General features: G+C 35.7%; 58 protein-coding genes (2 of these 58 cut by a window edge). 30 read left to right on the forward strand and 28 right to left on the reverse strand.

Going from position 1 to position 57,671, the window contains the following annotated elements; genetic code table 11:
* A protein-coding gene (locus BHE19_RS12900; RefSeq protein WP_070907457.1) for an MFS transporter crosses the window boundary here: on the reverse strand, window positions 1-1,228 show its 5' portion. It extends 50 nt beyond the left edge of the window; the window shows 1,228 of its 1,278 coding nt (coding positions 1-1,228); its start codon is at window positions 1,226-1,228; its stop codon lies beyond the left edge, outside the window.
* 343 nt (window positions 1,229-1,571) lie between these two features.
* Here BHE19_RS12900 and bshC point away from each other — a divergent pair, with 343 nt between their 5' ends.
* The 3 genes from bshC (at window position 1,572) to BHE19_RS12915 (ending at window position 5,173) form a co-directional block, all read left to right on the forward strand.
* Window positions 1,572-3,161, forward strand: a complete 1,590-nt coding sequence (bshC, locus tag BHE19_RS12905; RefSeq protein WP_070907458.1) for a bacillithiol biosynthesis cysteine-adding enzyme BshC — start codon at window positions 1,572-1,574, stop codon at window positions 3,159-3,161.
* Window positions 3,162-3,269: 108 nt separating this feature from the next.
* Window positions 3,270-4,541 carry an acyltransferase family protein gene (locus BHE19_RS12910; RefSeq protein ID WP_070907459.1) on the forward strand — a complete coding sequence of 424 codons (1,272 nt, stop codon included), beginning with the start codon at window positions 3,270-3,272 and terminating at the stop codon, window positions 4,539-4,541.
* 212 nt (window positions 4,542-4,753) lie between these two features.
* On the forward strand, window positions 4,754-5,173 hold the full coding sequence (locus BHE19_RS12915; protein WP_017495185.1) for a nucleoside-diphosphate kinase: 420 nt from the start codon (window positions 4,754-4,756) through the stop codon (window positions 5,171-5,173).
* 161 nt (window positions 5,174-5,334) lie between these two features.
* Here BHE19_RS12915 and BHE19_RS12920 read toward each other — a convergent pair whose 3' ends face one another.
* Window positions 5,335-5,631, reverse strand: coding sequence for a DUF721 domain-containing protein (locus BHE19_RS12920; RefSeq protein WP_017495184.1), 297 nt, complete (start codon window positions 5,629-5,631; stop codon window positions 5,335-5,337).
* Window positions 5,612-6,052, reverse strand: coding sequence for a hypothetical protein (locus BHE19_RS12925; RefSeq protein ID WP_070907460.1), 441 nt, complete (start codon window positions 6,050-6,052; stop codon window positions 5,612-5,614). Before BHE19_RS12925 ends, BHE19_RS12920 begins: the two co-directional genes overlap by 20 nt.
* Before the next feature lie 264 nt (window positions 6,053-6,316).
* Here BHE19_RS12925 and BHE19_RS12930 point away from each other — a divergent pair, with 264 nt between their 5' ends.
* On the forward strand, window positions 6,317-7,387 hold the full coding sequence (locus tag BHE19_RS12930) for a serine hydrolase domain-containing protein (RefSeq protein ID WP_070907461.1): 1,071 nt from the start codon (window positions 6,317-6,319) through the stop codon (window positions 7,385-7,387).
* A gap of 273 nt (window positions 7,388-7,660) precedes the next feature.
* On the opposite strand, the gene ftsY is transcribed toward BHE19_RS12930, so the two are convergent.
* The 10 genes from ftsY to BHE19_RS12985 all read right to left on the reverse strand — a co-directional run bounded on the left by ftsY (window position 7,661) and on the right by BHE19_RS12985 (window position 15,476).
* Window positions 7,661-8,614 (reverse strand): signal recognition particle-docking protein FtsY, encoded by a 954-nt coding sequence (gene ftsY, locus BHE19_RS12940; RefSeq protein ID WP_017495180.1) that lies wholly within the window; start codon window positions 8,612-8,614, stop codon window positions 7,661-7,663.
* Window positions 8,615-8,782: 168 nt separating this feature from the next.
* Window positions 8,783-8,935 carry a DUF4295 domain-containing protein gene (locus BHE19_RS12945; protein WP_008468081.1) on the reverse strand — a complete coding sequence of 51 codons (153 nt, stop codon included), beginning with the start codon at window positions 8,933-8,935 and terminating at the stop codon, window positions 8,783-8,785.
* A 50-nt stretch (window positions 8,936-8,985) separates the two neighbouring features.
* A complete protein-coding gene (gene rpmG, locus BHE19_RS12950) occupies window positions 8,986-9,168 on the reverse strand; it encodes a 50S ribosomal protein L33 (protein WP_017495179.1) in 183 nt (60 codons plus the stop codon).
* Window positions 9,169-9,195: 27 nt separating this feature from the next.
* Window positions 9,196-9,432, reverse strand: coding sequence for a 50S ribosomal protein L28 (gene rpmB / locus BHE19_RS12955; protein ID WP_008468080.1), 237 nt, complete (start codon window positions 9,430-9,432; stop codon window positions 9,196-9,198).
* 71 nt (window positions 9,433-9,503) lie between these two features.
* Window positions 9,504-10,757, reverse strand: coding sequence for a CinA family nicotinamide mononucleotide deamidase-related protein (locus tag BHE19_RS12960; RefSeq protein WP_070907462.1), 1,254 nt, complete (start codon window positions 10,755-10,757; stop codon window positions 9,504-9,506).
* A gap of 123 nt (window positions 10,758-10,880) precedes the next feature.
* A complete protein-coding gene (locus BHE19_RS12965; RefSeq protein WP_017495177.1) occupies window positions 10,881-11,225 on the reverse strand; it encodes an Hpt domain-containing protein in 345 nt (114 codons plus the stop codon).
* Window positions 11,225-11,836: a fumarylacetoacetate hydrolase family protein gene (locus BHE19_RS12970; protein ID WP_017495176.1), complete on the reverse strand. Its 612-nt coding sequence runs from the start codon at window positions 11,834-11,836 to the stop codon at window positions 11,225-11,227. Before BHE19_RS12970 ends, BHE19_RS12965 begins: the two co-directional genes overlap by 1 nt.
* Before the next feature lie 90 nt (window positions 11,837-11,926).
* Window positions 11,927-12,697 carry a 3'-5' exonuclease gene (locus BHE19_RS12975; protein ID WP_017495175.1) on the reverse strand — a complete coding sequence of 257 codons (771 nt, stop codon included), beginning with the start codon at window positions 12,695-12,697 and terminating at the stop codon, window positions 11,927-11,929.
* Window positions 12,698-12,914: 217 nt separating this feature from the next.
* Window positions 12,915-14,228, reverse strand: a complete 1,314-nt coding sequence (locus BHE19_RS12980; RefSeq protein WP_070907463.1) for a dihydrolipoamide acetyltransferase family protein — start codon at window positions 14,226-14,228, stop codon at window positions 12,915-12,917.
* Window positions 14,229-14,312: 84 nt separating this feature from the next.
* Window positions 14,313-15,476: a glycosyltransferase family 2 protein gene (locus BHE19_RS12985; RefSeq protein ID WP_070907464.1), complete on the reverse strand. Its 1,164-nt coding sequence runs from the start codon at window positions 15,474-15,476 to the stop codon at window positions 14,313-14,315.
* Window positions 15,477-15,695: 219 nt separating this feature from the next.
* Here BHE19_RS12985 and BHE19_RS12990 point away from each other — a divergent pair, with 219 nt between their 5' ends.
* On the forward strand, window positions 15,696-16,277 hold the full coding sequence (locus tag BHE19_RS12990; RefSeq protein ID WP_070907465.1) for a hypothetical protein: 582 nt from the start codon (window positions 15,696-15,698) through the stop codon (window positions 16,275-16,277).
* Window positions 16,278-16,288: 11 nt separating this feature from the next.
* Window positions 16,289-16,678 carry a hypothetical protein gene (locus BHE19_RS12995; RefSeq protein ID WP_070907466.1) on the forward strand — a complete coding sequence of 130 codons (390 nt, stop codon included), beginning with the start codon at window positions 16,289-16,291 and terminating at the stop codon, window positions 16,676-16,678.
* A 120-nt stretch (window positions 16,679-16,798) separates the two neighbouring features.
* Here BHE19_RS12995 and BHE19_RS13000 read toward each other — a convergent pair whose 3' ends face one another.
* A complete protein-coding gene (locus BHE19_RS13000) occupies window positions 16,799-17,983 on the reverse strand; it encodes a DUF5009 domain-containing protein (RefSeq protein ID WP_070907467.1) in 1,185 nt (394 codons plus the stop codon).
* Window positions 17,984-18,098: 115 nt separating this feature from the next.
* On the opposite strand from BHE19_RS13000, the gene BHE19_RS13005 reads away from it, so the two are divergent.
* Window positions 18,099-18,836, forward strand: a complete 738-nt coding sequence (locus BHE19_RS13005) for a tyrosine-protein phosphatase (protein WP_070907468.1) — start codon at window positions 18,099-18,101, stop codon at window positions 18,834-18,836.
* Window positions 18,837-18,842: 6 nt separating this feature from the next.
* Here the strand turns inward: BHE19_RS13005 and BHE19_RS13010 are convergent, their stop codons facing one another.
* Window positions 18,843-20,261: an undecaprenyl-phosphate glucose phosphotransferase gene (locus tag BHE19_RS13010; RefSeq protein WP_070907469.1), complete on the reverse strand. Its 1,419-nt coding sequence runs from the start codon at window positions 20,259-20,261 to the stop codon at window positions 18,843-18,845.
* 159 nt (window positions 20,262-20,420) lie between these two features.
* On the opposite strand from BHE19_RS13010, the gene BHE19_RS13015 reads away from it, so the two are divergent.
* Window positions 20,421-21,386, forward strand: coding sequence for a hypothetical protein (locus BHE19_RS13015; RefSeq protein ID WP_070907470.1), 966 nt, complete (start codon window positions 20,421-20,423; stop codon window positions 21,384-21,386).
* 50 nt (window positions 21,387-21,436) lie between these two features.
* Here BHE19_RS13015 and BHE19_RS13020 read toward each other — a convergent pair whose 3' ends face one another.
* Together BHE19_RS13020 and BHE19_RS13025 are read right to left on the reverse strand one after the other, a co-directional pair.
* The gene (locus BHE19_RS13020; protein WP_070907471.1) at window positions 21,437-22,282 is read right to left on the reverse strand and encodes an alpha/beta fold hydrolase; all 846 of its coding nucleotides are present in this window, start codon (window positions 22,280-22,282) and stop codon (window positions 21,437-21,439) included.
* Between the two features lie 60 nt (window positions 22,283-22,342).
* Window positions 22,343-23,485: a helix-turn-helix domain-containing protein gene (locus BHE19_RS13025; protein WP_070907472.1), complete on the reverse strand. Its 1,143-nt coding sequence runs from the start codon at window positions 23,483-23,485 to the stop codon at window positions 22,343-22,345.
* A 158-nt stretch (window positions 23,486-23,643) separates the two neighbouring features.
* On the opposite strand from BHE19_RS13025, the gene BHE19_RS13030 reads away from it, so the two are divergent.
* The 6 genes from BHE19_RS13030 (at window position 23,644) to BHE19_RS13055 (ending at window position 29,410) form a co-directional block, all read left to right on the forward strand.
* Complete coding sequence (locus BHE19_RS13030) at window positions 23,644-25,506, forward strand: ABC-F family ATP-binding cassette domain-containing protein (RefSeq protein ID WP_070907473.1); 1,863 nt, start codon at window positions 23,644-23,646, stop codon at window positions 25,504-25,506.
* 160 nt (window positions 25,507-25,666) lie between these two features.
* Window positions 25,667-26,131, forward strand: a complete 465-nt coding sequence (locus BHE19_RS13035; protein WP_070907474.1) for an FKBP-type peptidyl-prolyl cis-trans isomerase — start codon at window positions 25,667-25,669, stop codon at window positions 26,129-26,131.
* A 169-nt stretch (window positions 26,132-26,300) separates the two neighbouring features.
* Window positions 26,301-27,092 (forward strand): O-methyltransferase, encoded by a 792-nt coding sequence (locus BHE19_RS13040; protein ID WP_070907475.1) that lies wholly within the window; start codon window positions 26,301-26,303, stop codon window positions 27,090-27,092.
* Window positions 27,093-27,235: 143 nt separating this feature from the next.
* Window positions 27,236-27,634 (forward strand): helix-turn-helix domain-containing protein, encoded by a 399-nt coding sequence (locus tag BHE19_RS13045; protein WP_070907476.1) that lies wholly within the window; start codon window positions 27,236-27,238, stop codon window positions 27,632-27,634.
* Window positions 27,635-27,654: 20 nt separating this feature from the next.
* Window positions 27,655-28,449 (forward strand): pyocin knob domain-containing protein, encoded by a 795-nt coding sequence (locus tag BHE19_RS22965; RefSeq protein ID WP_070907477.1) that lies wholly within the window; start codon window positions 27,655-27,657, stop codon window positions 28,447-28,449.
* 109 nt (window positions 28,450-28,558) lie between these two features.
* Window positions 28,559-29,410, forward strand: coding sequence for an alpha/beta hydrolase family protein (locus BHE19_RS13055; protein ID WP_070907478.1), 852 nt, complete (start codon window positions 28,559-28,561; stop codon window positions 29,408-29,410).
* 77 nt (window positions 29,411-29,487) lie between these two features.
* On the opposite strand, the gene BHE19_RS13060 is transcribed toward BHE19_RS13055, so the two are convergent.
* Window positions 29,488-30,147, reverse strand: a complete 660-nt coding sequence (locus BHE19_RS13060; RefSeq protein WP_017495158.1) for a DUF6565 domain-containing protein — start codon at window positions 30,145-30,147, stop codon at window positions 29,488-29,490.
* Window positions 30,148-30,450: 303 nt separating this feature from the next.
* Between BHE19_RS13060 and BHE19_RS13065 the strand changes: the two genes are divergently transcribed.
* The 8 genes from BHE19_RS13065 to BHE19_RS13100 all read left to right on the forward strand — a co-directional run bounded on the left by BHE19_RS13065 (window position 30,451) and on the right by BHE19_RS13100 (window position 39,727).
* A complete protein-coding gene (locus BHE19_RS13065) occupies window positions 30,451-31,155 on the forward strand; it encodes an ABC transporter ATP-binding protein (protein ID WP_070907479.1) in 705 nt (234 codons plus the stop codon).
* 129 nt (window positions 31,156-31,284) lie between these two features.
* The gene (locus tag BHE19_RS13070) at window positions 31,285-31,854 is read left to right on the forward strand and encodes a cob(I)yrinic acid a,c-diamide adenosyltransferase (protein WP_070907480.1); all 570 of its coding nucleotides are present in this window, start codon (window positions 31,285-31,287) and stop codon (window positions 31,852-31,854) included.
* A 186-nt stretch (window positions 31,855-32,040) separates the two neighbouring features.
* Window positions 32,041-32,262: a DUF2795 domain-containing protein gene (locus tag BHE19_RS13075; protein WP_007138072.1), complete on the forward strand. Its 222-nt coding sequence runs from the start codon at window positions 32,041-32,043 to the stop codon at window positions 32,260-32,262.
* 87 nt (window positions 32,263-32,349) lie between these two features.
* Window positions 32,350-35,691 carry a preprotein translocase subunit SecA gene (gene secA / locus BHE19_RS13080; protein WP_017495155.1) on the forward strand — a complete coding sequence of 1,114 codons (3,342 nt, stop codon included), beginning with the start codon at window positions 32,350-32,352 and terminating at the stop codon, window positions 35,689-35,691.
* A gap of 211 nt (window positions 35,692-35,902) precedes the next feature.
* Window positions 35,903-36,247: a hypothetical protein gene (locus BHE19_RS13085; protein WP_051041428.1), complete on the forward strand. Its 345-nt coding sequence runs from the start codon at window positions 35,903-35,905 to the stop codon at window positions 36,245-36,247.
* A gap of 280 nt (window positions 36,248-36,527) precedes the next feature.
* A complete protein-coding gene (locus tag BHE19_RS13090) occupies window positions 36,528-37,331 on the forward strand; it encodes an MbnP family protein (RefSeq protein ID WP_026109841.1) in 804 nt (267 codons plus the stop codon).
* 229 nt (window positions 37,332-37,560) lie between these two features.
* Window positions 37,561-38,601 carry a cytochrome-c peroxidase gene (locus BHE19_RS13095; protein WP_070907481.1) on the forward strand — a complete coding sequence of 347 codons (1,041 nt, stop codon included), beginning with the start codon at window positions 37,561-37,563 and terminating at the stop codon, window positions 38,599-38,601.
* Window positions 38,602-38,767: 166 nt separating this feature from the next.
* On the forward strand, window positions 38,768-39,727 hold the full coding sequence (locus tag BHE19_RS13100; RefSeq protein ID WP_070907482.1) for a transporter family protein: 960 nt from the start codon (window positions 38,768-38,770) through the stop codon (window positions 39,725-39,727).
* Window positions 39,728-39,825: 98 nt separating this feature from the next.
* Here the strand turns inward: BHE19_RS13100 and BHE19_RS13105 are convergent, their stop codons facing one another.
* From BHE19_RS13105 to cysC, 4 genes are all read right to left on the reverse strand, one after another.
* Complete coding sequence (locus tag BHE19_RS13105; RefSeq protein ID WP_070907483.1) at window positions 39,826-40,488, reverse strand: TrmH family RNA methyltransferase; 663 nt, start codon at window positions 40,486-40,488, stop codon at window positions 39,826-39,828.
* Window positions 40,489-40,553: 65 nt separating this feature from the next.
* The gene (locus BHE19_RS13110; protein ID WP_070907484.1) at window positions 40,554-41,522 is read right to left on the reverse strand and encodes a sulfotransferase family protein; all 969 of its coding nucleotides are present in this window, start codon (window positions 41,520-41,522) and stop codon (window positions 40,554-40,556) included.
* A 13-nt stretch (window positions 41,523-41,535) separates the two neighbouring features.
* Window positions 41,536-42,216 (reverse strand): aspartyl/asparaginyl beta-hydroxylase domain-containing protein, encoded by a 681-nt coding sequence (locus BHE19_RS13115; RefSeq protein ID WP_070907561.1) that lies wholly within the window; start codon window positions 42,214-42,216, stop codon window positions 41,536-41,538.
* A 122-nt stretch (window positions 42,217-42,338) separates the two neighbouring features.
* Complete coding sequence (gene cysC / locus BHE19_RS13120) at window positions 42,339-42,872, reverse strand: adenylyl-sulfate kinase (protein ID WP_070907485.1); 534 nt, start codon at window positions 42,870-42,872, stop codon at window positions 42,339-42,341.
* A 175-nt stretch (window positions 42,873-43,047) separates the two neighbouring features.
* On the opposite strand from cysC, the gene BHE19_RS13125 reads away from it, so the two are divergent.
* The 3 genes from BHE19_RS13125 to BHE19_RS13135 all read left to right on the forward strand — a co-directional run bounded on the left by BHE19_RS13125 (window position 43,048) and on the right by BHE19_RS13135 (window position 47,795).
* Entirely contained in the window at window positions 43,048-43,740 is a 693-nt protein-coding gene (locus tag BHE19_RS13125; protein WP_070907486.1) for an SIR2 family NAD-dependent protein deacylase, read from the forward strand.
* Window positions 43,741-43,982: 242 nt separating this feature from the next.
* A complete protein-coding gene (purB, locus tag BHE19_RS13130; protein ID WP_070907487.1) occupies window positions 43,983-45,329 on the forward strand; it encodes an adenylosuccinate lyase in 1,347 nt (448 codons plus the stop codon).
* 228 nt (window positions 45,330-45,557) lie between these two features.
* Window positions 45,558-47,795: a cation:proton antiporter domain-containing protein gene (locus tag BHE19_RS13135; protein ID WP_070907488.1), complete on the forward strand. Its 2,238-nt coding sequence runs from the start codon at window positions 45,558-45,560 to the stop codon at window positions 47,793-47,795.
* Window positions 47,796-47,878: 83 nt separating this feature from the next.
* Here the strand turns inward: BHE19_RS13135 and BHE19_RS13140 are convergent, their stop codons facing one another.
* The 4 genes from BHE19_RS13140 to BHE19_RS13155 form a co-directional block, all read right to left on the reverse strand.
* Window positions 47,879-48,931 carry a chitinase gene (locus BHE19_RS13140; RefSeq protein WP_207544123.1) on the reverse strand — a complete coding sequence of 351 codons (1,053 nt, stop codon included), beginning with the start codon at window positions 48,929-48,931 and terminating at the stop codon, window positions 47,879-47,881.
* Window positions 48,932-49,051: 120 nt separating this feature from the next.
* Entirely contained in the window at window positions 49,052-49,999 is a 948-nt protein-coding gene (locus BHE19_RS13145; RefSeq protein WP_123923523.1) for a hypothetical protein, read from the reverse strand.
* A 310-nt stretch (window positions 50,000-50,309) separates the two neighbouring features.
* The gene (locus BHE19_RS13150) at window positions 50,310-50,948 is read right to left on the reverse strand and encodes a peroxiredoxin (protein ID WP_017495137.1); all 639 of its coding nucleotides are present in this window, start codon (window positions 50,946-50,948) and stop codon (window positions 50,310-50,312) included.
* Between the two features lie 112 nt (window positions 50,949-51,060).
* The gene (locus BHE19_RS13155; protein ID WP_070907491.1) at window positions 51,061-51,972 is read right to left on the reverse strand and encodes an AEC family transporter; all 912 of its coding nucleotides are present in this window, start codon (window positions 51,970-51,972) and stop codon (window positions 51,061-51,063) included.
* A 106-nt stretch (window positions 51,973-52,078) separates the two neighbouring features.
* Between BHE19_RS13155 and BHE19_RS13160 the strand changes: the two genes are divergently transcribed.
* The 5 genes from BHE19_RS13160 to meaB all read left to right on the forward strand — a co-directional run bounded on the left by BHE19_RS13160 (window position 52,079) and on the right by meaB (window position 55,780).
* On the forward strand, window positions 52,079-52,645 hold the full coding sequence (locus BHE19_RS13160) for a Crp/Fnr family transcriptional regulator (protein ID WP_017495135.1): 567 nt from the start codon (window positions 52,079-52,081) through the stop codon (window positions 52,643-52,645).
* A gap of 54 nt (window positions 52,646-52,699) precedes the next feature.
* Entirely contained in the window at window positions 52,700-53,179 is a 480-nt protein-coding gene (locus tag BHE19_RS13165) for a DoxX family protein (protein WP_070907492.1), read from the forward strand.
* Window positions 53,180-53,307: 128 nt separating this feature from the next.
* Entirely contained in the window at window positions 53,308-53,715 is a 408-nt protein-coding gene (locus BHE19_RS13170) for an Rrf2 family transcriptional regulator (protein WP_017495133.1), read from the forward strand.
* A gap of 57 nt (window positions 53,716-53,772) precedes the next feature.
* The gene (locus BHE19_RS13175; RefSeq protein WP_070907493.1) at window positions 53,773-54,414 is read left to right on the forward strand and encodes an NAD(P)-dependent oxidoreductase; all 642 of its coding nucleotides are present in this window, start codon (window positions 53,773-53,775) and stop codon (window positions 54,412-54,414) included.
* A 274-nt stretch (window positions 54,415-54,688) separates the two neighbouring features.
* On the forward strand, window positions 54,689-55,780 hold the full coding sequence (meaB, locus tag BHE19_RS13180) for a methylmalonyl Co-A mutase-associated GTPase MeaB (RefSeq protein WP_070907494.1): 1,092 nt from the start codon (window positions 54,689-54,691) through the stop codon (window positions 55,778-55,780).
* Window positions 55,781-55,801: 21 nt separating this feature from the next.
* Here the strand turns inward: meaB and BHE19_RS13185 are convergent, their stop codons facing one another.
* A complete protein-coding gene (locus tag BHE19_RS13185; protein ID WP_070907495.1) occupies window positions 55,802-56,338 on the reverse strand; it encodes a hypothetical protein in 537 nt (178 codons plus the stop codon).
* A 172-nt stretch (window positions 56,339-56,510) separates the two neighbouring features.
* Window positions 56,511-57,671: the 3' portion of an LTA synthase family protein gene (locus tag BHE19_RS13190; RefSeq protein WP_070907496.1), read on the reverse strand. 780 nt of this gene lie beyond the right edge of the window; the window shows 1,161 of its 1,941 coding nt (coding positions 781-1,941); the start codon falls outside the window, past its right edge — the gene reads right to left on this strand; the stop codon is at window positions 56,511-56,513.

Genomic DNA, 57,671 nt, shown 5'->3' on the forward strand with positions numbered 1-57,671 from the left:
TTAAGGCAGCTCCGGTCAGATAAAAACCAACATAACTTAAACCATAAGTACTGGCCAGCCAAATGGCGATCATGGGAGCAAATGCCGCACCAAGTATTCCCGCCAAGTTAAACGTTAAGGAAGCTCCTGAATAACGCACATTTGTTGGAAATAATTCCGACAGGAAAGTTCCCAAAGGCCCATAAGTGAATCCCATCAGAGCCATTCCGATACAGGCAAAGGTGGTAATTAGAATGATATTTCCTTTGCTTAAAAAAGACGAAAACAAAAACCCGAAAAGCGCTATGGCTGCGGTCGCAATAATTAACATTTTGCGTCGTCCGATCTTATCGGCAACAACTGCCGAAACCGGAATAAAAAGGGCAAAAAACAAAACAGAGAACAACTGAACCAATAATGCATCTCTTTTGGTAATCCCTAAATCTGAAGTGATCCAGCTTAAAGTAAAAACGGTCATCAGGTAAAAAACCAAAAAGGTGGTAACAGCCGCCAATGTTCCAAAAATCAATTGATTTCGATACGATTTAATCAAAGTTAAAAAAGGAACTTTAACTTCTTCCTTTTCTTTTTTAGCATTCTCAAATGAAGGCGTTTCGGTAATTTTTGTTCGGATATAAAACCCCACAACAACCAAAAGCGAACTTGCTATGAAAGGAATTCTCCAGCCATAATCCATAAAGTTTTCATTGGTCATCGTATCCGTCAAAATTAAAAAAGTTCCACCCGAAAGCAGCAATCCAATAGGAGCGCCCAATTGCGGAAACATTCCGTACCAGGCACGTTTATCCGGAGGTGCATTTTCGATTGCCAATAAAACAGCACCACCCCATTCGCCTCCTAAACCTACACCTTGCCCAAATCGACACAACATTAACAATAAAGGAGCAGCAACACCAATACTGGCATAACCGGGTAAAAATCCGATCGTAACTGTTGAAATACCCATCGTTAATAATGCCGCCACCAAAGTAAATTTACGCCCGATTTTATCTCCATAATGACCAAAAAAAGCGGAACCTAATGGACGTGATAAAAAAGCAATCGAAAAGGTAGCTAAAGATTCCAGAGTTGCCATAGTCGGGTCTGAACCGGGGAAAAATAGTTGCGGAAAAACCAATACAGCAGCATTGGCATAAATATAGAAATCAAAAAATTCTATGGTGGTACCAATCAAGGAACCAAAGAGAACATGTTTTAAAGAGTTCTTCTGTTTCGGGTTATTTTTCATTCGGCTTTACTATTGTTTTCTTTTAACTATTACTTCAAAAAATAAATCAGCTTCTTCTGCACAGCAAATATTTGTTTGCAAAAATATAGTTTCATTATTAATAACACGCACAATCAAACAATACTTTTAAATTACTCTCAAAATTTTAACAAAAACAACAAATCAAACATCCTAATCATTCACAAAACATTTCTTACAATAAAAAAAGAGACAACAAAATCAAAACACTGATTTACAACAACTTAATTCAAAGCATAAAAATCAAATCTTAAGCATTCGTTAAAAAAGGATTTAAGTACATATTTTGATTAAATTTACAGCTATCAAAAATAAACCTAAAACTATGCCTACCGACTGTATCAGCTACCAAAACTCAGGATATTTCTCTAAATTGATACAAGATTATTTAGATCAAAAACCCGAATTACAATCACTGTACAATCACTTTCCTACGCTTGAAAACTTTGAGAAACAAATCCGTGACAAGCAGGCTAATTTCGACCATGCAAACCGTGTCCCTCTTGTTGAGACGTTAAAAAAGCAATATCAAAACATTCAAGTTTCAAATTCAACAAAAGAGAATATTGAGCTTTTAGCACTCCCAAATACTTTTACAATTACAACCGGACACCAGCTAAACCTGTTTAGCGGTCCTTTGTATTTTTTATACAAAATCATTTCGACGATTAATCTCACTACAGAACTGAAATCAAAATATCCGGCTCATAATTTTGTTCCTGTTTATTGGATGGCTACTGAAGATCACGATTTTGAAGAGATTAATTATTTTAATTTTAAAGGAAAAAAGTTCCGCTGGAACAAAGAAAGCACAGGTCCGGTTGGAAGACTTTCGACAGAAGGTTTAGAAGATTTTTTTGAAATTTACTCCAAAGATTTGGGTTCGAGTACAAATGCCAACTTCTTAAAAAAACTCTTCGAAGAGGCCTATCTAAGGCATGAAAATCTTGCCGATGCCACACGCTTTCTCGCAAACAGCTTGTTTGCTTCTTACGGTTTAGTGATTTTAGACGCAGATTCAGCAGATTTAAAACGCGCTTTCATTCCTTATGTTAAGGAAGAACTGGAACAGCAAACGGCTTTCAAAGCGGTTCAGGAAACAATCTCAAAATTTAATGATTATACCATTCAGGTAAATCCTCGTGAGATCAATCTGTTTTACATTGAAGACCAACTGCGTGAGCGAATTATATTAGAAAAAGACCGATACGTTGTCAACCATACTAAAATATCATTTTCGAAAGAAGAAATTTTCAATCTACTCGAATGCAATCCCGAAAAATTCAGTCCGAATGTAATCATGCGTCCGTTGTATCAGGAAATTATCCTTCCAAATTTATGCTACATTGGTGGCGGAGGAGAAATTGCTTACTGGCTCGAATTAAAATCTTTTTTTGATGCTGTGAACATTACTTTCCCAATGTTACTGGTTCGTAATTCAGTACTTTTAAGCACCGAAAAACAAGCTAAAAAAGCAGATAAACTTGGACTTCACTGGAAAGATTTATTTACTAAACCTGCAGATTTAGTAAATGCAATCACACATAAATTATCTGGTTTTCCGATTGATTTAACGCCACAAAAAGAAATGCTGGTCAAACAATTTGAATATCTTTACGAATTAGCACAGCAAACTGACAAATCCTTCACGGGAGCTGTAAAAGCTCAGGAAGTAAAGCAAAAGAAAGGCTTAGACAATCTCGAGAAAAGATTATTGAAAGCACAAAAACGAAAACTGGATTCGGAAATACAACGTGTTGTTGATTTACAATGTGAATTGTTTCCAAATCAGAGTTTACAGGAGCGTCAAACCAATTTTTCTGAATTTTATCTGGAAAAAGGAGAAGAATTGATTCCTCTTTTAATACAAAATTTAAAACCTTTAGAAACGAATTTTAATATTATCACGATATAAAAATAAAAAAGTAATAGTCATCAGAATAAATAACCGCCTCTTCTGAAATTATTGCCTCTCAAACCAAATAGTAACCTTTTAAAAAAAATTAACCTATTTACCAAAATTATGACCAGAGAGCGCCTGATATCATTAGATGTCTTTAGAGGATTGACTATTTTATTAATGACTATTGTAAACAATCCGGGAGATTGGGGAAATGTCTACGCCCCGTTACTACACTCCGAATGGCATGGCTGTACGCCAACCGACTTAGTGTTTCCTTTTTTTATTTTCATCATGGGAGTTGCAGTCCCCCTGGCAATGCCAACCAAAACCTGGGACAGCACTACCTTCAACAAAATTCTGGTTCGTTCGCTACGCATGCTCGGCCTTGGAATTTTCTTTAATTATTTTGGAAAAATACAGCTTTTTGGCCTTGAAGGAATTCCGCTTCTTATCGGCCGATTGATTATCACTGTGGCAGTTGGCTATGCTTTGATGGGCAATTTCAGTTCGAAAATCAAAAACATACTGGCCTTTTCAATTTTGTTTATTTATCTCTTTCTGGCTTATAGCGGAATCGAAGCCTACCATGATGTGCGATTACCGGGTGTTTTACAACGAATTGCGATTGTATATTTTGTCGTTTCTCTATTGTACTTAAAAACAACTCAAAAAACACAGATCATAACCGGCATTACTTTATTACTGGGCTATTGGGCCATAATGACTTTGATTCCCGTTCCCGGAATCGGAGCGCCTAATTTAGAAAAAGAAACCAACTTAGCTTCTTGGCTCGATGGTGTTTTACTTGAAGGACACATGTATCGCGGAACCATAACCTGGGATCCTGAAGGAGTTCTAAGTACCATTCCGTCAATCGTGAACGGAATCATTGGCTTATTGATTGGTCAGATTTTACAGCGCGAAATTACACAAAAGCAGAAAGCCGTTAAAATGATAGCTGCAGGTGTTGCCTTAATCATTGGAGGGTTAATCTGGAATGCCTTCTTCCCTATCAACAAATCGCTTTGGACCAGCAGTTATGTTTTATACACTACAGGACTGGCAACTGCTTGTTTAGCATTTCTATACTACATCATTGACATTGCAACCTACAAAAAGGGTTTAAAATTGTTTTTAATCTGGGGAGTCAATCCGATGATTGTATTTTTCTTCTCTCAGATCATCCCTCAGGCTTTGGTGATGGTTCAGTTTAAGAACCCGCATCATCCGGAAGAGCAGATCAATCTTTTAAATTATTTGTACCAATTCGGTATTGCTCCTTTCTTTAGCAATCCAATGACAGCCTCGTTAGCAGGAGCATTAACTTATGTTGGAATCTGGACTTTTATATTATGGATTTTCTACAAAAACAAACTGATTTTTAAAGTTTAAAAATAAGCTATATCCATTTCGATTACAAGAGACGCAAAACGCGTCTCTTTTTTTTCTTCCTCACTCCAAAACAAATTGACATCATCGCATAGCGCACTATTTTACATTTTTCTTTACCAAAACATCATTTGTTAGAGTTTTAATTATGAATTTATTAAAATCAATTCATAAAAAAAGTATACTTTTGCACGAAATTAAAAATAAGCAATAAAATGGCAACAAATAGAACTTTTACAATGATTAAGCCGGATGCAGTTCAAAACGGACACATCGGAAATATCTTAGCAATGATTACTAATGGAGGTTTCAAAATCGTTTCATTAAAATTAACTCAACTTACTGTAGCTGATGCTCAAGCATTCTACGCAGTTCACGCAGAAAGACCTTTCTACGGAGAGTTAGTTGAATTCATGTCTCGCGGACCAATTGTTGCTGCAATTTTAGAAAAAGACAATGCAGTAGAAGATTTCAGAACTCTAATTGGAGCTACAAATCCAGCTGAAGCTGCTGAAGGAACTATCCGTAAAGCATACGCTACTTCAATCGGAGAAAACGCAGTACACGGTTCTGACAGCGACGAAAATGCAGCTATCGAAGGTGCATTCCACTTCGCAGGAAGAGAGCAATTCTAATATTTATTAGACTTTCTTAGATTTTTAGATGTTAGACTTCTTAGATCTTAGAAAAGGCATAAAAGAAAACCCGTTTCAAATGAAACGGGTTTTCTTTTATAACATCCCAGCCAAAATCTAACATTTTAAAAATCTAAGAAGTCTAAGCCAGTCTAAAAAATCTAACGTAAAACAACTTCTTTCACCACCTCACGACCTAACTCCTCGTTGATCATTTTTACAATCTTGCTTTTACCGTGACTTAATTCTTCACGCAAAACTGCCGATCCCAGCTCGACATACAATGTACTTCCTTTCAGAACAACATTTTTGGTATACGTATTCACGCCATTCCCCATCAGCTGCCTCCAGGCCTCTTTTACATCAATCTGGTCCATTCCGGCACCTAACTTATTCACTTGGATAATCTGCTGCAAAACAGCTCCAATCGTGCTTTCACTATTTAGTCTTTTTGCCATCGTTTAATAAATTTACGGGTCCGGTTTTTTTATAATGATATTCTTTATTCTGATCGTTCTTTACTACAAAAGTCTCATCAGAAATAGAAACCAATTCTTCACTCCACTTTGCATAATCTGTTTTATAATCCAGGAAAACCTGATCTCCTTTAAATCGAACCGATACATCTTCAAAAGTATCTGTTGTTAAAAAAGTCCCATCCAGCTGCGCCATCACCTTGGTTCGTGTTCCTTTAGTTCCTTTGATATTGAAATAATCGAAATTTTCGTTCATTCCGTAATCTTTGTCCTCTCCTTTATCAAAAACTACTTTCTCAATTTCCCAATAACCATTCAGTTTTGCAATATCAGCAGGTTTAATTTCTTGTTTACAGCTTATTAACAAAAGCGATAAAACCAAAATCATAAAAGTGTTTTTCATACTATAATTTTTAAAATTCTATTTTTCCCTTTTCTCCTGAAAAAGATCCCGTCCAAAAAAACAATTATCCGCTATGTACCTTCATTTTTACAGTAAATAGTACCAAAAAAAACAATATTTTCCAGCAGACTGAAATTTCTCATTTCAAAAGAAAGATGAACCTACAAAGTTAAACTTAAAAACCTCATAAGAAGCAAAAAATCACAAAACCATTTAAACTATTTTATATCTTTCTGGTCAAACCTCAAACCAAAATAAAAAAACATGACCAAAGCTATTTACACCATACTGATTGCTATCCTCTTAACAGGCTGCAACAAAGATTCGTCTGAATCAGAACCAATTACAGTTCCCACAGAAAACATGTATTTCCCTCCAATAACCGGAACAAACTGGGAAACAAAGTCAATCGCTGATCTTAAATGGAATCAGGCTGCTGTTCAGCCGCTTTTAGATTATCTGGAACTAAAACATTCCAAGTCGTTCATTATACTGGTCAACGGGCGAATTGTTTTAGAAAACTATTTTAACGGGCATTCAGCAACTACCAATTGGTATTGGGCCAGCGCCGGAAAAACGTTAACCTCTACTGTTACAGGAATTGCCCAACAAGAAAATTTGCTGAATATCAATAATAAAGTTTCTCAGTATCTGGGAGAAGGATGGACAAGTGAAACTTTACCCAAAGAAAATTTAATTACCTGTAAACATTTATTGACTATGACCTCCGGGCTCGATGACAGCACAGACGATGTCAATCCCGCTAATCTAGTCTATAGAGCCGATGCAGGAACAAGATGGGCCTATCATAATGTTTATGTAAAACTACAAGATGTTGTTGCAAAAGCAAGCGGACAAAGCTGGGAAAATTATTTCAACACCAAATTAAGAGACAAAATCGGGATGAATGGAAATTGGGTACAAACTGACGCCAATAGTGTTTACACCAGCACCTCCAGAAGTATGGCGCGTTTTGGACTTTTAATGCTGAACAAAGGAAAATGGGAAAGCAACACAATACTCAACGAGGCATATTTTAATGAAGCAACCACAACTTCTCAGAATATCAATTTAGGATACGGTTATTTATGGTGGCTGAACGGAAAAAGTTCTTACCACTTACCACAATCACAACTTACTTTTCAAGGAAGTATAATCCCAAGCGGACCAACCGATATGTTTATGGCATTAGGTAAAAATGACCAGAAAATATATGTTGTTCCCGGTAAAAAGATGGTAGTTATCAGAATGGGAGACGCCGCAGACAGTGTTAATCTGGCCTTATCTGATTTTGACAAAACTTTATGGGAGAAGATTAATGCTTTGTACCAGTAACAAAAAAGCTTTAAATAGAAATGCTTTCGAAAACATTACTATTTAAAGCTTGCTATTTTTTTTTGAAATAATATCTGTGTGATACTATTAACGATTAGTTCGCATTCTTTTAAAAACTCCTAAAAAGAATAAAACTATTCCGATCACCAGCAAAGCATAATAAACAGAAAGATTACTATCCTTCAATACATTTGCCAAAACAAAACATATCACACTGGCAAAATAAAAAGCTATCGCTGATATATTTTTTAAAGATTCGAAACCCATTATAAATTATTTAAAAAAACTATCTACAAATTCATACTTATTAAAGACCTGAAGATCTTCAATTCCTTCTCCAACACCGATGTATTTTACTGGAATCTGAAACTGATCTGAAATACCAATTACCACACCGCCTTTTGCTGTTCCGTCCAGTTTAGTTACAGCAAGAGAAGTAACTTCGGTGGCAGCAGTAAATTGTTTGGCCTGCTCGAAAGCATTTTGCCCTGTAGAACCGTCTAAAACTAAAAGTACATCATGCGGAGCATCTTCTACAACCTTTTGCATGACACGTTTTACTTTTGTAAGCTCATTCATCAAATTGATTTTATTGTGCAAACGTCCGGCTGTATCTATAATCACCACATCGGCATTTTGTGCTACGGCAGATTGTAGCGTGTCGAAAGCGACAGAAGCAGGATCACTCCCCATATTTTGTCTCACAATTGGAACATCTACACGGTCTGCCCAAACCTGCAATTGATCGATAGCAGCAGCACGAAAAGTATCGGCAGCTCCTAAAACGACTTTATAACCGGATTTTTTAAACTGGTACGCTAATTTACCAATTGTAGTAGTCTTACCTACTCCATTAACTCCTACAACCATTAAAACGTATGGTTTTTTATTTTTTGGAATCTCAAATTCCGTTGCTTCGCCTGTATTGGTTTCAGACAATAAAGCACCTATTTCTTCGCGAAGAATCTGATTCAGTTCATCTGTTCCTAAATATTTATCTGCAGCAACACGTTTCTCGATTCTGGAGATTACTTTCAGCGTTGTGTTTACTCCAACATCAGAAGCTACTAAAATCTCTTCCAGATCATCCAGAACATCATCGTCGACTTTAGATTTTCCCGCAACAGCTTTGCTTAACTTGGAGAAAAAACTAGTTTTTGATTTTTCAAGACCTTTGTCTAAAGTCTCTTTCTTATCAGTAGAGAATAATTTTTTAAAAAAACTCATTTTTTATAGGTTGTTAGTTTTTTAGATTATGGGATAATAAAACCCAAATAATCTTTAATCTTTAAAGAAACTTAAAATTAGTCATGTTTCTTTAAATTTTAGACAAATATAAAAAATAAAAAAGCTACTTCCGAATGAAAGTAGCTTTTCTATATACTGTGATTGTTATTATTTCTTTTTCAAGAACTCATCAACTTCTTCAGGAGCCATAATAGATTCTACGAATGTATATGCACCAGTTTTAGGAGATTTTACCATTTTGATGGCTTTTGATAATCTCTTAGAAGATGTTTGTAACGATGCTACGGTTTTCTTTGCCATGATTCAAATGTTATTTGAAATTTTTAATTTAAATAAAAATCTCTAATTAATTACTTAATTTCTTTATGAACAGTTACACGTTTCAAGATTGGATTAAATTTTTTAATCTCTAATCTGTCCGGAGTATTTTTCTTGTTCTTAGTTGTTATGTATCTTGAAGTACCTGCAACACCAGAAGTCTTGTGTTCAGTACATTCTAAAATCACCTGGATTCTATTACCTTTCTTTGCCATCTTGCTATATATTTATTTAGGAAAAGATTATTTGATAAATCCTTCTGACTGTGCTTTTTTCAAAACAGCAGTGATTCCATTTTTATTAATTGTTTTTATCGTAGATGCTGCTACTCTAAGAGTAATCCATCTATCTTCTTCTGGAAGATAAAAACGCTTTTTAACTAAGTTTACAGAAAACTTTCTCTTAGTTTTGTTCATAGCGTGAGAAACGTTATTTCCTACCATCGCTCTTTTACCTGTAAGGTCACAAACTCTTGACATTATACTTTACTTTTATCGTTATTCAAAATCAGGGTGCAAAGAAAAGAAAAATAAACCATTGTAGCAAAAAATTATTGCACAATTTTTAAAATTTCTTTCTTCAAAATTTCTAAACTCTTATTCACTGCTCTATCTATCACTTTTTCACGGGGTTGACCAAAGTTGAATTCTTCTACGATTATACCCTCCGGAGTTGCTAAAGCGATAAAAACAGCTCCAATTTCAGCTTCAGAGTCTCCTTTTGTCGGTCCGGCGTTCCCGGTTGTCGCAATTGCATAATCTGTTTTCAGCATCTCCTTCACATTCAAAGCCATAGCCGACGCAACCTCAGCACTTACCACCGAAAACTGATCAACCAAATCCTGCGAAACCCCAAGAACATTGACCTTCGCCTCTGTTGCATAAGAAACCACACTGCCTTTAAAATAAGCAGAAGCTCCCGGAATTGCCGACAAAATGGAGGCAATTTTTCCTCCGGTAAAACTTTCGGCAGTTGAGATCGTTCTATTTTGTTTGGTTAAAATTTTTCCAATTACCGTTTCAATAGTTTCGTTTTCCTCATAACCCACTATGATATCATGAATTATAGCATCTAAAGATTTTACATTTTCTTCAATTGCAGCTTCAAGCTCTTCTTTATTGGTTCCTCTCGCCGACAAACGCAAACGCACTCGCCCGGGATTGGGCAGATAGGCCAACTTGATAAATTCCGGCAGATTATTCTCCCAGTCTTCGATACGTTCCGCAACTAAACTCTCGCCCTGACCATAAGTCAAAATTGTTTTATGAATGATATACGGACGTTTGTACTCGCGAATTATTTTAGGAATTATTTCTTCTTCGACTAAATACTTCATTTCATACGGAACTCCCGGAAGTGAAACAAAAACAGTGTCTTCTTTCTTCATCCACATGCCCGGAGCCGTACCCACTTTGTTGTGCAAAACGGTACATTTGGAAGGAACCAGAGCCTGATCTTTATTCAACTGCGAAATTGGGCGTTTGTAAAAACCTTCAATTAACTCCGTCACGTGAGCCAAAACTTTAGCATCCATCACCAGCTCATCCTCAAAATACTCGCAAAAAGTTTTTCTTGTGACGTCATCTTTTGTAGGCCCCAAACCACCGGTCACAATAACCAGATCAACTTTGTTCTGCAGTTGGGCAAATGTGTCTAAAATATGTTTTTTATCGTCACTTATCGAAATCATTTCATGAACTTCGACACCAATGCGATCCAGTGATTTTGCAATAAAACCCGAGTTAGTATCTACAATCTGACCTATTAAAATTTCATCTCCAATAGTAATAATGCTTGCTTTCATAGCTGTGAATTATTTTTACTTATCGTAAGTCCAATTATTATAATAAAGAATTGTTGTCGCAGTGATTTTATACGAATGCCAGACATGGCTTGCTTTTGCAAAAAAAAGAATCACATCAAAGATTTACACATCAAAGTCTTTTTTAATCTCTTTGATGGCTTCTTTTACCTGTAACTTAATACTCTTAAAAGTTTCGATAATTTCTTTTTTCTTGCCTTCGGCTTTGGTCCAGGCTTCTACCTGAAGAATTTCCTCAAAAGCAACATTCAACCCCATTAAGTCCAATGTAGGTTTTATTTTATGTGCATAAGAATAGGCATACTTATGATCCTTCTTTTTAATCCCTTCTTTGATTTGTTTTAAATCTTCAGGAACTTCAGTAACAAACAATTTAAGAATTTCATTTACAAATTCCGGATCATTGTCTGAAAGTGCATATACTTTCGAAAGGTTGTATTTTAAAGCCATTACTTTACTTGTATTCTGAATAATTTTTTATCTTCTAAAAAGCCTTCTAAAACGTCATTCGGCTTAACCGCAGCAACGCCTTCCGGTGTTCCTGTAAAAATAATATCTCCAATTTTTAATGTAAAAAACTGCGACACATACGAAACAAGCTCATCAATTTTCCAAAGCATGAAACTCGTATTTCCTTTTTGAACGGTTTCAGAATTTTTCGTCAGCTCAAATGTAAGATTTTCCATCGAAACAAAATCACTCTTTGGCAAAAACTCTCCAATTACTGCAGAGCCATCAAAAGCTTTTGCTTTTTCCCACGGCAATCCTTTTGCTTTTAATTTTTCCTGTAAATCTCTGGCTGTAAAGTCGATCCCAACACTAATTTCGTCATAGTACTTGTGTGCAAATTTAGGTTCGATGTATTTTCCAACCTTACTAATTTTAACAATTACTTCTAATTCGTGATGAATTTCTTCAGAAAATTCGGGGATTACGAACGGATGCTGCTTCAATAAAACTGCCGAATCCGGTTTCATAAAGACCACCGGTTCTGTGGGACGCTCGTTTTTTAGCTCTTCAATATGATTGGTATAATTTCTACCGATACAGATGATTTTCATTTTTCTATAGATTCTAAGATTCTAAGCCACTAAGGCTCTAAGAAACTATGCAAAAAACTTAGCATCTTAGAGCCTTAGGGACTCAGAGCCTTACTTCGTATTTAACTTTCTTAATTTAATAGCCGTAAGTACTTTTTTGGTATACAAAGGAAAATCGGCATTTTGAATCCAGCTGAAATAGCCAGGCTCACTTTCTAAGACCTTCTCCACTTTAGCACCTTTGTGTTTTCCGAAGGTGAAAATTTCTTCGTTGTCTTTATCAAAAGCAATCATTCCTGCAAAATCAGCAATTTTTTTACGAGTGGTAAATTCAGACAACGATTTCATATCGTTTTCCAATTCCGGATAACGGTCTAATTGTGCTTTTAGGATTTCGTAGGTCGCCATTGTATCGGCTTCTGCAGAATGCGCATTCTCCAGACTCTTTCCACAATAGAATTTCAATGCGGCACTTAAAGTACGCTCTTCCATTTTATGAAAAATCGTCTGTACATCTACTGAAACTTTGTTTTTCATATCAAAATCAACCCCGGCACGCAGCAATTCTTCTGCTAATAACGGAATATCAAACCGATCTGAATTAAAACCGCCCAAATCACTGTCTTTAATCATATTGTAAACCTGTGGTGCCAATTCTGCAAAAGTAGGCTCGTTTGCTACTTTTTCATCTGTGATACCATGAACAGCAGTTGTTTGTGGCGGAATTGGAATCGTAGGATTCACTAACCAGGTTTTACTTTCTTTATTTCCGTTTGGAAAAACTTTGAATATCGAAATTTCTACAATTCGATCTTTACCGATATCAATTCCGGTTGTTTCAAGATCAAAAAAGCAAATTGGTTTGTTGAGTTTGAGTTCCATTTTTAATTTTTATAAGATTACAAATGTAATTTTTAAAGCCGAAATTCCTCTTCTATTCTTGACTTTTTTAAACAAAAAGGGCCGTAATCCAGCGATTTTAACTTTTAAATGAATTCTAAAAGCCGGCTTCTGTTTGTTTTCTTAACCTTTTCTTACAAAACAAAAAACCCGGGAATTTATCCAAATTCCCGGGTTCAAATTATTTTTAAAACAGAATTTAAAAATCTCTGTTCACATCAAAAGCTTCTAAATATTCAGCTACTCTTTTCACAAAACTTCCTCCCAGAGCGCCATCTACTACTCTATGATCGTAAGAATGTGATAAGAACATTTTTTGACGGATTCCGATAAAATCTCCTTCCGGAGTTTCGATAACCGCAGGCACTTTGCGAATAGCTCCCAAAGCCAGGATTCCAACTTGCGGCTGATTGATAATTGGGGTTCCGAAAACACTTCCGAAAGTTCCAACATTAGTCACCGTGTAAGTTCCGCCTTGTGTATCGTCCGGTTTTAGTTTTCCGGCTTTTGCACGGTTTCCTAAATCGTTCACCGCTTTAGCCATTCCAACCAAATTCAGCTGATCTGCATTTTTAATTACCGGAACAATTAAGTTTCCGTTTGGTAAAGCTGCCGCCATACCTAAATTTATATTTTTCTTTTTGATGATGTACTCACCATCAACAGAAATATTCATTCCAGGAAAATCTTTTAAAGCTTTAGCCACTGCTTCCATCATGATTGGAGTAAACGTAAGCTTCTCGCCTTCTCTCTTCTCGAAAGCACTTTTTACTTTATCTCTCCATTTTACAATGTTAGTCACATCTACTTCAATAAACGATTGTACGTGTGCCGAAGTTTGTACCGAAGCTACCATGTAACCTGAAATCAGCTTACGCATTCTGTCCATTTCAACGATTTCATCGCCTCCATTTACAGATACCGGAACAGCTTGCTGGCTTTTTTGAACCGGAGCTGCAGGCTGAACTGCTTTTGGAGCTTCTACAACTGCTTGCGGAGCCTGAACACCTGATTTACGGGTTTCAATATATTTTAGAATATCTTCTTTTGTTACGCGACCGTCTTTACCTGAACCTGCAATACTTTCTAATTCAGCTACAGAAATACCTTCTTCTTTAGCAATATTTTTTACTAATGGAGAAAAGAATTTATCCGATCCTGAAAAATCCTGCGGTGCAGCTACAGCATCTTTCGCAACTTCGATAGTTTTTTCGATTTCAGTAACTTCTGCCGGAGCAGCGGTCTCTACTGCCTTAACAGCCGGTGCATCACCTTCTGTTTCAATAATTGCAATAGTTTGTCCTACCTGAACCAAATCGTCTTTACCGAACAATTGCTCAATCAAAACTCCTGATACCTCGCTTGGTACTTCACTGTCAACCTTATCCGTTGCAATTTCCAGTACTGCTTCATCAGCTTCAATTTTGTCTCCAACTTCTTTCAACCAGTTTGTAATAGTTGCTTCAGCGACACTTTCTCCCATTTTAGGAAGTTTCAATTCAAATCTTGCCATATTGTTAATCTAAAAGGTGATTTTGATTTTCAGATTGCGAAATTACTGAATATTTTGAATATAAATTACACTTAATATAATTTTTTACTCGATTTTTACGATTTGACCCCTGTCATTCCGTGAATTACTCCCAATAATAAAATTTGCATTTTTGGGGAAAATCTTAAAAGTAATGTTCTTATCTTTAAGAGTTTCTATGATTTTGATACATTTTTTGAATGAAACATACTGATTATCCAAAATAATCTCAACTCTTTTACCCTCAAAAAGCTGGCACGAATTTACCATTTTTTCTTTTTTGAAATCTAAAAAACGGACTTTATTTTTTAGAATTTCAGGTAATTTTTCAGACAAAATTCGATTTGAAGAGTAAAAAATGACGCTTTCAGGTAAGGGTTTTGATTTTGTTATCCCCTGAAACATTTTTACAAACGAAAAGAACCAAATACCAATTTGAATGAAAAATTCAAAAAACCATGATTTTCTGAAATGCTTCTGATAGAAAAAATTCATCGCCTCCTGGAAACGTTTCATGTATTTTTCGTCTTTTACCGTACTTTCTCCTTTATAATGCAAAACGGTCGTTTCGTGAAAATAGTAATTGGATTTCTTTTTTAACAGTGCACGATACGACAAGTCAATATCATCTGCATACATGAAACATTTTTCATCAAAACCTTCTAAATCAACGTACAAATCACGTGTCATTAACATGAAGGCTCCCACTAAAATATCAACTTCCCCGCTTTCATTTGTTCCTAAATGCTGGGCGTAATACTGATTACACAATTTCCAATTTGGAAAGATTTTATACAGTCCGAAAATTTTGGTAAAAGCTACCCAGGGAGTTGGAATTCCGCGTTTGCTTTCGGGTAAAAAAGCTCCGGTACCATCGATTAGTTTACAACCCACAATTCCCAAATTGACTTGTCTGTCAGCGAAATTCAGGATTTTCTTAAATGTATTTTCAGCAACAACAGTATCGGGATTCAGAATGCAAACGTACTTTCCTCGAGCCTCCGCTACTCCAATATTGTTCCCTTTTGGGAAACCATAGTTGGTATCATTCTGAATCAGTTTTACAGTTGGAAACTTACTTTTCATCATCAAACAACTCTCGTCTGACGAATTATTATCGACCACAATAATTTCTGCATCAAGTGACGAAATAGCTTCCTGAACACTTAAAACGCATTGTTCCAGAAAGTAACGCACATTATAATTGAGAATAATAACCGATAATTGCATGAAAAATAACGAAATAGATTTTTTGGAAAGTTAGAAATTTTCAGCCAATCCTGATGATAATGATTAGTCGATTTTACAAACATCAAAATAAGTCACCAGATTTCTAACTCAAAAAACTAAAACCAGAGTAAAAAAGCAACTTGAAACATTCTGACTGAATCCGAAAGAAAAACAGCAACGCAATTCAAAAAAGCATATTTTTGATTAAAAAACTTCTGCATGGAAATCAAAACTCCAATTAAAGTTACTTCTTTACTCGTACTAACAAGTATCATTTTTCTATTATCTGCCTTTACCCTTTTTAAAAGCCCAAAAATAAATTTAGTCCAAACCTCTACGTGGTATATTGCCGGCCCTGCTATTGAGAGTCAGGAAACCATAAACCAGGTTCGGCAGGAAAAAGGGATTGTAAAAGTCATAGCAAAAGACAATCCATCGGGTGAAATTGAACTGAATGTTCTGATTACACCTTCTGATTCTAATGACGGTGCTCCGACCAATTTATCAGATGCTTCTAAATTTGTGAGCATTACGTATAAATCTTCTCACCTCATCAAACTTCAGGCGCGCGAAGGAAACGAAGAAGGAACCGGCTGCATACATGGCGGATCTCACCCAAGAGTTGATTTACCTGCTTCTCCTAATAAATTCAAAACAATCACAATTAGATGGACGGATTTCAGACAGGACGGCCTTCCAAACGGAAAACTTCTGAACATTCATAATTTATGCAAATTCAACTTTGTGAATTACCATCCGGTTTCGGGAGCTTTTTTAGAAATAAAATCAGTTACTCTTTAATCTTAAGAAATATGAAAACAAAACTTTGTCTTTTACTTTTTACTGTTCTATTCATTTCAAATAACAGCTATAGTCAATCGAAAAAAATCGATATTAACGGCGTTTGGGAAGACATTAATCCGGGTGTACAAAACGCCGTCGCAATTGTATCGGAACAAAACGGAAAAGTTATTTTCTCACATTATCTCGAATGGAAAGGACAGAAATTCGTAGAAAACGGCATAGGAAAAAGAACCGGAAACACAATTGTTTATACCGTAGAGGTCACCTTACCTATTGAGGGCTGGGCAAATCAGGGCACACATACTCTGATCTTGTCTGAAGATGGAAATACACTTGAAGGTACTTTTATCGACAACAAAAAGAGAACGGGACCGATTTCGTTTAAAAGGGTACGCTGAGCGTTTGTTTTTGTTGAAGGGTTTCAGGTTTCAAGTTTCAGGTTCCTACTGCACCCAAAAACTAAAACTTGAAACTTGAAACCTGAAACTTGAAACCTAAAACTTGAAAATCCCCTCCCTCTACAAATGCAGCTGAATCTTGTACTTGTTACATATTTTCATCACATAAAGCATGATCGTCGAAAACACCAGCGACCAGATGATCCCCGGAACTCCTTCACGAAAATAACCCGGAATAATATGAATATTCAAAGCTTTGCAGAAATAATAAATAGCACCCGGTAAAATGTAAATCAGTAGCGGATTTGCAGCAGCGGGCATAAAGAAATTACTCCATTGGGTTTGTTTTTTAAGCTCCATAAGCCAATACAGAAAATAGAACAAAACCGTACAAATTCCGGCTGACAGCAATGTCCAGGCAGGAGTACCCTGTATTTTCGAAATTCCATAATATTGACGCAGAAAAAATCCGAATGAGAAAAACAATGCAATGAACCCAATTACAGGCCAGTTGATTTTCTTTTCGATTTTTCGATCAAAAAACAATAATGAGATTATTATTCCTGCCGTTACCAAGGTGGCGTGTGTTAAATGTCCGGCGATAAAACGCAGCCACTCCGGTAAATGTAAACTTTGGGTCAAATTAGCGGAGTTTAGAGAAACACATACTATTAAAAAGACAATCATTGCCCACAATTTGCCTGAAACCAGCCAATAATAAATTACTGAAATAAGATACGCCCAGCCAATTAGCCCCAGAATTCCCCACCATTGAGGCGTCATCCCAATAGTACCATCAGTCTGAACATATAAAAAGTAAAGCGTTATCAGCACTGCTATTCCTCCATACTGAAGTATGCTTTTTAACCCAACCGGAAAATCTTTGCCATACTTATTCCAAATTGGAATTGGCATTGCGTAGGCCAGAAATCCCCAGAGTGCAGGTGTAATCATCATTTGTTCAGCATCATAACCGTCGGATGCATTGACCATAAAGACTCCCATAATAATGAGAGCCAGAGCTCTTTTTAAAGTATGTGTCCAAATCGTTCTTGCGCTATCTCCTTTAATCAATCGGGCATTAAATGCAAACGGAACTGACATTCCAACAATAAACAAGAAAGCCGGAAAAACTAAATCTACAAAAGTCATCGCATCAGCATCCGCCGGCATGTGTTTCATCCATTGAGGAACATTTACAACACTGGCCAGTTCATTTACAAAAATCATAACAAAAATTGTGATTCCGCGTAAAGCATCTATCGAAATGATCCTTTGATTGTATAAATTTTCTTTTACTTTCATAAATGGTTAAATTTTTAGGAATCTCAAATATAATATTTTTATGAAATGACCAATTGTATTAGTTTCATTAAAATTAATCCATCACAAATTCTTCTTATTTGCATACTTTTGCAACATGTTATCCTTTTTTAAATCAAAACCTCTTTTAAAAGATCTGCTTTCTGATCCTTACGTTGATATTCACTCACATGTATTACCCGGAATTGACGATGGCGCAAAAACCATAACCGATACCCTAAAACTTGTTCGTGCGTTTCAGGAAATGGGAGTTTCACAATTTACCACCACTCCGCATATCAATCATTATGTCTGGAATAATTCGGCTCAGATTATTACTGCAAAACAGCAAGAAACTAAACTTTTATTAGAAGAAAACCACATTCAAATTCCTTTTCAGGCTGCTGCAGAATATTTTATCGATGATTGGTTTGAAAATCATTTTAAAAATGAAAAGCTTCTCCCTTTAAAAGATAATTATGTACTGGTAGAGATCTCTTATCAAAACGCTCCTATCCATTTGTATAAAACTCTTTTTGAACTACAGGTGGCAGGATATATTCCGGTTCTGGCACATCCGGAACGTTATGTATACTATCGAAAAGATTTTAATGAATATCACAAACTAAAAAAAGCAGGGTGTTTGTTTCAATTAAATTTGCTGGCCGTAGTGGGTTATTATGGAGAATACATTTGTAAAACCGCTGAAGAACTTCTTAAAAAGGGAATGTATGATTTTACCGGAACCGATGTGCATCACATGAATCACATCAGAGCTTTTGATCAGAAAATAAAAATCCACAGTATTGCCAACTTAAAAGAAGTCATTGCTAACAATCAGTTTTTTAAATTCTAGAGCGTACTAATAGGCGTTTTCTTCTCCCTTTACGATGTTGATGATCGTTTTTATAATGATTTTAATATCCAGCATCAGGCTCCAGTTCTCGATATACCAAATATCATATTCCACTCTGTTTTCCATATCAACCAATTCTTTGGTTTCACCGCGATAGCCATTGACCTGTGCCCAGCCGGTAATTCCGGGTTTGGCGTACTGACGCACTAAGTAATTATTAATCAAATCGCTGTATTCTTTAGCGAGATTCACCATATGAGGTCTTGGCCCTACAACCGACATATCTCCCAGAAAAACATTGAAAAACTGTGGCAACTCATCAATACTGGTTTTACGAATAAAAGAACCAAATTTCGTAACACGGCTATCTCCTTTCTCAGCTTGTTTTTTATGAGCCAGACGATTCACACGCATACTCCTGAATTTATAACACATAAACGACCGGTTGTCGCGCCCCGATCTTTCCTGCTTGAAAAATACAGGTCCCGGCGATTCAATTTTAATGATCAGCATAATGACAGGAAACAGCCACGGAAACACGAACAAGATTACAGAAAGTGAAAAAACAACATCAAATACTTTTTTGATCAGTCGGTTCACGGCAAACTCCAAAGGTTCTGTCCGAAACATCAAAACCGGAGTATTTTCATAAAACGTCACTTCTACCTTACTGGATTTTGTATATTGCTGAAAATCGGGAATAAACTTGATACGTACCATGTTTTGCTCACAAATCTGTGTGAGTTTATTTATGATCTCAATTTGATCAATATGCAGTGCCACATACATTTCGTCTACCTTTCTCTCAATAACAAACTTATGAATAGCATTAAAATCGCCTAATATGTTAGCAGGATCAATAATTGAGGAATCTTTTTTCTCATCAAAAAAACCTAAAAATTTATAACCATACGTCAGATCTTTTGCGAGTATTTTACGTATTCTTTCTCCGGACTCATTTGCTCCGACAATAATAAATGTTTTAAAATTATACCCACGACTTCTGATATACTTTAAAAGTTTCATGGACAAATAGCGCGAGATCATCAGTAATCCAAAAAAAATCAAATAAAAAGAAAGCAGTCTGAGTCTTGAAATGTCATTGTATTTGAGATACACCACAAAAATGGAAATCAAAGCAGCATGAATCACTAACTTCTTAACAGTTCTGACCAATATTGATTCGATAGGTTCTACTCTTACGCTTCGATTGGAATCATTTTGAAACAATAAGGCTACCCAAATTAAAATTGCCAATAATGAAACTGTACGCTCTTCCTTTGATAAAAGCTTATCTAAACCACCAAATCTTGTCAGTGCAGAAAGTACAGTTGCCAAATTTAGCAACACAACATCAACGCAAACAAATAAAAGCTTGAAATAGCGCGAAAAACGATAATGCGACAGTTTCTGTAAAATTTCCATACTTTGGACTTATTCTTACTTTAAGCGAAATAAAACCTGATTAAAAATCAGTTAAAAATTAATAGTGCAAAATAGTCTTTTAATTATATCTTTCAGCATTATTTAAAATCTATCTTTAAAAGTTTACTTTTATGTCATGCAAATTTAATATTGCAGACCATGATTAAGATAATTTTATTTTTTTTCCTCACGCTGCCCTTTGCCCATGCGCAGATTTCAGGCTGTACTGATCCTCTTTCCAAAAATTACAATCCCAATGTAGCAATTAACGACGGAAGTTGCAGTTATAAAAATACCCCTCTAAAACCGGAGTATTCAAAACTCCTCAGCGATTCTATCAAAGAAACCTCGGGGTTAATTGCTTTTAACAAGTTGCTTTGGACACACAACGATGATCACGACACCACAATTTACGGATTAGATTCGTTGGGAAGAATTCAAAAAAAAGTTATTCTGAAACAAGTCGTCAATCATGACTGGGAAGAGATTTCACAAGACAGCTCTTTTATATACCTTGGTGATTTCGGGAACAATCTCTCCGGTAACAGAACTGATCTAAACATTTTAAAAATAGAGAAAAAATCGTTCCTGGAAGGAAATCCGGCAATTGAAAAAATTTCCTTTCAATATGCCGACCAAACTGATTTTTCTGCAAAAAAACCAAACACTGCTAATTTTGACTGCGAGGCATTCATCGTGTCCAAAGACAGTATTTATTTGTTTACCAAACAATGGAAAGCCTCTAAAACCAACATTTACGTTTTGCCTAACCAGGCGGGATCTCACGTTGCACGACTAAAACATTCTTTAAACACAAAAGGCCTGGTAACCGGAGCGACTTATATAGCGTCTAAAAAAACAATTGTTCTTTGTGGGTACTCTAAACTTGGCAAACCCTTTTTGTATCTTTTATACGATTTCAAAAACACTGATTTTCTGTCGGGAAACAAACGAAGAATCCATCTAAAACTTCCCTTTCATCAAATAGAAGGAATTGCAACTCATGACGGTCTTCATTATTACTTAACCAATGAAGCTCTGGTTCGAAAACCAATCCTTAATGTACCACAGCAGCTTCATTATTTTGACTTGAGTTCTTTGCTGAATTCCTATATTCATCAATAAAACTTTTGCGGAATTTATTTTGTATTAAAACCAAATCCCGCAAAACCTTTTTATTTAATTTTAGATAAAAGCAAATTAAAATTATCAATTACCAAATTTGGCTCATCGTTCATAATGTAATGTCCGGATTTTGTAGTCGAAACGTGTGTAAAATCAAAAACTCCTTCTTTTAATAATTCATGCGCCTTAAACCATTTTTGTTTATCTGATTCAGAAGTAGAGGCATCGACTTTTAAGCTCGAAATTACAATTACTGGAATATTTGGCAAATGTGGAAGTGTCGCCATATATTGAGAATCTTCTATTATTTCTCTGGCTTCGAGTGTTCCTCCAAAATTTTCTCCAAAATTGGTCTTAAAAAGATTATAAAGCATATCCTCCTCCTCTTGCGAAGGCTGATTGTAATATTCGTGTGATGGATCTATAAATAATAATCCGGCAACTTTAGAAGGATTTTTAACCGCATAATCTCTAATAATCATTCCACCAAGCGAATGTCCGACAAGAATAACTTTTCTACCATTCGAAAAATTATTAATTACAGTTTCGAGTTCACTTCTTAATTGATTTATATTTCTTGGTTTTGAATCTTTTTCAGATTTCCCATAACCGGCTCTGTCATAACTTACAATATCTAATTTGGCGTTTAATTGTGCAGGTATTTTTTTTTCGTCCCAAACCGAATGTCCGTCTCCAAGTCCGGATTCAAAAACAATCAAATATTTTGTGTTATGAATAATCGAATAAGTCATTACTTTATGAGTTCCTAAATCGACTTTTGTTTCTTTTACTGTTTCGTGGCCATTCTTTAAAGTGTCACTGTCTTTGTCGCAGGAAGTAAATACAAAGAATAAACTTAGACCCATTTTTACGATACCGTTTTTTGCTGATTTCATTTCTTTAAGATTAAAATTTTCAGCAAAAATCTCGTAAAAACAAAGGCTGGTCGTTCGGGTTTATAAAGCAGAACCTATTTGTTTCTTATATTCTGAGGGGGTTTGTCCGGTCAGTTTTTTAAATGTGGTATTAAAAACAGTTTTTGAATTAAAACCTACAGAAAATCCAATTCCAAGTAAACTTAAACGATCCATTTCAGAATTGGCCATAAGTTTTTTTGCTTCTTCAATTCTATATCTGTTTACAAATTGATAGAAATTTTCATTGCATCCGTTATTGATTACATAGGAAAGAACATGTGTCGATACATTCATAGAAGAAGCCAATTTTACCAAGCTCAAATCAAAGTCTAAAAAAGGTTTTTCGGTATTCATTAATTGCAACAACCTGCTTTTTTGTTCTTCCAATTCTTGAGGAGTCAGTAATTGTTTTCTTTTGCTTTCCGGAAGAGAAGTTTCAACAATAATATTTTCTATTTCTTCTTTCTCTTTTAATGAATAAGGGAAAATTTCTTTTTGCTTCTGCCAGTAATACGTGATGTAAAGAATACTTAGAAAGTAGATCAAACTTGTTAGAATATCAAAAGTTTTGTTTCCCTCCGAAATTTGAAACACAATATCCAGAATCCAAAAAATCGTGATAAAAATAACGCCGACAATAATATTTTTCAACCATTTTAAATCCAGATTCTCAGAAGTAGAATTTAAAAGTTTAATCGTTTTTTCATGTTTAACAATTTTTTGATAAGCCAGAAAACAATAAATAAAAACGTACAGGCTGAAAATAAAATTAAATATGGCTATCGTTTTCTGTACAATTTCCGGACTTATATCTTCAGGGTTATGGTTATCGTCTATTACCCAGGAACTCATAAGAAGAATAAAAACGAGGAAAGCGAAACTAAAATGCAAATAATCCATTGCTTTCCATTTTCTAACTGGCTCGATATAATAGCTCATACTTAGATAAAATACCGGAGCAACAACAAAACTGGAGATGTTTATTAATTGATTCAGAATATCATCTTCTCTGAGTATTTTGCCGTCTATAATAACATTTTCAAGTACGATTAAAAAAACACAGCCGATAAAAGATCCAAACCAGCGATTGGCTTTTATATTGATCTTATTTTGATTTACAAAAATTATAAATGTCAGTAAAAATGCTGCACCGCAAATTATTGCATTGAATATCGAGTACATAAAACAATTTTGATCACAAATCTAAGTAATTAAGTTTGTCTTACTCAACTTAAATAAGATTAACAATTCGCAAATCGTAAGATAAAAGTTTACTTTTGCAAAAAGTTATGTTTTCTAAAATACTCATAACTCATAATTTATAACTTACAATATACAAAGTGAATTACCTATCTGTAGAAAACATATCCAAATCATTTGGCGAAAAAACCTTATTCGAAAACATCTCTTTTGGAATCAATAAAGATCAAAAAATTGCCTTCATCGCAAAAAATGGTTCCGGAAAAACGACCATTATGAGCATTATTAATGGTTTGGACGAACCCGATACAGGACAGGTAGTTCTAAGAAAAGGCATCCGAATGGCTTTTCTTTCTCAGGACAATAACCTACAGGACGAATTGACTATCGAAGAAAGCATTTTTGCTTCCGATAATGAAACGCTTAAGATTATTGAGGCTTATGAAAAAGCATTAGAGAATCCAAATGACGAAGAAGCTTACCAAAAAGCTTTTGACGGAATGGATCAGCACAATGCCTGGGATTTTGAAACACAATACAAGCAGATTTTATTCAAACTAAAACTGGAGGATTTTAAACTGAAAGTAAAAAATCTTTCGGGTGGACAAAAGAAACGTCTTTCATTGGCGATCATTTTGATCAATCGTCCTGATTTATTGATTTTGGATGAGCCAACCAACCACTTAGATCTGGAAATGATTGAATGGCTGGAAAGTTATTTTGCCAAAGAAAACATTACCCTTTTTATGGTAACGCACGACCGTTTCTTTTTAGAGCGTGTTTGTAACGAAATTATCGAACTTGATAACGGGAAATTATACCAATACAAAGGAAATTACTCTTACTATTTAGAGAAAAAAGAGGAACGTATTACTTCTGAGAATGCCAGTGTTGACAAGGCCAAAAACTTATTCGTTAAAGAATTGGAATGGATGCGCCGTCAGCCTAAGGCAAGAACTACAAAGTCGAAATCTCGTCAGGATGACTTTTACGTGATCAAAGAAAAAGCACAAAGCCGTCGTAAAGAAAATAAAGTAGAACTTGAAATTAATATGGAACGTATGGGAAGCAAAATTATTGAGCTTCACAAACTTTCTAAAAAATTCAAAGACCGTGTTATTCTGGACAATTTCAGTTTTGATTTTCAGCGTGGCGAGAGAATTGGAATTATTGGTAAAAACGGAACCGGAAAATCAACCTTCCTAAATCTTCTTACGGGAACGATCCCACCGGACAGTGGGCGCGTTGTAAAAGGTGACACCATCAAAATTGGTTATTACACGCAAAGCGGAATCAATCCGAAACCGGGACAAAGAGTTATCGATATTATTAAAGAATACGGAGAGTATATTCCGTTAGCCAAAGGCAAAATTATATCGGCTTCACAATTATTGGAGCGTTTTCTTTTTGACGCCAAAAAACAATATGATTACGTTGACAAATTAAGTGGTGGAGAGTTAAAACGTTTGTATTTATGTACCGTTCTGATTCAAAATCCTAACTTTTTAATTTTAGATGAGCCTACAAACGATTTAGATATTGTGACACTAAACGTTTTAGAAAGTTTCCTTTTGGATTATCCGGGATGTTTATTGGTAGTTTCGCACGACCGTTATTTCATGGATAAAATTGTCGATCATTTATTTGTTTTCAGAGGACAGGGTGAAATCGAAAATTTCCCCGGAAACTACTCTGATTTCAGAGCCTACGAAGACAGTGCCGATGTGGCTCAAAAAGAAGAAAATAAGGCCGAAAAGAAAGACTGGAAACAAAACAATCCAACCGGAAATCTAAGTTTCAACGAGCAAAAAGAATATCAGAAACTGGAAAGAGAAATCAAAGATTTAGAAATCGAAAAGACTAAAATCGAACAATTATTCTCTGACGGAAAAGTTGCAGATGCTGATATCGAGAAAAAGGCAAACGAATTACAAAACATCATCAACAAAATCGATCAGAAAGAAGAACGTTGGTTCGAGCTTTCGGCTAAGATTGAAGGATAGTTATTCCGCAAAGATTCACAAAGAAGAAACGCAGAGCTACACCAAGCTTTATTTTTCTTTTGTGAATCTTTGTTTTTCTTTGTGAATCTTTGTGCAACAAAAAAAGCATAGTATTTTTTATATTAGCGACTTTATTAACCCCATATTACATTATTATTCTATGAAATACCTTTTAACTTCACTACTTGCATTGACATTATTCATCTCTTGCAATAGTGATAAAGAAAATAAAAAAACAGACTATACTGTTGAAAATGAAAAAGAGATTACGGACTATATTGCCAAAAACAAATTAAACGCTATAAAAAGCACTACAGGTTTATACTATATTATCAATGAGCCCGGAACAGGAGCCCAACCTACAGCCTCCTCTAATGTAACAGTAGCTTATACAGGATATTTTACCAATGGTAAAGTATTTGATAAAAGTAAAACCGAAGGGATTTCTTTTCCACTGGACAGAGTAATTAAAGGCTGGACGGAAGGTATTCCTTACTTCAAAGAAGGCGGAAGCGGGTCTTTATTAATTCCGTCTCATTTAGGTTACGGAAGTGGCGGAACTGATGGAATTCCGGGAGGTGCTGTTCTTATTTTTGATATTAAACTACTAAAAGTAAACAAGTAAATATCAATTGACAAAATGATCCTTCAAAGCTCTGACAAAGATCAACTAACAGTTTTAATTTAGAATCAAATACTCAAACAATTACACAGAGATTCGCAAAAAAGCGAGCTTCAAAAAGTTTTTTTTGTGAATCTTTGCGTTTCTCTGTGAATCTCTGCGAAACAAAAAAATGCTACATACAATAAAATCATATCTCAAATTTCTTTGGAACTCTAAAAACGAGCATGCTGTTCATTCTCCGTTTGTATTTCATCTATTGACGAAATGTTTTTACGACAGGAAACCAAAACTGGAATATCAGATTCTTAAAAAGTACCGAAAATCACTTTTAGAAAATAAAAATTTCATTGAAGTAACGGATTTTGGAGCGGGTTCCAAAGTTTTTAAATCCAACAGCAGGCAAATTTCAAAAATTGCCCAAACAGCCGGAATCTCTCCAAAACGGGCTGAATTGTTATTTCGTGTAACCAATTATTTTCAGCCTAAAAATGTTTTAGAAATTGGAACATCATTAGGTTTGGCCACTGCAGCTCTGGCTTTAGGGAATCCAAAAGCAAAAGTTATTACATTAGAAGGTTGCCCAAATACAGCAAATGTTGCTCAAAATCAATTTACAAAGTTTGATTGTTCTAATGTAAATTCAATTGTAACAGAATTTGAAAACTATCTTCAGGATATTCAACAGAGACTAAAAACGGAGACTGAAGACTTCGATTTAATCTATTTCGACGGAAATCATTCCAAAAAAGCAACTTTAGCCTATTTTGAGCTTTTACTGCCAACAATCAACAACGATTCGGTTTGGATCTTTGACGACATTCATTGGTCAGAAGAAATGGAAGAAGCCTGGGGAATCATCCAAAATCATCCAAAAGTAAAAGTCACTATAGACACTTTTCAATGGGGATTTGTATTTTTTAGATACGAACAGGAAAAAGAACATTTTGTGATTAGAGCCTAATTCATAATATTTTTATCCTCTCTAATTTCAGATATAATATCTTACAAAAATAACATTTTATGAGATGTTTTTTTATCTTTGAAATTCAGACTTTTTACTTTGGATAATTTTATCTTTGAACCTTCAAAAAAATAATATTCATTATGGAACAGAAAATTCATCAGGGAAGAAACGTAAAACGTTTTAGAGAAATGCTTAACATCAAGCAGGAAGCACTGGCTTATAATTTGGGTGAAGACTGGAACCAAAAGAAAATTTCAATGCTTGAGCAGAAAGATGTAATTGAAGAAAACCTATTGAAACAAATTTCAGCCGTATTAAGAATTCCAGTAGAAGCTTTTCAAAATTTTGATGAAGAACAGGCCGTAAATGTGATTGCGAATACATTTAATACTAATGATAACGCAATTGGATTTGTAATTAATAACCATAATCCAATTGAAAAGATTATTCAACTGCATGCAGAAAAAATCGCACTCTATGAGCGTATGCTGAAAGAGAAAGATGAAATGATGGCAAGGCTTGAAAAATTAATTAAATAGACAATCTCAAAATATTATCAATGATTTTCAAGGTTAAAAAAATACATTTAATAGTAGTTATTCTGCTCTTCACAACAATTATTACACGTGGGCAATTTGTAACACAAACAGGAGTAGACAATTTAAATACATTTACGAATGATCTAGCAATTTACTTACCTCATACACTTAATAGTCCTTCAACTTATGGCACTGTCTTAGGGCTTAGGCACTGGGGAGGAGCTGGCGGATCAGATTGGAGAACACAACTGGCATTTAGTACCGAAAGTGATTTTTACTTTCGTCAATCAACAAATACTGCCGGAACAGTTTGGTCAGAATGGAAGAAAATTTATAATTCTGAAAACTTAAACAACAACAGTACAGATTTCAACGCCAAAGTTTTGACAGCAAAAGAACTAATTATTTCTCAAACCCAAACAAATGTGCTTTTATCTGCAACAAGTAATTCATATATAAATTCAGGTAATTTTGGAATAGGAACAATTAATCCTAAAAACAAACTTGATGTAAACGGAACTATTCATTCAAAGGAAGTAAAAGTTGATATGGAAAATTGGTCTGACTTTGTTTTTAAAGAAAATTACAATCTGCCAACCCTTTCAGAAGTAGAAAAACACATTAGCGAAAAAGGACATTTAGAAAACATTCCAAGTGAAAAAGAAGTTCTCCAAAATGGTATAAACTTGGGTGAAATGAATGCTAAACTTTTACAAAAGATTGAAGAATTAACATTATACATTATAGATTTAAACAAAAAACTTGAGCTTCAAAATCAAGAATTAAATTCAGTGAAAAAAAAATTAGGTAATTAATTATGAGAATTACACTTTAGATACGAACAGGAAAAAGAACATTTTGTGATTCGCGTTTGACAAATGACTTTAAAATGATACTTTTATTACATTCTATACTTATACATTTATGAATGCGATAAAAATCGACACCCCTTTACAATATCCTATAGCCATAACAGAATTTAAGTCCGCGGCTCCCAGCGAGAATTGTGTGATTATAGCTTCGGCCACCGGTGTTAAGCAAAATTATTATTACAATTTTGCAACGTATCTTTCCGAAAACCATTATTCTGTTTTTACTTTTGATTATGGCGGAATTGGCGACTCAAAGTCCGCACCGCTTTCTAAATTTAAAACAACCGCTTCGGATTGGGCCAAAAATGATTTCGAAACGGTAGTCCAATACGTCAAAGAGAAAAATCCTCACAGTAAGTTATTTGTGATCACACACAGTATCGGCGGTCAGCTAATAGGTTTAGTTCCTTCCAATAATTTATTTGATGGTATTGTAATGGTGGCATCACAATCCGGAAGCTGGATACACTGGAAAGGATTTGACCGATTAAAAATGCAGTTTTTGTGGTATGCAATTATACCGTCTTTTACTAAAATCTTCAATTATCTCCCTTCCAGTCACTTCACCCGAATGGAAGATTTGCCAAAAGGAATGGCCGTCGAATGGGCTAAATGGTGCAAGAAACCCAACTATCATTTTGACTGCATCGAAAATGCAAAAGAACATTACGATAAAATAAACTGCAGCATTAAATCTTATAGTATCGACAATGATTTTTATGCCACTGTATCGGCAATTGATTGGATTGCTTCCAAATTTAAAAAATCTGAAGTAAGAAGAATTCATTTAAAAGCGGAAGAATTTGGCGTAAAAGACATAGGTCATTTTGGTTTTTTCAGAAGTCAGTTTAAAGATACAATCTGGCCTATTTTTTTAGAAGATTTAAAAAGATTTCAATCCTAATAATTTACAAAATAGTAGATACAAAAATGGCAACCAATTCCGGCTGCCATTTTTTTACTAATTCAAAATTTTAAAACTTACTTCTTAGCCGCTGCCGTTTCTTCAGACTTCGCTCCCATTCTGTTTAAAGTATACATTGGCGCAAATTTTAATTTCAGACCGGCAATTTTACGATTGTCTTCGCCTGTTAAGCCTTCTTTTTCTACTGTATTTTTTCGGCTATCAAGTGCTTCATACATCAATTTAATTTCGTCCCAGTCTTCACGGGAGTAACTATCTTTATTTTTTTCTACCGTATGCACAAACTGTTGGTAAACACTATGAATGTTTTTAGCATTCACCCAGGCAAAACTCATATCTTCCCCAATCTTTCCTTCACCAAATAAAGCATTACGCAATTGCTGTTTTGGACTTGGGGCCGGAGGAGCAAGAATAGTCACCATATTATTTCTAAATTCTTCGTATTTGATCTTACTCGTATTTATTTTCTCTGTTGCGGCATTATTTTCTTTAATATCAGCAAGTGCCAGTTGAGCGTTCGCAGCTCTTTTTTCATACTCAGCTTCAACCGCTTTCCAATCAGCCTTTAAATCATCAGCCTTAACATTTTTAACAGAGTCGACATAGGCAACATAAGAATCGATTGTTTTTTCGGCCTGTTCTTGTTTTTCATCTTTACAGGATACAAAACCTAATGCGATTACCGCAATTCCGGATAATAATGATATATTTTTCATAATCTTAGTTGTTTTAGTTACTATCTTAACAAATCTACCTAAAACCTACTATAAAAAATTACACAATTATCACCTTTTAAATATAAAAAACATATTAAAACTATAAAATACAATATTTAATGTTAATTATGTAAAATTTATCAAAAATAACATAACGCTCTTCTGTCAAAAAAAGATATGTTTTTTGATTATTTTCAGATAAACAAAAAACAAATGACAATTTGTAACAAAAACCAAATCTCGACTACTCATACTTTTATTGAAAAGTCTTTTGTACATTTAAATCCAAAATTGTAAATCGAAATGGCAAATCCATTAATTAAAATAACCAACATCAAACGAGATTTTGTTCTGGGTAATGAAATTGTTTATGTTTTAAAAGGAATCGACCTGCAAATCAACAAAGGAGAATATGTGGCTTTAATGGGCCCATCCGGATCCGGAAAATCAACTTTGATGAATTTACTGGGTTGTTTGGATACGCCGACTTCCGGACAATACGTACTGAACGGAAAAGATGTCAGTCAAATGCGTGATGATGAGCTGGCTGAAATTCGAAACAAAGAAATTGGTTTTGTATTTCAGACCTTCAATCTGCTGCCGAGAACTACAGCCTTAGACAATGTTGCATTGCCTATGATTTATGCCGGTTACTCAAAAGCCGACCGCGTTAAAAGAGCCGAAGAAGTTTTAAAGCAGGTAAATCTTGCCGACCGAATGGACCATCAGCCCAACCAGCTATCAGGAGGACAACGTCAGCGTGTTGCCATAGCACGAGCTTTGGTCAATAAACCCTCTATTATTCTTGCCGATGAGCCAACCGGAAACTTAGACAGTAAAACTTCTGTAGAGATCATGAAACTCTTTGGCGACATTCACGCACAGGGAAACACCGTAATTCTGGTAACACACGAGGAAGACATCGCAGCCTATGCACATCGTGTAATACGCTTAAGAGACGGATTAATCGAAAGTGACACCCAAAAAGAAGTTAAATCGTTTAGTTGATTAATCGGAAAAGAAACTTAGTAGTCGCTTAGTATCTTAAAATCTTTAAAAAAATTCTGATTGTAAATTGGTTCAAACGGGAAAAACCTTAGAGCCTTAGCATCTCAGAACCTTAGCACCTCAAAAAAAATGAAAGTATATACAAAAACAGGAGACAAAGGAACTACTGCTCTTTTTGGCGGTGACCGTGTTCCCAAAGACCATATCCGAATTGACAGTTACGGTACTGTAGACGAACTAAACTCTTACATAGGGCTTATTCGCGATCAGGAAATGGATGCACATTATAAGACTATTTTAATTGAAATTCAGGATCGTTTGTTTACCGTTGGTGCCATTTTGGCTACTCCGGCAGAAAAAGAGGTTCTTAAAAATGGAGAACTTCGCCTAAAAAACCTTGGAATTATCGACACAGATATCCAATTATTAGAGAATGAAATTGATCAAATGGAAGAAAGTCTTCCACAAATGACTCATTTTGTTTTACCTGGAGGACATCCCACTGTGTCACATTGTCATATAGCACGTTGTATTTGTCGTCGCGCCGAGCGTTTGGCAGTACATTTAAGCCATAATGAAGCTGTTCCTGAAATCGCAATTCGATACTTAAACCGACTTTCTGACTACCTTTTTGTCTTGGCACGGAAGTTGTCCTCAGATCTAAACGCGGAGGAAGTAAAATGGATCCCCAGAAAATAAATTTTCTGGAAATTACAATTTTTCAAATCCCAAATTCCAACAAAATTTCATCACCATTTTTTGGTATTTGGAGTTTGATTTTTGGAGTTTAAAGATGACGTTCTTAAATTTTATTAAAATAAATTAAATTTTACTTGTCTTTTTCAGTAAAAAATTTATTTTTGCACAAAACTAAACAGATAACAGATGTATTGGACATTAGAATTAGCATCGTATTTAAGTGATGCGCCATGGCCTGCTAACAAAGATGAACTTATTGACTACGCTATTAGAGCTGGTGCTCCATTAGAAGTAGTAGAAAACCTTCAGTCGATTGAAGACGAAGGCGAGATATATGAATCAATGGAAGAAATTTGGCCTGATTATCCAACAGACGAAGATTATCTTTGGAATGAGGATGAATATTAAAAAATAAACCAAAGGAAAAAGTCTCATCACCGAGGCTTTTTTTTTGGTTCAAATACACATTTACATAAAATAGAAATACAATAAATCATGAGTTTCATAAACAGTATTATTAAAGTCTTTGTAGGTGATAAATCACAGAAAGATGTCAAAGCTTTACAGCCTTACTTAAACAAAATTAAAACATTCGAAACCAGCTTAATGAGTTTGTCTCACGACGAATTAAGGGCCAGAACTGTATTTTTTAAGGAAAGAATAAAAGAAGCCAGAGCTGATAAAGATGCTAAAATTGCTTCGCTTAAAGCAGAAGTAGAAAACATCGAAGACATCGACAAAAGAGAAGATCTTTATGATGCGATTGATACTCTTGAAAAAGAAGCTTACGAAATCTCAGAAAAAACTTTATTGGAAATCCTTCCTGAAGCTTTCTCTGTAGTAAAAGAAACGGCTCGTCGTTTCAAAGAAAATTCTCATATTGAAGTTACCGCAACTGCAAAAGACCGCGAATTTTCGGCAACAAAACCGTACGTTGTTATAGATGGCGAAAAATCTGTCTGGGCTAACAAATGGAATGCAGCCGGAAAAGACATCACGTGGGACATGATTCACTATGATGTTCAGTTAATTGGTGGTATGGTGTTGCACGAAGGTAAAGTTGCCGAGATGCAAACAGGGGAAGGTAAAACTTTAGTAGCTACACTTCCATTATACTTAAATGCTTTGACCGGAAACGGAGTTCACTTAGTAACCGTGAATGATTACCTTGCTAAACGTGATAGTACATGGAAAGCACCTTTATTTGAATTCCACGGTTTAACTGTTGATTGTATCGATAATCACCAGCCAAGTACGGAACAAAGAAAGAAAGCATACGACGCCGATATCACTTACGGAACCAATAACGAATTTGGTTTTGACTATTTAAGAGATAACATGGCACATTCGCCAAGCGATTTAGTACAAAGAAAACACAACTATGCTATTGTCGATGAGGTCGATTCTGTATTGATTGATGACGCCAGAACACCACTTATTATTTCAGGACCGGTACCTCAGGGAGACCGTCATGAATTTAATGAGCTTAAACCAAAAATCGAAAACTTAGTAGCACAACAACGTCAGTTGGCAAACGGTTTCTTAGCAGAAGCAAAAAAATTAATCAAAGAAGGAAACACTAAAGAAGGTGGATTCTTATTGTTAAGAGCTTACAGAAGTTTACCTAAAAATAAGGCATTAATTAAATTTTTGAGTGAAGAAGGAATCAAACAATTGCTTCAAAAAACCGAAAATCAATACATGCAGGACAACAATCGCGAAATGCATAAAGTGGATGAAGCTTTGTATTTTGTAATTGAAGAAAAAAACAATCAGGTTGAATTGACGGATAATGGTATCCAATACCTTTCAGGAGATACTGATCCGGACTTTTTCGTACTTCCGGATATCGGAACTGAAATTGCCGCTATTGAAAAGCAAAAATTAGACAAAGATGGTGAAGCAGAAGCGAAAGAAAGATTATTCCAGGATTTTGGAGTAAAAAGCGAGCGTATCCACACTCTTACTCAACTTTTAAAAGCATACGCTCTTTTTGAAAAAGATGTAGAATACGTAATCATGGACAACAAAATTATGATTGTCGATGAGCAAACAGGCCGTATCATGGATGGCCGTCGTTATTCTGATGGTTTACACCAGGCGATCGAAGCTAAAGAAAATGTAAAAATCGAAGCTGCTACACAAACTTTTGCAACTGTTACATTACAGAATTATTTCAGAATGTACAGCAAACTAGGTGGTATGACCGGTACAGCTGTTACAGAAGCTGGCGAGTTATGGCAGATTTACAAGTTAGACGTTGTTGAAATTCCAACCAACCGTCCGATTGCAAGACAAGATAAAGAAGATTATATCTACAAAACAACTCGTGAAAAATTCAATGCTGTAATTGAAGACGTTACTGAATTATCAAATGCAGGAAGACCAGTTCTTATTGGAACAACTTCAGTAGAGATTTCAGAGTTATTAAGCCGTATGTTGAAAATGAGAGGCGTTACACATAACGTTTTGAATGCTAAAATGCACAAACAAGAGGCACAAATTGTAGAAGAAGCGGGTAAAGCCGGAGTAGTAACGATTGCAACCAACATGGCTGGTCGTGGTACCGATATTAAATTAACACCGGAAGTAAAAGCTGCCGGAGGTTTAGCAATCGTGGGTACAGAGCGTCATGACTCTCGTCGTGTAGACAGACAGTTACGTGGTCGCGCAGGACGTCAGGGAGATCCGGGAAGTTCTCAGTTTTATGTTTCACTTGAAGACAACCTAATGCGTTTATTTGGTTCTGAAAGAGTAGCTAAAGTGATGGACAGAATGGGACTTCAGGAAGGCGAAGTAATTCAGCATTCTATGATGACGAAATCTATCGAGCGTGCACAGAAAAAAGTAGAAGAAAATAACTTTGGTGTTCGTAAACGTTTATTAGAATATGATGACGTAATGAACTCTCAACGTGAAGTAGTATACAAACGTCGTCGTCATGCTTTGTTTGGTGAGCGTTTGAAATTGGATATCGCAAACATGCTTTACGATACTTGTGAACTAATCGTAAGTCAGAATAAAGCAGCTAATGATTTCAAAACTTTCGAATTTGATCTGATCCGTTATTTCTCTATCACTTCTCCAATTTCTGAAGCTGATTTTACGAAATTATCAGACATCGAAATTACAGGAAAAATATACAAAGAGACTTTGGCTTTCTATACTGAAAAAACAGAAAGAAGCGCCAGAGAAGCTTTCCCAATCATTAAAGGAGTTTACGAAGAGCCAAACAATCATTTTGAGCGTATCGTAGTTCCGTTTACAGACGGTATCAAAACACTGAATGTGGTAACTGATTTGAAAAAAGCATACGACAGCGAAGGAGCTCAGTTAATTGCCGATTTCGAGAAAAATATTACTCTTTCTATCGTTGATGAGGCCTGGAAAAAACACTTACGCAAAATGGACGAATTGAAACAATCAGTTCAATTGGCCGTTCACGAGCAAAAAGATCCATTGCTTATTTACAAATTAGAAGCTTTCAATTTGTTCAGAGGAATGTTAGACAACGTTAACAGAGAAGTTATTTCATTCTTGTTCAAAGGTGATTTACCGGCTCAAAACGTTCCTGAAATTCACGAAGCTAAAGAAGTACGTCAAAAAGAAAACTTCAAATTAAGCAAAGACGAAATCGTAAACAGCGAAGAAATCAACCGTGAAGCCGGAGAAACACAACAGCGTCAGGTTACTGAAACGATTGTAAGAGACATGCCAAAAATCAACCGTAATGATACTGTAACCGTTCAGGAAGTTGCAACCGGCAAAACGGAAACAATGAAATTTAAAAAAGCGGAATCTTTAGTAGCCTCAGGCGAATGGGTTATCGTTAAATAATAAAGACTTTTAATTAAGTAAACCCGACAGGTTTTTGAAACCTGTCGGGTTTGTTGTTTTTAAAATATCCGCAAGTACAAAAGTACCTGCGGATATTTTTTTTGAAAAAAAAACAGTATTTGTTCGTTCAAAAAACGATTATAGTGTATTTTTGCATTCGAAACAACGAAATCTACTCTTGAAGAAGTTATTTACCATATTTCTTTCCTGTATGCTCCTAGTGCCCTCATTTGGCAGTTTTGTTGTTTATACCTCTTTCAAATTAAATCAGGACGAAATAGTAAAAACGATTTGTGTGCAGCGTAAATTAGTTTTTAACACCTGTAACGGTCGATGCGAACTTCAGAAAAGTTTAAAAAAATACGCCGACAACGAAAAGAAAATGCAAAACAACCTGAAAGAAAAATCAGAGATCGTTTACATTCAAAATACAACCACAGCCGATTTTAAATTAGTAGCACCAATAGAATCTAAAGCAAAAATTTATGCTTCTTTAGACGAAAAACCTATTTCGGTTTCTATTACTACTTTTCACCCTCCCTCCTATTTTATATAATTTTTTTATGACTATTCGTGACTAATACCAAACTGGTAAAATTAGCCACAGATTAGAATGATTCCCACAGATTTCTTTATTAATTGTGTATAAAATCTATGTAAATCTGCAAAATCAGTGGCGAAAAAGTGCTCTTGGTGCACATTGAGGACAGTCATATAATTTTTTAAATCCCGTTTCATTACCAATTGAAATGATTTTTCATTGTAACCAAAAAGCAATGAAAATGTGCTTGCGCACACCCAAAAATTTAAAATTACAATTATATAAAATTCTTAAAATGAAAAATACTTTATACAAAGCCCTTGCTATTGTAGCACTATCTATATCTTTATTTTCCTGTTCAAACGACGACAATAACGAAACTGTTTCAGGAAATGGAAACATCACTTTAAAATTCGACAATGCTTATGGTGCAAACGATCTTATTTTAAACACACAAGGCAATATAACTTCAAACAACGAAGTGCTAAAAATCAACCTTGTAAAGTATATCGTAAGCAATGTTGTTTTCACAAAAGCAGACGGAACGACTTTTACCTATCCAAAGAGCAAAAGCTATTTTATTGCTGACGAATCTACTGCTGCCGGTCAGCAATTTAAACTAACAGATGTTCCTGCAGGTGATTATGTGAAAGTAAAATTCGGAATCGGAGTTGACGAAGCGCAATGGAAACTGGGTGCCGCAGGTCAGGGAGATTTTCTTGCACAGGCAGACGCTGCCGGTATGATGTGGTCATGGGCTGCCGGATATAAATTTCTTGCTTTTGAAGGTACTTTTACCTCATCGACTGTTACGACTGCTACGCCATTTATGATTCACACCGGAAAAACAGGAACAGATTACAACTACACTGAGGTAACTGTAGATTTTCCAACAAAAGCTTTAGTTCGTTCTAACATTACTCCTGCCGTTCATATCATAACAGATCTTTCTAAAATAATTGACGGTCAAAACAAAATCAAACTTTCCGATAACAATATGGGAGGTATGGGCGCCATGATTATGGGTGGTGCAAAACTGCCATTAATCACTCAAAACATTTCAACAATGTTTAGAGTTGACCACGTACACAACGATTAATTTATTTTTTAAGAAGTACAAACCTTTAGGCAAAACCTAAACAATCCACTATACCGTATCTTTTGTGTCCGCTAAAATGGACACAAGAGCATATTGGTAACGGAAAAAATAGAGGTACTTCTGCAAATCAAAGAGTAATCCCGGTAAAATTTAGTTTGTTCTACTTTGTGCTAACTCGCACAAGTAGCAATAAGAAATACTCTTTACTCTTTTTACACCCAAAAAAATCATGCTGAAAATAAAATACTTTCTTTGGCTATTGATCCCGCTAGTATGGAGCTGTTCAAATGAAGAAGAAGAATATGTAAATATTCCTTTAGAATTTAAAGTCCCCTCTAATTTCCCCGCTTTAGCGTACAATATTGCTCAGAATCCTCCAACGGTAAAAGGATTCGAACTGGGCAAGAAACTATTCTATGACGGACGTTTAGCGTCAGACGGAGTTGTTTCCTGTGGCTTTTGTCACATACAGGCTAATGCCTTCACCCATCACGGACACACGGTTAGTCACGGTGTTAACGATGCTCAGGGAACACGAAATACACCACCAATTCAAAATCTGGCTTACCAGTCTGTATTTATGTACGATGGTTCTGCGGATCATTTAGACCTGCAGCCTATAATTCCGTTGACGAGTATTATAGAAATGAATGGGAATCTGAATGCCATTCTAAAAATGATGAAAGCCGACAAAGAATACCAAAAGTTATTTGGACAGGCTTTTACTGACAAAGAAATCTCAACCGAAAACATGCTGAAAGCACTTTCGCAGTTTATGGTTATGGTCACTTCTTCTAATTCAAAATTTGACAAATACAGACGTAAAGAAGCCGGCGGAACTTTAACTGCAGACGAATTGGCAGGATATGATTTATTCAAAACAAAATGTGCTTCCTGCCATGCTACTGATTTACAAACCGACAATTCGTTTCGAAACAATGGTCTGGCTGTAAACCCAATGGTAAATGATGTCGGAAGATACAAAGTCACCGAATTGGCGAGCGATTATTACAAATTTAAAGTACCAAGTTTACGAAATGTAGAAGTTTCCGGACCTTACATGCACGACGGACGATTCGGAACCCTGGAAGGTGTACTTGATCACTATGCAAGAGGGATAGAATCCTCCCCAACTCTGGATCCGATATTAAAACAAAACGGAAAATTTGGAATCACACTTTCCGAAACGGATAAGAAGCAAATCATAGCTTTCCTGAAAACGTTGACCGATACGGAATACCTAACCGATAAACGTTTTGCAGAATTTTAAAAATACGGCCGCAGGTTATTGCTTTGTAGAAATGTATAAGCTGCGACAAAAAACATAATGAAAACCGAAGTCCTAGCCCCGATAGAGGCGGTATCCTTTTTGGGTGATTTTTCTTCACCCGAAAAGATAAAGCCGAAAGCGGGATTAGCTTCTAAAAATAATTAAAATGAAAAAGATAATAGTAATGTTCACCCTTTTGACTGGTTTATCAGCTTTTAGTTTTACTTCAAAAGATAGTATTTCTGCCTTCACTTTTCAGCGTATGGCTTTGATGGAAGATTTTGATTGTGATGCCTGTGGTTGTTCGGCAAGTGGCGGAAGCATGGGATTTAGCTCTATGCTGAACAATAATTTTGTGGGTTTGAGATATTTCAGACAGAGTTATACCAGCCGCGATGGAATCTTTGCAAACTCTCCATGGATCGACGAAAATTTTAATACTGTTCAGGCATGGGCACGTATACCGGTTACAGAAAAAGTACAAATTTCAGCACTAATTCCGTATCATTTTCATGAAAGACAATTAACTGCAGGAACAGAAAGTATTGCCGGTTTGGGTGATATTACGGTAATGGCTTTGTACACAGTTTTTGAAACTCAAAAAGACAGTACCATTTTTACGCATAAAATAAGCCTCGGCGGTGGTGTTAAAATTCCGACCGGAAAATTTACAGAAGCTAATAACGCAGGAAGTGTTAACCAAAGTTTTCAATTGGGAACCGGGAGCTGGGACTTTCCGTTGGCCACTGAGTATGTGGTAAAACGTAAAAATCTGGGACTAAACACGACGCTGAATTATATTTTTAAAACCCAAAACAACAAAAATTATCAGTACGGTGACCAATTTAATTATGCTGCCACTTTCTTTTATTTGTTTAATACAAAATCAATTCAGATTGTTCCGCAAGCCGGCCTGGCAGGAGAACTTTATCAAACCAATAAACAACATAATCTGAATTTACCCAATACTGCCGGCGATATTTTGTTTGGAAAATTTGGTCTCGAAGCCGGAAAAGATAAGTTTTCAATTGGCGTAAATGCGATGCTGCCAATTACTCAGAACCTATCAAATGGTAATATGGAAGCCAATTACAGATGGAGTATTAATTTGAATTATACTTTGTAAGAGGTTCTAAGCGGCAAAGGCACAGAGGGACAAAGTTTTTTGGCCACGAATTCACGAATGTTTTATTATTAAAATTCGTGAATTCGTGGCTATTTTTTTTACCTGGGATTTTCTTCGTAGTACCTTGCTTCGATGCGTTTAATATCTTTTATTGAGTTTTTTGCCCAAAGTAAACGTTTCTCTATGATTTCCTCATCTGACAATTGCCATTTGATATCTGAATTTCGCAATCGGTTGGTCAGGTTTTGAATGATGATGGCTGCCGAAACGGAAATGTTTAAACTTTCTGTAAAACCTACCATTGGAATTTTAAGAAAACCATCTGCTTGTTCCATAATTTCAGGAGAAAGCCCGTCTTTTTCAGTTCCGAAAAATAAGGCACTTGGTTTTGTGATATCGAAATCCTGAATTAAACAATCGTTTTCATGCGGAGTTGTCGCAATAATTTGATATCCCTGGTTTCTTAAGGAAGTCATACAGCCCTCTACGGTATCAAAACGATTGATATCAACCCATTTTTGTGCACCCAGAGCGATTTCTTTATCGATTCTTTTTCCGAAACGCTGCTCAATAATGTTAAGTTCCTGAATCCCGAAAACCTCACAACTGCGCATTACGGCACTTGTATTGTGCATCTGAAAAACATCTTCTACAGCAACTGTAAAATGTTTGGTGCGATTGGCCAGAACATCCAAAAATCGTTCTTTGCGATTGTCTGTTAATATATTTTCAAGGAAAGCGAGGTAATCTAAATCAATCATTTCAATCTTAATTTGCCACAAAAATACATTTTAAATAAAACAGAAAGAAAAAATAAGAACTATTTTCAATTTGTTACATCCTCCAAAAGAACATTCTCCAGCTTTTTGTGCAAACTGTTTACCAATGTCAAATCGACCTCCAGAACTTCTTCTTTGAACGAATCGCCTTTAAAAACGGCATTTTCATTTTTAGAGTGTCTGTTGAGTCTTTCGTACATTTTTTCAAGTTCATCGGCACTGTAATCAATAGTAATAAAAGATATGAACTTTTCAATGACGCTTTTCATACCATCGTTATAATTGAGTTTTACAACATTCTGATCTGTTTCATAAAAATCCAGAAAGCCCTGAAAATACTTCCCTAAGACCAAGGCTCCATATTGCTGGAAACTAATCTCGCTAATTTCTTTAGCAGAGATTCCAAAAACATCAGGCGGTAATAAATTGGGAACCATGTGCATCCCCATCATTTTTTGATGCGATTTTAAGACTTCACCCGGATTCCTAAAAAGCAAAGCAAAAGGCAGCCCGGAAAATATTGACCTTAAATATCCGGCTTTAAAAATATGCCAGGCATCTAATTTTACAATTAAATTCTTTTGCTCCGGAAATCTTATTTGACCTAAGAATTTCAAAGCTGATTGTAAAAGCTCGCTTTTTTTATCTGTTCCAAAATTAGGACTTCTTAAAATTTCGTCGATAAGAGGTGCTTCCGAAATCATAATATTCTCCTTCGAAGTTGCCAGCGATTGACTCAGCATTGTAGAACCACATCGGGACACATGAAATACGAGTGATTTTAGATCTGCCGAAACCAATTCGTTTGACCAGTCTACTAAATTTTCTACCGTACTAACAATTTTAAATGATGTTGAATTATAAGCATGACTTTTACATTTCGAAATGGTTTCATCAAAAAAAGGATCAACATATCTTTTATCCGCCAGGTAAAGCCATTCCAGATAAACTTCATTTTCTTTTTCTATTAACTTATAGGGAATCCAATTTAGTAAAGGATGATTTGTGTTTTCCATTCTTCAGTATTTATTATGATTGCAAATCGGCAATAATCTGAGCTCCTGCTGCCGACGGGTTTCGGGAAAGTTCTGCAATAATCTGCTGTTTTACCTCATCAGAATATTGTTCTTTTTTTGGAGTATAATGAATATCGAATCCCATTTCAGCAAACAATTGATCGGACCAGTCATTTCTGACACAATCCAACGTAAGATGAATACGTGCCTCAGAACTTTTATTCGCTACACTGTGTGGCAGCTGAAAATTAGCATACCAGCACTCTCCTTCTTTCATGGGAACCAATTTTTTATCCACATAAAAAAGCACCTCCGGATTTGTAATTATAGGAACGTGAATTCTAAAGAAACCTTCTTCGTATGAGGTATCATTATCTGTATGTTCCTTTATTTCGCTTTGAGGTCCTAGCCTTAATAATCGCACAGCCTCCTTCTCACACTGAAACCAATCCATGATCTCCTTAAAATAATGACATCTGTCCAGTAATTCTGTGTTTTTATACTCTTGGTTGGCAAAAGAGGTAATATCGTTTATCAAACCCGACTGTGACCTTAAGGACACACTTGTCCAATTACCGCTATAGTCGCCCGTATTAAAGTGAGGCGTCCACAGATCATTTTCACATATTTCAAGGTCCTTTTGTAGTTTATCTATCGAAAAAGAAACAGAGAGTTTACTGGAAGAAGGGTTCATAGGCATTAAAAATTAAATTAGACAGTATGCTTTGGGGCTTGTAAATATAAAAAATTACAAACGCTTTATCATCAAAGAAATAAGTAAAATAAATAGAATTTGGAAACCTGACTTTTAAAAGGTCAAGCCAGATCAGGCAAACTGTTTAAAATAAAATGATACAGTTTATGAGTCGAAACGGGAACGGTTTCTATATCGGTTCTCAGCACTAAATCTGGCTGTAACGGAGTTTCAAAAATATCGCTTATTCCGGTAAAATTCTTTATTTTATCAGGATCATTATCCGATAATAATGCTTTTTTATACAGTCCTTTAGGATCTCTTTCGATTAAATTATTGATCGAACAATCTAAATATACGGTTCTGACAAATTCATGATTGCGCAATTCGTTTCTCAGATTTTCATATGGATTTATAACTGACATCAAAACGATCGTGTCTGATACAACAAAATTTCGTCCGACATTAAAAAGACGTCTGACATTTTCGCAGCGGTCTTCTTTAGAAAATCCCAGATCTTTACAGATGGTTTTCCGATATACATCCCCATCAATTATCTCGACTTTATACTTTTTTTCTATTAAAAGCTGTCGAACATTTTCAGCTAATGTTGTTTTACCCGAACCCGATAATCCCGTAAATTGTATTAAAATCATTTTAAAACGCTTTTCTTTTATTGCTCACTAAAACTAGATAATTTGTAAGACCGAAACAATAAGTATAAATACGCTTTTATCGGTTATCTAAACTATTAAAAAAAATGCAACGACCCTACTGCTATCCTGAAACTAAATGGGAAAATCACTATTTTTATCCTTTAATTACAGTACAATGAAAAAGAAATTAGTGGTTTTAACCGGAGCCGGAATTAGTGCCGAAAGCGGGATCAAAACTTTTCGTGACAGTGATGGTTTATGGGAAGGTCATGATGTAATGGAAGTTGCCACTCCTGAAGGCTGGAGAAAAAATCAGGAATTGGTTCTGGACTTTTACAACAAAAGACGCCAGCAGCTTAAGGAAGTAGAACCCAATTCAGGGCATACTATTCTAGCTGAATTAGAACGAGATTTTGATGTGCACATCATCACTCAAAATGTAGACAATCTGCACGAACGTGCCGGAAGCTCCAAAGTCTTGCATTTACATGGAGAATTAATAAAGGTACGAAGCACTCAAAATCGCAATTTAATTCTAGACTGGACAGAAGACCTCTATACCGGTGATCTGGACCAAAACGGGCATCAGCTTCGTCCTCATATTGTATGGTTTGGCGAAGATGTTCCTGCTCTTGAAGAAGCCATCGATATTACCGAAACAGCCGATTATTTTGCCGTTATCGGAACATCGTTACAAGTATATCCGGCGGCAGGATTAATTTCATACACGCCCTCTGTCACACCTGTTTTTTATATTGACCCAAATCCAATCAGCATTCCAAACCTTCGTAATAAAGTAGAAGTAATTGCCGAAGTAGCCTCAAAAGGTGTAGCAGCTTTAAGAGATCGTTTAGAATCCGGGCTCTAGTTTTTGATTAGTACTTAGTTATTAGTCCCTAGTCATTAGTCAATAGAAGAAAGAGTAAAGAGCAAAGAAGAAAGAACAAAGAGTAAAGAGTAAAGAGTAAAGAGTAACATCTTACCTCCAGCCTCCAACATTTCACAATTAACATTTCACAATTAACATCTTACATCCAACATCTAACTTTTAACTCTTTTTTATCCACAAATTCTGTTTATATTTGTGCCTTTCGAACAAACAACATAACAATGACTACTTTAAACGAATTGAATGCTATATCTCCAATTGACGGAAGATATAGAAATAAAACCCTTTCATTAGCACCATTTTTCTCTGAAGAAGCTTTAATCAAATACCGTGTACTGGTTGAAGTTGAATATTTCATCGCTTTATGCGAGGTACCTTTGCCACAGCTTTCAGATGTAAATCCTGATCTGTTTGAAAGTTTAAGAAAGATCTATAAAAATTTCTCTACTGAAGATGCTCTTTGGATTAAAGAAACCGAAAAAGTAACCAATCACGACGTAAAAGCCGTAGAATACTTTATCAAAGATGCTTTCGAAAAACTGGGTTTATCTCAATACAAAGAATTCATTCACTTCGGATTAACTTCTCAGGATATCAACAACACTGCTATTCCTCTTTCAACAAAAGAAGCGTTTGAGCAGGTATATATGCCTTCATTAATTGCTTTAATTTCTAAATTGAAAGAACTAAGCGTAGAATGGGCCGCTATTCCAATGTTGGCACGCACACACGGACAGCCTGCTTCACCTACTCGTTTAGGAAAAGAAATTTTAGTTTTTGTAGAGCGTTTAGAAGAACAAATGCGTTTGTTATTTAATATTCCGTTTGCGGCTAAATTTGGCGGTGCAACCGGAAATTACAACGCACATCATGTAGCTTACCCACAAATCGACTGGAAACAGTTTGGTAATAAATTTGTAGAAACGGATCTTGGCTTACACCACTCCTTCCCTACCACTCAAATCGAACATTATGACCATTTTGCTGCATTTTTCGATGCTTTAAAAAGAATCAATACGATCATCATCGATTTAGATCGTGATATCTGGACGTATGTTTCGATGGATTATTTCAAACAAAAAATCAAAGCGGGAGAAATTGGCTCCTCCGCTATGCCACATAAAGTAAACCCAATTGATTTCGAAAATTCAGAAGGAAACTTAGGAATTGCGAATGCTATTTTTGAGCATTTAGCCGCAAAATTACCGGTTTCGAGATTGCAGCGTGATTTAACAGACAGCACTGTTTTACGTAATATCGGAGTTCCAATGGGACATACCATTATTGCTTTTGAGGCTTCTCTGAAAGGTTTAAACAAACTATTGCTGAATGAAGCCAAATTTGCTGAAGATTTAGAGAAAAACTGGGCTGTTGTAGCCGAAGCAATTCAAACAATCCTTCGTCGTGAGGCTTATCCAAATCCGTATGAAGCCTTGAAAGGTTTAACCAGAACAAATGAAGCAATTGACAAAAATGCCATTCATAATTTTATTGCTACTTTAGAAGTTTCTGATGCTGTCAGAGCCGAATTATTAGCCATTACTCCTAGTAATTATGTGGGAATTTAAAGAAAACCTAAAATATTTTCTCAAAAAAAGCTATCTTTATCGATAGCTTTTTTATTTACAAATTGTATTAAAAAAATTAGTCCTGCTGATTCACTCCACTTTTATTTTTCAAAGGAGTTCAGTGAATTTATTTGCCATGAAAAACTGTTATTTTCAAACGCCGTATCTTTTTTAGCAAAACACTGAAACAAAAAGCCGGATGATTTTCTTAACAAAAAACACTACTCTATGATCGCATTAAACGCCGCCACCGCATCTACCCACCACCTACAACCTCTAATTAGCGACTTAGGTCTCATCCTGCTGACTGCAGGTATTGCTGTTCTGTTATTTAGACTAATCAAGCAGCCTCTGGTTTTAGGATATCTAATTGCGGGTTTTTTGGCCGGAAATCATTTTGATTTCTTTCCTACCATTACCGAAATGAAAAGTGTTGAAGTTTGGGCAGAAATTGGTGTAATCGTTTTACTATTTAGTCTAGGTCTTGAATTTAGTTTTAAAAAGCTAATGAAAGTTGGCGGAACCGCTTCTATAACGGCTATTACCCAAATTATAACAATGGTCGTCATGGGTTATATGGTCGGGCGCTGGATGGGCTGGGAACAAATGGACAGTATCTTCCTAGGTGTTATCCTCTCTATTTCTTCGACAACCATTATCCTGAAAACCTTTGATGAACTAGGCGTAAAAGCTCAAAAATTTGCCGGAATTGTAATCGGGTCTTTAATTGTGCAGGATCTTGTTGCTATTTTGATGATGGTGTTACTTTCGACCATTGCAGTAAGTCAGCAATTTTCAGGAAGTGAACTGATGATGTCTGTGCTAAAACTAATTTTCTTCCTGACCGTATGGTTTCTGGGCGGAATCTTCTTTATTCCAACCTTACTTAAAAAAGCCAAACATTTACTAACGGACGAAATGTTGCTAATTATTTCGCTTGCCCTTTGTCTAACAATGGTAAGTTTTGCCGCAAATGTTGGTTTCTCACCTGCTCTGGGCGCTTTTATCATGGGATCTATCATTGCCGAAACAACTCAGGCAGAACACATAGAACATCTTATAAAACCCATAAAAGATTTATTTGGAGCTATTTTCTTTGTATCAGTTGGGATGCTTATCGATCCTAAAATGCTATATACACATGCGCTGCCAGTTGCTATTTTAACTTTGGTAACCATCATAGGTCAGTCTGTCAGTTCGACTATTGGTGCACTACTGGCCGGACAACCTTTAAAACAATCTGTACAAACAGGGATGAGTTTATCTCAAATCGGGGAGTTTTCGTTTATCATTGCTACATTGGGAATGACACTAAATGTAACTAGCTCCTTTTTATATCCGGTAGTGGTTGCTGTTTCCGCCATTACTACTTTTACAACTCCGTTTATGGTCAAATATGCCGTGCCATTTTCTGATTTTCTGGAACGAAAACTTCCTAAAAGATGGGTTAAAAACATCAATCGTTACAGTGTCAATGCACAGGCAATAAAATCCGTAAGTGTTTGGCAAAAAGTGCTTAATGCTTATATCATTCAAATCGTTCTGCATACTATTATTATTACAGCGATTATTTTGTTATCGGTAAAATTTGTTGCGCCACTAGTTGCCGAAACAAGATTCGGAAATACATTGGCGGCTCTTATCACTTTGATAATTATTGCACCGTTCTTATGGGCACTCTCCCTTCGAAGAGTGGCAGTAGAAGAAGTCGATTCTTTATGGGAAGAACGTAAATACCGTGGTGCAATATTGATGCTGATTCTGATTAGAATGAGTCTGGGATTGTTCTTAATCGGATTTTTACTAAATATCTTCTTCTCTCCTTTAGTTGCCTTTATTGCTTTGGTTGTTGCCATTGTGGTCTATCAAATATTCCCTAAAAAATTAAACGAACAATACCATAAAATTGAAAGTCACTTTCTTAAAAACTTAAATGATCGCGAAAACAAAAAAATCGATAGACGTTACGCTAATTTAATGCCATGGGATGGTCACATGTCTTTTTTTGATATTGGGACAGAATCTAATTTAGTGGGGAAAACTTTAGAAGAACTGCGTATTCGTGAATCAATGGGAATCAATATTGCCTACATCAAACGAGGAGATATTACAATTCCAATTCCAACTAAAAATGAACGTCTGTTCCCCGGTGATGAAATTTGTGTCATTGGTACCGATGCTCAGGTTACTGAATTCAATAAATACCTCAATCAAAATGAAATCGAGGCTCCGACAAAAGTAGCAGAAACGGATATTGTTTTACGTCAATTTGAAGTTTCTCAGGAAGATTTTGTACAAAAAAGCATTGGTCAATTCCGTACAAAAACCAATGGTATGGTGGTTGGAATTGAGCGAAATGGAAATAGGCTTCTGAATCCGGAATCAAGTTTAATCTTAGAAAAAAATGATATTCTTTGGGTTGTAGGAGATAAAAAGAAAATGGCCGAATTGGTCAAAAGTTACTAAGGCACTGAGATACTAAAATCCTAAGATGCTAAGAAAAAAAAGCTCCATACAAAAAATGTATGGAGCTTTTTTATAGTAATACCTTATTTAAACGGTTGCATTTTATCGCATTGACATTCGCAATTAGGCTCGCTGGTGTTGAGAACAGTTAAATATCTTTGATAAAAACCTCTTCTTGATTGTGTTTTATCACTATCTGCTTTATTGCATTCTAAAGCACCATTGATAATATTAATCGTCGCTCCAAAACCAGGTTTACGTCCCTCATTAATATCCTGTTGGGTAGGCAGCCACTGACCAACCATTACAGCATGACACGAAGGTTTAGGAGCCTGTGGTGTCATCCAAAACCATATGGCAGTCTGGAACGCCAAAGCTGCATCTTTGGCTACATTTTCAGGATTTTTAAGCAGTACGTTTTTATCTGCATATAAAAATTCACTTATCTGTCCATAATTATAATTCCAACTCAACTGTATGGGCCCTCGACCGTGGTAGGATTTCTTTGTCACTGGAGGATAATTCACGTTATTCTCCTCTCTGTAACCTGTCGTGCTATTTTCATCATAGCCTACCTCTTCACGAAAGTGTAAGCCCCATGAATAGGCTCCTCCTGGTGCCGTTGACCAGCCACCCGTAGTTTCATGAGATATATTAGCAAGAAAAGCGGCTAGTTCTCTTTTTCGTACTTCCAAAGAACCAATTCTTATAAAATCTGCATAATCAACTTCTTGTCTAACTACGGCATTATTATTCCAGGAAGCACTGAAATCAGCATCTTCTTTAATCACTTTTGTCTCATTAGTCGATTTTTTAATACGGGTTATTTTCTGAAACCATCCTTTTCTTTCGATAACAACCTTTAGGTCTGCCATAAGATCAACCGCTTTCATCAGCGCATCGTAGGTATAAAAATCTTTTGAAGGATTCACTATCCAGTTATTGCTCTGCTCTGCTCCGTAACGATAAGGAAACAACTCCAGAAATTGCTGTTTACTTATAAGGTCTTTAAGCCCTTCACTATTCCCTGGGCTATTTGGAGTATCCGGCTTTGGAAGTTCTTCATCAGGTTTAGGATTTTCCGTCGTAGGATCCTTCTTTTCTTCCAGATTATCATGACTACAAGAAAATAGCACGGAAGAGAAACAAAATAAAACAGGCAAAAAGGCAAGTGGCATATACTTCATTAATAAGGTTTGTTTTTTAGCAACATCACCTTTACAATTCGTATTGTTTTTTTTAGTCATAATGCAATTTTATTTTTTGGATTTATCCAAATTACCGATGGTTAACGTTAGCAATCCCCTACTTTTATTATACAAATTCTGATAGCCTGTAGTGACTCCTTGTGCAGGTGTACGAGTGACATTAGCAATTTGATCTTTGTATGATTTTATTTCGGTATCAGTCAGAGTGGTAGGATTCATGACTACCAAAAGCGATTTAAAACTTTTTTGCGAATTAGTACTGTTCGGAATCCTTGTTTTATTGGTAAAACGGGGATCATTATAAATAGCCAGACTCTCGGCATCTTTAATCTCCGAAGCAGGAATCGCTCCTGCAAGATACAATTCAATATCCGCAATGTTATTGGATACTCCGCTTAGTATTCCTTTTACTTTATCCCAATGGTATACATAATCTTGCGGAACGGCATAATTGGCCCATCGGTGAAACATCTCATGTAAAATAGGTCCGCCCTGGATATTGTTTAGGTAAAGAAAATAAACTCCTTGCAGTTTACCCGCAGAACCATAATCTTTTGTACTGTCAAACAAACTAAGTCCGATACCCTGCGTATCATTTTTTACACTTTGATAAATACCATAAGGCATCCCTGTAGGAGGCGTACTTGTTGCATTATTCAATACGATCACAATAAAATCAAAATCATCTTTCAAAACCGGATAAATTTCAGTTTTACAAAGCGTTTTAAGTTTTTCTACTGTGGCTGTTTCATTAATAGTGTGGCTGTTCCAGTACTTAAAATCGTCTTGTGATAATTTTAAAACTCCAAACGTATTAGAGGATTCTATACTCAGGTTTGTGGTAACAGCTGGTGGAGGTGTCTGTGTCTCGGGATTTGTAGTCTCAGGTGTCTTTGATTCAGAATCAACCGGACTATCTCCTTTATCACAACTGTTGAAAAGAAATAGCATAATTACGAGCGAACCGATCGTTCTAAAGTTTGTTTTAGAAATCATATTATTTTGGGGTTTAATTACATTTTTTTGAATCCCATAAAGATTTAGCATTCATACAGCGAACTTACAATACAAATCTTTTATTGTGAAAAACAATTCAATAATTGGTAACTTCTGTTTCATAAGCGGACCATTAATCACTTTTTGTGTCTACTTTAAACAGTATAATCTCAAAATTATTATTCGACTCCTGAATCTGGAAAAAATAAAGATTCCGAACCTTTAAGAAAAAACTCTTAAAAACCCGGAATCTTTAATAAAACTTAATGATTAAAAACTTGGTACCTAAGAAACTTAGCCTCTTAGCCCCTTACTTATTAGGCTGCGGTGTAATACGCAAATAAGGTTTTATTGGTGTATATCCTTTTGGAAATTTCGCAGGAATATCACTATCCGGAACAGCCGGTGTAATCACTACATCTTCTCCGTCTTTCCAGTTGGCGGGAGTAGCTACACTATAGTTGGCTGTTAATTGCAAACTGTCTATAACACGGAGTAACTCGTCAAAATTTCTTCCTGTAGAAGCCGGATAGGTTAAAGTAAGTTTGATCTTTTTATCGGCCCCCACTACAAACACAGAACGCACCGTAAATTTATCACTAGCATTTGGATGCAGCATATCGTATAAAGTCGCAATTCTTTTATCCTCGTCCGCAATAATTGGAAAATTAACTGTTGTATTCTGAGTTTCGTTAATGTCCTTGATCCACTCTAAATGGGAGTCTAAACCATCTACACTTAACGCAATGACTTTTGTATTTCTTTTGGTAAATTCCGGAAGATAATTGGCAACTGTTCCCAATTCAGTAGTACAAACCGGAGTAAAATCTGAAGGATGAGAAAATAAAACACCCCAGGAATCACCTAACCATTCATGAAATTTAACGGGTCCTTCGGTTGTTTCTGCATGAAAATCCGGAGCAATATCTCCTAATCTTAATGTTGACATAATAATATATTTTTTAGTTTCTCTAAAATTAGTCAAAAAAAGCACAAAGAAAACACCGATTTTCTAAAAAAAAGTTAAAGTTCTACATTCTCTATCTAATTAGTATTTAAAACTAAATTAAACTCAGAATCCAATACCAAATCGTAAGGGTAATAAATGAAATTGGGATTCCAAAACCAATCATCATACTGCTCAATCTCGGTTTCAATCCATAAGTCGACGCTAAGATCGCACCTGTAATCATGGGTGCCATGGCCATTTCCATAATGGTTATTTTAATAGCTTCAGAATGCTGCTTTAAAATAAAAACGTATAAAACCAAAATAACAAACGGAACTACTACTAGCCGAAAGAAAAGTCCGAGGCGCAAAAATTGCCAGTGCTGGCTTTTTCGATCAAAAGTAAGCTGTAATCCAACCGAAAGTAGGGCCAAAGGAGTTACAAGACTTCCTACTTTGACTAAAACAGACTGAACATTCGTATCTAAATCGTATTGGAGAACATTCAGCAAACAGGCCACTAAAAAAGTAATAAACGGAGGGAATAAGATGATCTTTTTTAAAATGCTTAGAGCATCCGCGCTTCCTTTAGAATAAAAAGCTGCTACAAAAACTCCAAGTGTAGAAACCACTACAAAAGTTCCCGGCTGGTCTACAAGAATTGCGGTTTCTAAACCTTTTTTACCAAACAGAGCTTCAATTATGGGGTAACCTAAAAAAGAAGAATTGCACAGTCCCGCAGTTAAAATCAGGCAGCCAATCAATTTGTTTGACCATCCTAATCTTCTTCCCAGAAAATGAAAAAATACAAGGGCCAGTAGAAAACCAATCCATCCCGACAGTATGGGGAACAGTAATTCATTGCTCCATTTTATTTTCGGAATATGATACAATGTAATTGCGGGCAGGCAGACGTAAAGGACGACCTTATTTAAAACCTTATAAAGGTGAGTTGGAAATCGCTTTATACGTTGTAAAAGTAAACCCAGTGCAAGAAATAGAAATATTTGAATAAAGTTGCTCATATCATTTAGTAGTCACAAAAATAGACATTTATTATGGGATGCATTACACAAATCAGATTGCTTCTCTTATTTTTTTGCTACTTTTAAGATCAAATTTCACAAACAAATGCAATCGATAAGAGACAATTTTGAACGAATGGCAAAACTTTCAGATGCCGAATGGAATACTTTTTCATCTAAGCTCATCCGGGAAGAATTTCCAAAGAAAACCCCAATACTGAAAGCGGGTACCATCGAAAACTATCTTTCTTTTGTCGAAAAAGGATTGGTAAGATATTACATTCCCGGTGAGGATCACGACCGTACTTTTACTTTTGTATTCGATGGTGAATTTACGAGTGGTTATGATTCGTTTATCACAAGACTACCTGTCACTTATACGATTGAAACCCTCGCAGAAACCGTTCTTTGGCGCATATCTTACGAAGATCTTCAGGATATTTATACCGAAACTAAGATTGGCAATACCATCGGACGCTTTGCCAGTGAAGGATTATTTCTTAAAAAAACAAAAAGAGAACTTTCGCTGCTGAACGAATCCGCCGAGCAGCGTTATCTGAATCTGTTTACAGAACAGCCACAGCTCATACAAAGGATTCCTCAAAAATATCTTGCCTCTTATATTGGCATCACTCCACAAGCTTTGAGCAGAATCAGAAAACGCATTTATTAACCCAGGTTCATTGTTTTCAATCGCTTTACTGCGCAACTTTGTTAAAAAAAAGATATGGAAACTTTAATTGTGTTACTAGGTGTTTTTGTCATTACGTTGCTTTTTATAAAACTAATCTCAAAAAAAATTGAAATTTTTCAGTCAGCCAGAATTGCCATGGCTGTCATGCTTGTCTTTACAGCCGTAAGTCATTTTGTTTTTACCAAGGGAATGGCGATGATGGTCTCTTTTTTACCCTGGCCGACTGCAATTGTTTATGCAACAGGGATTATAGAACTCATGGCAGCAGTGGGCTTATTGATTCCAAAAACGAGAGTGCTTACCGCTAAACTGCTGATCGTATTTTTTATCGTTTTACTTCCTGCCAATATTTATGCAGCCGCACACAGTATCAATTTACAAACAGCCAATTATAGCGGAAAAGGCATTTCTTATTTATGGTTCAGAATACCGCTGCAACTTTTATTTATTAGCTGGGTATACTTCTCTTTCATCAAAAAACAACCTGGTTTGAAAGGAGTTACAGCGAGCTAAAACTTGCATTTTGTGCCACTTTAACCTGAACTTCTTTGCAGGATAGTTTCGGAATAGAATTAATTTTTAGTTAAAACTTTTTTTTGTTTCAAAAAACATCATACATTTGTAACATATTTTATTACAGTATGATTTCAGGTAAGTTTGCCATAACGATTCACATTTTAACTTTGCTCACTAAATTCCCGAACGATTTTTTGTCGTCGGAATTTATTGCTGGAAGTATTAATCTGAATCCGGTTTTGGTGCGAAAAGAAATTGCCAATTTAAAAGCACATCATGTTGTTGAAAGTAAAGAAGGTAAAAATGGCGGCACAAGACTTGCGGTTGATCCTTCGAAAATTACATTGAAAGAAATATTTGAAATGACTTTTGAAACGATCAATCTGGGTTATGCCAAAAATCAGCCTAATCCGGATTGTCCGGTTGGAAAAAAGATCAATCAAAATTTGAGCTCTTTGTATGCTGAAATGAATCAAAAAGTTAGTTTGCAATTAGATGGTGTCTCCCTGGAAGATTTTTCTAATCAATTCTAAAACTATTTTTTTACACAAAACTGTAACATTTTTTATTACTAATTAAATTTATATATTATGAAAATCGCAATTATTGGAGCAACCGGGTTTGTAGGTACCGCAATCTTAAACGAACTGGCTAACAGAAATCATGATCTTACGGCTATTGCCAGAACCCCAAAAGACAGCTCAAATGCAACGTGGAAAAGTGCAGACATTTTTAATGTAGAAGCTTTGTCTGAAATTTTAAAAGGAAATGATATCGTTATCAATGCTTACAATTCGGGGTGGACCAATCCAAATATCTATGATGATTTTATTGCCGGATCAAAAGCCATTCAGGAAGCGGTAAAAAAATCGGGAGTAAAACGTTTTATTACCATCGGAGGAGCGGGAAGTTTGTTTGTTGCTCCGGGTCTACAGGCAGTTGACACACCTGATTTCCCAAAAGAATACCATGCAGGAGCCACGGCAGCCAGAGATTATTTGAATATTTTAAAAGAAGAAAAAGAACTGGATTGGGCTTTCTTTAGTCCTGCTTTTGAAATGCATCAGGGAATTACCACCGGACGAACCGGAAAATACCGCTTAGGTTTAGAAAATCCGGTTTTTAACGACGATCAGAGAAGCATTCTATCCGTAGAAGATCTGGCAGTCGTTATCGCTGACGAAGCTGAAACTCCGAAACATCACCAAGTTCGTTTTACCGCAGCTTATTAATTTTTTTTAGCCACTGATTACACAAATTACACGAATTTATTAATTCTAAACTTAGTTTTACTTATCATCCGAATGAAGGAAGAACTGCACCAGAAGCTCGACAAAGATTGTCAACTTACGACACAGAGTTATCAGGAGTCATCCTTACTTTGTCAGGAAGGCAAAAATGTATAAAGACTTCGAGAAAATTCGTGTAATTTGTGTAATTCGTGGCAAACTAACTTTTTGAAACTGTTTTTGTTTTCTGTACTTTTACACTACCAAAAAGTATATTTTGTCAGGTTCAAAAAAACGATCAGGTAGTTTACACGAAAAAGCCGGAATTTCTCCTCCAGAAATCACCAATGTTTCTGCTATTCAGCAAATTAAAAAAAACAGAAGACAACAACCTTCTTCAAAGGAGCTAATTGATGGTATACTAACCGGAAATATTACGGCTCTGAGTCGTGCTATCACACTGGTTGAAAGTACCAATCCGGAACATACCGCAAAAGCAAACGAGGTTATAAAAGGTTGTCTGCCACATGCCAATCAATCGATCCGAATTGGAATTACGGGAGTTCCCGGTGTTGGAAAAAGTACTTTTATTGAAACTTTCGGCAGCTACCTGACTCAATTGGGAAAAAAAGTAGCCGTTCTGGCAGTTGATCCCAGCAGCTCTATTTCACACGGCAGTATTTTAGGTGATAAAACCCGAATGGAAGAACTTGTAAAAGACGAAAATGCTTTTATCAGACCAAGTGCTTCCGGAGATACTTTAGGCGGTGTAGCCCGTAAAACAAGGGAATCGATTATTTTATGTGAAGCCGCAGGTTTTGACACGATTGTTATAGAAACAGTTGGTGTAGGACAAAGTGAAACTGCTGTTCACAGCATGGTGGACTTTTTTTTACTACTAAAAATTTCAGGTGCAGGAGACGAACTTCAGGGTATCAAACGCGGCATTATGGAAATGGCAGATGCTATCGTAATCAACAAAGCCGATGGCGATAACATCAAAAAAGCCAATCAGGCCAAACTGGAATTCAACAGAGCTTTACATTTGTTTCCACCCAAAAAATCGAATTGGCAGCCAAAAGTTACTACCTGCAGTGCCATTACCAAAGAGGGCATCTCTGAAATCTGGAATACTATTGCTGATTATACGGAAACGACCAGCTCAACGGGCTTCTTTCAGGAAAGACGAAAAGAGCAAAATCAGTTCTGGATGATGGAAACCATTGATGAACATTTGAAATCAAACTTTTACAATCATCCTGAGATTATTGGGCAATTGATACAAATCAAAAAAGCGGTGCAAAATGATGAAATATCACCTTTTGCAGCCGCTCAGTTTTTATTAGATAAATATAAAAACAGCTTCTAATTTCTTAAAGCTTTTTTTCATTTATTTCACATTAATAACAAGTGTATAGGTCTCTTCACTTTCTTGAATAGGGTATTTACCGGGAACTAAAATATTTGAATTGAATTTTAGAGATTTAACTAATTCCGGATCTATAGTCTGTCCCTCAGGTATTAAATAAACTTCTCTATTTCGCAATAATACTTTTTTATGTTCCGGGGTTAAAGCACTTTTTTGAATTTCCATAACAAAATTTCCTTTTTCATTTGTAACACGTACCGGTGTTCCGTCAGGGGCTGGTTTCAAAAAGCTAAAGGTTCCCCATAAGTAAAAAATAAAATTACAAAACCCTTCTGGCTGGCTGCAATCAACATTATGTGCTCCCCAATCTCGCACAATAACTCCTTCATAGTGAGGCAATCTTCTTTGAGTATTGGATTGATTTTGCTTCTCTGTGTTTGATAATTGAGTATTTTGATCTTCAACAGATTCGTTATTACAGCTTATAAAAAAAGCGGCAGACACAAAAACTAACATTACTTTTAACACTTCAGATTTTTTTTGCGGTAATTTTTTCATAATAAATAAATTTAATTGTCCTTACTCTATCACAGGCTTTTCAGGTTACGCCTTTTGGTTTAGTATAAATCAATTAAATTATTTTTTGTTACCCCTATTTTTAAATTTTAACAAAAAAAAGCTGCTAAGTACTTCTATACTTAGCAGCTTTTTTTTTACAATAAACTGAAAATTACTTTTTCTTATCCCTAAGTTTATATTTATTTTCTTTATATAAATTTCCTGCTGTAATTACATGTGCCAAAGCATCTTTTGCTAAGTCTTCATTTAACTTAACAGGAATTAAAGTGGTGTCGTTTTTGATTTCAAACTGTAAGGGTTTCAAATTAGGCTGCATGATTACGACCTGGTTCTCGACTCTGAAAGCATTGATATCATTGAACTGCATAATTGATCTTCCTTGCGTTTTTGGATCTAATTTGTTTAGATTTCTTCCTACCATCGGAGTTTCAAATGGTAATCCCAAATAGCATAATAAAGTTGGCGGAATATCAATCTGACTTGCCAATTTACTGTAAACAGTTCCTTTTTTAACTCCTGGTCCCATGATCAGAGCCGGAATATGAAATTTATTGATTGGCACTAAATTTTTACCGTAGGTTCTTGTATTATGGTCTGCGATTACGATAAAAATGGTGTTTTTGAAATAAGGTTCTTTTTTAGCCATTTCGAAAAATTTCCCAATTGAGAAATCTGCATATTTCATGGCATTATTAACCGTTGCAGGTTTAGCATCATAAGGTTTGATACGTCCCGCAGGATATTCAAAAGGCTCATGATTGGACGTCGAAAACATTAAAGAAAAGAATGGCTTATCCCCTTTTGCTTTAAAATAATTATTCGCTTTGGTTACCAGATCCTCATCTGAATACCCCCAGGTTCCTTTAAAAGCGTATTTGTTTCCGTCTGATTCAAAATCCTCCTGATCTACGATATCCTGAAATCCATTTCCGTTAAAAAAAGAAGCCATATTATCAAAATTCGCCATTCCACCATAAATAAAACTGGTTTCGTACCCTTTTTGTTTCAAGGCATCGGCTAAGGTGAAAAATCCTTGCTGCGAGTTTCCTAATTTCACGACACTTTCTGAAGGCGAAGGTAAAAATCCGGTTACTACTGCTTCGATTCCACGTACACTTCGGGTTCCTGTACAATACAAGTTGGTAAACAATAAACCTTCTTTTGACAGTTTATCAAATTCAGGCGTTAAAGGCTTTCCTCCTAAAATTCCAACGTACTCCGCTCCTAAACTTTCCTGTAGAAAAATAACTAAATTGTACGGTTTCTTCAAAAGTGTGTCCGGTTGCTGTACATGTAAAAACGGAATTTCTGC

This window comes from Flavobacterium tructae, assembly GCF_001853485.1.
GTDB classification, from domain to species: Bacteria; Bacteroidota; Bacteroidia; order Flavobacteriales; family Flavobacteriaceae; genus Flavobacterium; species Flavobacterium tructae.

Bases quoted from the DNA above. Each gene is read 5' to 3' on its own strand.
- BHE19_RS12960 (WP_070907462.1), bottom strand. From the start codon at position 10,757: ATGAAAGCAAGCATTATTACTATTGGAGATGAAATTTTAATAGGTCAG.
- BHE19_RS12945 (WP_008468081.1), bottom strand. From the start codon at position 8,935: ATGGCAAAGAAAACCGTAGCATCGTTACAAACATCTTCTAAGAGATTA.
- BHE19_RS12975 (WP_017495175.1), bottom strand. From the start codon at position 12,697: ATGGAACTCAAACTCAACAAACCAATTTGCTTTTTTGATCTTGAAACA.
- BHE19_RS13150 (WP_017495137.1), bottom strand. From the start codon at position 50,948: ATGTCAACATTAAGATTAGGAGATATTGCTCCGGATTTTCATGCAGAA.
- BHE19_RS13125 (WP_070907486.1), top strand. From the start codon at position 43,048: ATGAAAAAGAAATTAGTGGTTTTAACCGGAGCCGGAATTAGTGCCGAA.
- BHE19_RS13115 (WP_070907561.1), bottom strand. From the start codon at position 42,216: ATGAACCCTTCTTCCAGTAAACTCTCTGTTTCTTTTTCGATAGATAAA.
- BHE19_RS12910 (WP_070907459.1), top strand. From the start codon at position 3,270: ATGACCAGAGAGCGCCTGATATCATTAGATGTCTTTAGAGGATTGACT.
- BHE19_RS13135 (WP_070907488.1), top strand. From the start codon at position 45,558: ATGATCGCATTAAACGCCGCCACCGCATCTACCCACCACCTACAACCT.
- BHE19_RS13100 (WP_070907482.1), top strand. From the start codon at position 38,768: ATGAAAAAGATAATAGTAATGTTCACCCTTTTGACTGGTTTATCAGCT.
- ftsY (WP_017495180.1), bottom strand. From the start codon at position 8,614: ATGAGTTTTTTTAAAAAATTATTCTCTACTGATAAGAAAGAGACTTTA.
- BHE19_RS13015 (WP_070907470.1), top strand. From the start codon at position 20,421: ATGATTAAGATAATTTTATTTTTTTTCCTCACGCTGCCCTTTGCCCAT.
- secA (WP_017495155.1), top strand. From the start codon at position 32,350: ATGAGTTTCATAAACAGTATTATTAAAGTCTTTGTAGGTGATAAATCA.
- BHE19_RS12985 (WP_070907464.1), bottom strand. From the start codon at position 15,476: ATGCAATTATCGGTTATTATTCTCAATTATAATGTGCGTTACTTTCTG.
- BHE19_RS12990 (WP_070907465.1), top strand. From the start codon at position 15,696: ATGGAAATCAAAACTCCAATTAAAGTTACTTCTTTACTCGTACTAACA.
- BHE19_RS12920 (WP_017495184.1), bottom strand. From the start codon at position 5,631: ATGGCAAAAAGACTAAATAGTGAAAGCACGATTGGAGCTGTTTTGCAG.
- rpmB (WP_008468080.1), bottom strand. From the start codon at position 9,432: ATGTCAAGAGTTTGTGACCTTACAGGTAAAAGAGCGATGGTAGGAAAT.
- BHE19_RS13090 (WP_026109841.1), top strand. From the start codon at position 36,528: ATGAAAAATACTTTATACAAAGCCCTTGCTATTGTAGCACTATCTATA.
- cysC (WP_070907485.1), bottom strand. From the start codon at position 42,872: ATGATTTTAATACAATTTACGGGATTATCGGGTTCGGGTAAAACAACA.
- BHE19_RS12980 (WP_070907463.1), bottom strand. From the start codon at position 14,228: ATGGCAAGATTTGAATTGAAACTTCCTAAAATGGGAGAAAGTGTCGCT.
- BHE19_RS13040 (WP_070907475.1), top strand. From the start codon at position 26,301: ATGCTACATACAATAAAATCATATCTCAAATTTCTTTGGAACTCTAAA.
- BHE19_RS22965 (WP_070907477.1), top strand. From the start codon at position 27,655: ATGATTTTCAAGGTTAAAAAAATACATTTAATAGTAGTTATTCTGCTC.
- BHE19_RS13065 (WP_070907479.1), top strand. From the start codon at position 30,451: ATGGCAAATCCATTAATTAAAATAACCAACATCAAACGAGATTTTGTT.
- BHE19_RS12995 (WP_070907466.1), top strand. From the start codon at position 16,289: ATGAAAACAAAACTTTGTCTTTTACTTTTTACTGTTCTATTCATTTCA.
- BHE19_RS13185 (WP_070907495.1), bottom strand. From the start codon at position 56,338: ATGAAAAAATTACCGCAAAAAAAATCTGAAGTGTTAAAAGTAATGTTA.
- BHE19_RS13175 (WP_070907493.1), top strand. From the start codon at position 53,773: ATGAAAATCGCAATTATTGGAGCAACCGGGTTTGTAGGTACCGCAATC.
- BHE19_RS13035 (WP_070907474.1), top strand. From the start codon at position 25,667: ATGAAATACCTTTTAACTTCACTACTTGCATTGACATTATTCATCTCT.
- BHE19_RS13095 (WP_070907481.1), top strand. From the start codon at position 37,561: ATGCTGAAAATAAAATACTTTCTTTGGCTATTGATCCCGCTAGTATGG.
- BHE19_RS13085 (WP_051041428.1), top strand. From the start codon at position 35,903: ATGCTCCTAGTGCCCTCATTTGGCAGTTTTGTTGTTTATACCTCTTTC.
- BHE19_RS12965 (WP_017495177.1), bottom strand. From the start codon at position 11,225: ATGGCTTTAAAATACAACCTTTCGAAAGTATATGCACTTTCAGACAAT.
- BHE19_RS12915 (WP_017495185.1), top strand. From the start codon at position 4,754: ATGGCAACAAATAGAACTTTTACAATGATTAAGCCGGATGCAGTTCAA.
- purB (WP_070907487.1), top strand. From the start codon at position 43,983: ATGACTACTTTAAACGAATTGAATGCTATATCTCCAATTGACGGAAGA.
- BHE19_RS13005 (WP_070907468.1), top strand. From the start codon at position 18,099: ATGTTATCCTTTTTTAAATCAAAACCTCTTTTAAAAGATCTGCTTTCT.
- BHE19_RS13070 (WP_070907480.1), top strand. From the start codon at position 31,285: ATGAAAGTATATACAAAAACAGGAGACAAAGGAACTACTGCTCTTTTT.
- BHE19_RS13165 (WP_070907492.1), top strand. From the start codon at position 52,700: ATGGAAACTTTAATTGTGTTACTAGGTGTTTTTGTCATTACGTTGCTT.
- BHE19_RS12930 (WP_070907461.1), top strand. From the start codon at position 6,317: ATGACCAAAGCTATTTACACCATACTGATTGCTATCCTCTTAACAGGC.
- BHE19_RS13170 (WP_017495133.1), top strand. From the start codon at position 53,308: ATGATTTCAGGTAAGTTTGCCATAACGATTCACATTTTAACTTTGCTC.
- BHE19_RS13075 (WP_007138072.1), top strand. From the start codon at position 32,041: ATGTATTGGACATTAGAATTAGCATCGTATTTAAGTGATGCGCCATGG.
- BHE19_RS13155 (WP_070907491.1), bottom strand. From the start codon at position 51,972: ATGAGCAACTTTATTCAAATATTTCTATTTCTTGCACTGGGTTTACTT.
- BHE19_RS13160 (WP_017495135.1), top strand. From the start codon at position 52,079: ATGCAATCGATAAGAGACAATTTTGAACGAATGGCAAAACTTTCAGAT.
- BHE19_RS13105 (WP_070907483.1), bottom strand. From the start codon at position 40,488: ATGATTGATTTAGATTACCTCGCTTTCCTTGAAAATATATTAACAGAC.
- BHE19_RS13110 (WP_070907484.1), bottom strand. From the start codon at position 41,522: ATGGAAAACACAAATCATCCTTTACTAAATTGGATTCCCTATAAGTTA.
- BHE19_RS13010 (WP_070907469.1), bottom strand. From the start codon at position 20,261: ATGGAAATTTTACAGAAACTGTCGCATTATCGTTTTTCGCGCTATTTC.
- BHE19_RS13045 (WP_070907476.1), top strand. From the start codon at position 27,236: ATGGAACAGAAAATTCATCAGGGAAGAAACGTAAAACGTTTTAGAGAA.
- BHE19_RS13060 (WP_017495158.1), bottom strand. From the start codon at position 30,147: ATGAAAAATATATCATTATTATCCGGAATTGCGGTAATCGCATTAGGT.
- BHE19_RS13055 (WP_070907478.1), top strand. From the start codon at position 28,559: ATGAATGCGATAAAAATCGACACCCCTTTACAATATCCTATAGCCATA.
- BHE19_RS13025 (WP_070907472.1), bottom strand. From the start codon at position 23,485: ATGTACTCGATATTCAATGCAATAATTTGCGGTGCAGCATTTTTACTG.
- BHE19_RS13145 (WP_123923523.1), bottom strand. From the start codon at position 49,999: ATGATTTCTAAAACAAACTTTAGAACGATCGGTTCGCTCGTAATTATG.
- BHE19_RS12925 (WP_070907460.1), bottom strand. From the start codon at position 6,052: ATGAAAAACACTTTTATGATTTTGGTTTTATCGCTTTTGTTAATAAGC.
- bshC (WP_070907458.1), top strand. From the start codon at position 1,572: ATGCCTACCGACTGTATCAGCTACCAAAACTCAGGATATTTCTCTAAA.
- rpmG (WP_017495179.1), bottom strand. From the start codon at position 9,168: ATGGCAAAGAAAGGTAATAGAATCCAGGTGATTTTAGAATGTACTGAA.
- BHE19_RS13000 (WP_070907467.1), bottom strand. From the start codon at position 17,983: ATGAAAGTAAAAGAAAATTTATACAATCAAAGGATCATTTCGATAGAT.
- BHE19_RS13020 (WP_070907471.1), bottom strand. From the start codon at position 22,282: ATGAAATCAGCAAAAAACGGTATCGTAAAAATGGGTCTAAGTTTATTC.
- BHE19_RS12970 (WP_017495176.1), bottom strand. From the start codon at position 11,836: ATGAAAATCATCTGTATCGGTAGAAATTATACCAATCATATTGAAGAG.